We start from the raw sequence: 57,239 nt of genomic DNA, 5'->3' as shown, positions 1-57,239 counted from the left end.
TTCATCTCGGAGCAATGCTGCTCCACACCAATACGACGCCGGACATGAACAGCAGCGCCAGCACGACATCGTAGAAGTTGCGGTCGTTCAGCGCGTGGTAGGTTCGCATGCCGAGTTGGGCGCCGATCAGCGTGCCGGGCAACGCCAGCATCGCCAGCCAGAGCACATCCAGCTTCACGAAACCGCTGGCGATCTGCAGGATCAGCGCCGCGCCGAGCACGCTGCCATTGAAGATCTGGAAAACGCCACGGCGCTGGTCCTTGGTCCAGCCGCGGATACTGGCCCACAGGGTTGGCAGCGGGCCCGACAGGCCGGCAAGGCCACCGAGAATGCCGCCGGCAAATCCGACGCAGACATCGGCGATGCGACCGCCAAAGCGGAACGCCATCGGCTTGCGGATGAAATAGAGTGCCGCGGGAAACACCAGCAGCATCACGCCGACGCTCAGCTTGAAGACTTGCGGATCGGCGCGCGCGACCAGCAGCGCCCCGATCGGCATGCCGATGAGACCGCCGGCGACAAAGGGCAGGGCCAGCTTGAAGTCGATCACCTTCCACATCGACGGCAGTGTCGAGATCTGCGAACTGACCGAACAGATCAGGACCAGCGGCACGGCAATGGCCGGCGGCACGATATAGAGCCAGATCCCCAGTGCCATCAGTGCGGTGCCGAAGCCCGACAGACCGGAGACGAAACCGCCGGCGAGCGCGCCGGCCAACAGGATCGCGTAGGTGGTTACGTCCACTCTTCTCTTCCCCCGTTCTTCTCCCCCCGTCATTCCGGGGCGCGAAGCGAACCCCCGGAATCTCGAGATTCCGGGTCTGGTCCTTCGGACCATCCCGGAATGACGACGTTGAAATTTTCGCCCACGTTTACACGAGGCGACCGACAGGTACTATGCAATTGAAGCCTTCAACAATAGCCTGATGGAAACAGCCCGATGAACGCAACTTCTCCCAAAACCTTCCTTGTCTGTCACGGCGCATGGTCCGCGGGCTGGGCGTGGAAGAAGATGCACCCGCTGATGCAGGCCGCCGGGCATCGCCTGATCACGCCGAGCTATACCGGCCTCGGCGAGCGGGCGCATCTGGCGCACCCGGCGATCGATCTCGATTCTCATATCGAGGACATGCTTGCTGTCATCAGGTATGAAGACCTGCGCGACATCGTGCTGATCGGCCACAGCTATGGCGGTATGGTCGCGACCGGCGTCGCCGACCGCGCCCGCGACAAGGTCAAGCAGCTCATCTACATCGACGCCTTCGTGCCCGAGGGCGGGCAGTCGCTGCTCGACCTGAACGAGGCGGCGCGGGCGCGGATGCAGGAACTCGCAAAGAGCGGCGACGGCTGGCGCGTGCCGCCGAACCCGACGCCGCCGGACACCGCGCCCGCCGACGTCGAATGGCTCTCCGCGCGCCGCGTCGATATGCCGATCAAATGCTTTGAAACAAAGCTCACGCTTCAGGGCGGGCCGCTGACGCTGCCGCGCAGCTATATCTACGCCACCCGCATCACGCCGGCCGATACCTTCGGGCCGTTCGCAAAGATGACGAAGGCGGATGCGGCCTGGAGCTATTACGAGATCGACGCCAGCCATTCACCGAATGTCACCGCGCCGGAAGCGCTGACGATGTTGCTGCAGAAGATTGCGGGGTAGTTGAAAGTCTGACTCAAGGTGAAGCCCAAGAGATCCGGGCTCTCATGGAAGCTCGTCATGCCCGGCCTTGCGCCGGGCATCCACGTCTTTGCTTCGACAAGCCGAAAAGACGTGGATGGCCCGGGACAAGCCCGGCCATGACGACGGACGGATTGACTCTCCGCCATCCCCTCAACAAGGTAGGCAACTGCGGAGGGCAGGGCCATGGCGGCCAGAACGACGGCAGTCATCGAGAGGTGGTCGACCGGCCTGGTCGAGCCGGAGCGGCGCCTCGACTACTGGATCGGCGCCGTCTGTGAAGCCTTCCTCGAAATGGACATCACGACACAGGTTCGATCCAGCTTCGATTGCTCCCTCGCGCGCGGGCAACTCGATACGATCGGCATCAATCGCGTCGAGGGCTCGGCGCAGCACGTCTACCGCCGGAAAGCCAGCCTCGCGCGCAGCACGTCGAATTTCTATTACCTTTTGTGCAAGACCGACAATGACTGGACCGTCATGCAGAACGGCCACGCCTCGCGCCTGCGGCCGGGCGACCTTGTGCTGCTGGATTCCCGGCGCTGCTACGAGTTCAATTTTCCGGTGACCTCGAACACGCTGTCGCTGGAGCTGCCGATCGCGTGGGTCGAATCCTGGATCACTGATCCGGAGCGACGGATCGGTCAGCGCATCGCCGGGCGCGCCGGCTGGGGCGCGGCGCTTAGCGCATTTGCCTGCCAGTTGACGCCGCAACTGGCGATCGAGCGGCCGCTGCCGGCGCAGGTCTTGACCGATCAACTCGGCGCGCTGCTGGCGCTCGGGTTCGGCAGCGAGATTCCGGCGACGCAATCCGAGCGGCGCGAATCCAAAGACCTTCTCGAGCAGATCGGCCGCGCCATCCGGCTGCGCTATGCCGAGCCGGGACTGACGGCCGCAACCGTTGCCGAGCATCTGCATGTCTCGGAGCGGACCCTGCACCGCTGCCTCAACAATGCAGGCCTGACGTTCAGCGGGCTGCTCAACGATTGCCGTATGGCGGCCGCCCGCCGAATGCTGAGCGAGCCGCGGTTCGACCGCATCAGCGTCGGTGGCATCGGGTTGCGGGTCGGACTATCAGATCCGTCCCACTTCATCCGGCAATGCCGCCGGTCTTTCGGCATGACCCCGGGGGCATTCCGCCGGCAGCGCTGAGTGGCGTAATCCGGCGATGGCGGTGGCCGAATCCGGCCATCCGGGAAAAGTCGTCCCTATCAATGTCTGTTTTCGAAAATCAGGAGGAGACGGGAATGGCAGACACCTACGTACTGGTTCATGGCGCGTGGCACACCGGCGCTGAAATGGAAGCGGTGGCCGGGCACTTGCGAAAGAGCGGCCACGTCGTGCATTGCCCGACGGTTGCCGGCAACAACAGGGATGACGATCGCAGCGCGACCGGGCTGGAGCAGGCAATCGCGTCGATCGTCGCCTACATCGAGACGAACAATCTGCGCGACATCAGGCTGGTCGGTCATTCCTATGGCGGGATGGTGATCTCGGGCGTCGCCGACCGCCTGACGGATCGGATCAAGCGCCTCGTCTATGTCAACGCGTTCGTGCCCCTGGACGGCGAATGCCTCAACGACATGGTGCCGCCGCATTATGTCGGCCTGTTCGATGCGGTGGCCGCCGCCAACAACGGCGCGGTGATGCTACCGTTCGAAATCTGGCGCGATGCCTTCATCAACGACGCCGATCTCGAACTGGCGAAGTCCGCCTACGCCAAGCTCAACCTGCATCCGTACAAGACGTTCACCGACAAGATCGCGCTGAAGCGTCCGCTGGCGGAACTGCCGGTCGGCAAGTCCTACGTCAATTGCCGGCAGGACATCGCCTTGCCGCACGGCATGCCCTGGCATCCGCGATTGTCGGAGCAGCTCGGGCTGTTCCGCCTGGTCGAATGCGACGGCAGCCACGAGATGTTCTTCAGCAACCCGGCGCGGTTGGCGCAGGCGATCGGCGAGGCGGGGCGCGATTGAGGGGCGGGCTACGGGTCCTGAACCAAAAATGGCGAGGGGCCCGGCGTGTTTCGCCGAGCCCCTCATTCATCAGATATCAGCCAGCCTGTAAGCCGGGTTCTGTAGGGCACCATTCTCTCGAACGGTACGTGACGGCCATTCCTCTGGGACCATGCTTGCACATGGCCTCGAGCAACCTACCCGGACGGCGGGCCTGACATCGCCCTGCGGTGTTATCGCCTTGCGGCGAACTTACCGCGTTGCCGTCCCTATTCGGTTTTGCTCCCGGTGTGGTTTGCCATGCCGTTTCCGTTGCCGGATACGCGGTGCGCTCTTACCGCACCTTTTCACCCTTGCTGCCCCTCCCTTTCGGGTGGGGTAGCGGTTCGTTCTCTGTGGCACTTTCCCTGGGGTTGCCCCCGCCGGACGTTATCCGGCACCGCATGTCGATGGAGCCCGGACTTTCCTCCCCCGCAGCCTTTCGACCATAGCGGGAGCGGCCGTCCGGCCGACTGACGCCGTACGAATGGGGACTTCGATAGCCTTCGTCAAGGGAAAGCGATGGTTAATCGGGTTCCAAGGGCGATTTTGACATCAGCGGCCGCGCGGCGTTTGATCCTGTTTGCTGATGGTGAGTTGATACGCGATGAACATTCCGGCCAGCCTTGCTGACGCGCTGCTGCACAGCGCCTCCGACGCGATCGTCGCCACCGATCGCGAGGGGCGTATCACGTTCTGGAATCCGGGTGCGGCGCGGATATTCGGTTTCTCGGCCGAAGAGGCGACCGGCCAGTTGCTCGATCTGATCATTCCCGAAAATCTGCGCGCGCGTCATTGGGAAGGTTTTCGCCACACGATGGCGACGGGAACGAGCCGCTACGGCCACGGCGACCTGCTGTCGGTGCCCGCGCTGACCAAGGACGGCGGACGGATCTCGGTCGAGTTCACGATTGTGATACTGCGAGACGACGCGCAGGAGGTGGCGGGCGCCGTGGCGGTCATGCGCGACGTGACGAAACGGTTTGAAGAAATCAGGGAATTGAAGCGCAGGCTTGCGGATGCCGGCAAGAAGTCCTGAATACCTGCTGCCATTGTTCATGTTTCCGATATGAAGTTCTCCCCGGAGGGCGCCCCGCCGGCCGTCCAAAAATAAATTTCGGTGACGATGTCGTTTTGCGGGAAGCCCATTCGACTGGGTGTCGGCGATCCAGCCGGTCAGAAGGAGTTTCAAAAATGCAGTATCTGTTGTTGATCTATCGAAACGAAGCCGAGCAGGCAAAGATGGATGCTTCCCAACTCCAGAAGATGACGGCGGAATACCGCGCATTCACCCAATCCATCATCCAGAGCGGCAACTTCAAGGCTGGCGACGCCCTGCAAATGACGGCGACGGCAACCACCGTGCGGGTTCGCGACGGCAAGATGTTGACCACGGACGGTCCGTTTGCGGAGACGCGCGAGCAACTCGGTGGCTATTATCTTGTCGAGGCCAAGGATCTCGATGAGGCGCTGGGCATTGCCGCCAGAATTCCCACCGCCAAGGTTGGTTCGATCGAGGTCAGGCCGATCATGGTGTACGATTGACGGCGAAGCCGTCATTCCGGGGCGCGAAGCGAACCCGGAATCTCGAGATTCCGGGTTCGATGCTGCGCATCGCCCCGGAATGACGAACAAAGCATAGCCATCGCATGACACCACGCGAGATCGAAAAAATATTCCGCGACGAGGCGGGGCGGGCGCTGTCTACGCTCATCCGCCTCGTCGGCGATTTCGATCTGGCCGAGGATGCCTTGCAGGATGCGTTTGCTGCGGCGCTGGAACGCTGGCCCGCCGCCGGCCTGCCATCCAATCCGCGTGCGTGGCTGGTCAACGTCGGCCGCAACAAGGCGGTCGATCGTGTCAGGCGCAACATCGCGTTTCGCGACAAGCAGCAGGAATTGATGCATGAGTTGTTGCTGAATGCGCCCCTGCCATGCGCGCCTTCCGATGGCGGGTTCGACGACGACGTGCTGCGGCTGATCTTTACCTGCTGCCATCCGTCCTTTGCCGCCGAAGTGCAGGTCGCGTTGACGCTCAAGACGGTGTGCGGCCTCACCACGGCCGAGATCGCGCGCGCGTTTCTCGCAAGCGAAGAGGCGATGGCGCAGCGCCTGCTGCGCGCCAAGCAGAAGATCCGTCTCGCCGGCATTCCCTATGAGGTCCCGGAACGCGAAGCGCTGGAGCCGCGCCTGCGCGGCGTGCTCGCGGTGATCTATCTCGTTTTCACCGAAGGCTACGCCGCAACTTCCGGCGAGGAACTGATGCGGCCGAATCTGGCGCGCGAGGCGATCCGGCTCGCGCGGTTGCTCGATGCGCTGATGCCCGCGCGTGGCGAGATCAAGGGACTATTGGCCCTGATGCTGTTGCACGATGCCCGCCGCGCCGGCCGCCAGACCGCGGGTGGCGACATCGTGTTGCTGGAAGAGCAGGACCGCAGCCTGTGGGACCAGCGACAGATCGCCGAGGGCTTGGTGCTGGTGGAGGACGCGTTGCGGATCCCGGGGCGGCCGCAGCCTTACGCGGTGCAGGCGGCGATTGCCGCGCTGCATGCGCGTGCGACCAGTTATGAAGATACCGACTGGCCACAGATCGCCGGTCTCTATGAAGTGCTGCTGCGGATCAGCCCATCGCCAGTGATCGAACTCAACCACGCCGCTGTCGTGTCGATGGTCGACGGACCGGCGCGCGCGCTCGACCTGGTCGATACGTTGGAAGCGCGCGGCGGGCTTAAGGGGTATGAGCTGCTGCCGGCGGTGCGCGCCGATCTGCTGCGAAGGCTCGGCTGTCGCGATGCCGCGCGCGCGGCGTATCTGGAAGCGACGGCGGCGACGCAGCTTGAGCCGTTGCGGCGGCTATATGCGCGAAGGATCGCGGAGATGGATCGCAACTAGTTCAGCCGTCATTGCGAGCGCAGCGAAGCAATCCATGTTACAGCATAACGGATAGATTGCTTCGCTTCGCTCGCAATGACGGCTGAGAGGACCCGCGAACTACTACTACTTCGCGGCCACCGTCGTCGCATCCGCCGGCAGGCTTGCCAGCAGCGCGTGCAGCGTGCTCATGGTCGAATGGTCGGCGATGCCGTCGACGCGTGCGGGGCGGAAGTGGCGCTGGAAGGCGGTGACCACTTCCATGGTCGGGCCGTCGAACTTGCCGTGGATCGGGACAGCGTAGCCGTATTTGGCAAGCGCCGCCTGCATGTTGGCGACGTCGTCGCTGATCAAGCCGAGCTTGAGCGTTTCGCCGCGCACGATCGGCGCCGGCTGCACCCAATGGCCGACGCCGGAATTCGCCAGCAAGTGCCACGGGAATTTTTCGCCAGGGTCCTTCTTGCGCGCCGGTGCTACGTCGGAATGCGCGAGGACGCGATGCGCGGCGATCTTGCGGCGGAGCATGATGCCACGGCATAGCGCGATCACGGCGGCGATCTGGCGTGACGGGAAATCCGGATAGCCCCAGTCATGCCCGCGGTTGATGATCTCGACCCCGATCGAGCAGGAATTGATGTCGTCCTCACCGGCCCAGGAGGAGACGCCGGCGTGCCAGGCGCGCTTGGCTTCCGGCACGGACTGCACGATGCGGCCGTCCTCGAGCACGATGTAATGGGCCGACACGTCGGTGCCGGGGGTGCAGAGCTGGGCGATCGCGCCTTCTACATCCGGCATGCCGGTGTAGTGCAGCAGGATCATGTCGGCGACGCGGCCGTTGTTGCGGTCGCCATGGTTCGGCGAGGGGATGACGTCGGAAGCGATCGAGGAATCGGGGGTAAAGGTCTTCATGTCGGCGTTGGCCCTGGGCACGGGAAGGGCGCGTTGACGCCTCGAATCAATACCAGCAGATGCGAACGAACCAGTAGTCATTTTTTAAACCCAAACGGGGCGACAGAGCGGCAATATCGTGTTCAAACGGCAATATCATTTACTGTTCATTTACGTTAGACGCGGCGCAATTGCCGGCCGGGTTCCACACCGCATTTTGACCAGCTGTGTGCGAGGCGCACCACCATTTTTCACTGTCTCAAAGGCCTGCAAAACCCGTCGGGGATCATCAACGCTTTCTTAACGCTAAGTGCCGTTACTAAGTGGTGAAGAGCCGAACCGGGTTGGGGACGGCCGAGGCCCCGTTTTCACGCTCGAATGCCCATGGCAAGCCAGCAAATTCCGTCTGGAAATGAGCGGGCACGAGGCCGGGCGAGAAGCGGCAGTCGCGCGGGGGCGCGGCCTTTTGGTCTGAAAAGCCCGGCGAAGCGCAGAGATTCGAGGCGCAATGGGCCGGTTCGCGTCCAGTTTTCATATCGCAGGCTGGAAAACGCCAGGGGACGGCGCATGATTTCGGCTGCGCCACGCCATATCTCGGTGCTCGGCCGCGAGGCGGTCGAGATGCTCAATCCCAGGGATGGTTGCGTCTATCTCGACGCCACCTTCGGCGCCGGCGGCTACAGCCGCGCCATCCTCGCTGTGGCGGGAACACAGGTCATCGGCATCGACCGCGACCGGTCAGCGATTACCGGCGGCTTCGATCTGGTGGAAGAGGCCGAAGGGCGGCTGACCCTGGTCGAGGACCGCTTCTCCAACCTTGCGGAAGTCTGTGCGGCGCAGGGCGCCGCCGCGGTGGACGGCGTCGTGATGGACGTCGGCGTTTCCTCGATGCAGCTCGATCAGGCCGAGCGCGGTTTTTCGTTTCGGCTCGGCGGCCCGCTCGACATGCGGATGGGACACGACGGCCCGACCGCGGCGGATGTCGTGGCAAAAGCTTCCGAGGCCGATCTCGCCAGCATCATCTATATCTTCGGCGAAGAGCGTCACTCGCGCGCAGTTGCGCGCGCCATCGTAGCCGCGCGAAAAGAGGCGCCGATCACCACGACGCAGGCGCTGGCCGATATCGTGGGCCGAGTGGTGCGCTCCAAGCCGAACGAGATTCATCCGGCGACGCGCACGTTCCAGGGCTTGCGGATCTTCGTCAACACCGAGCTCGACGAACTGCATCTGGCGCTTTCCGCGGCCGAACGCGTGCTGAAGCCCGGCGGTCGGCTGGTGGTGGTGTCGTTCCATTCGCTGGAAGACCGCATCGTCAAGGATTTCTTCAACGCGCGCGGCAAGACCGGCGGCGGGTCGCGCCACTTGCCGGAAGTGGCGCAGGCCGCGCCAAGTTTCCAGATCCTGACCAAGCGCCCGGTCACGCCAACGGACGCCGAAGTGGCTGCCAATCCGCGCGCGCGTTCCGCAAAGCTGCGCGCGGCCGAACGCACCACGGCGCCCGCACATGCGGCGGATCGCTTGCCCGCATGGCCTGTTCTAGCCGACGTGATGAGGGGAGGCTGACCGATGCGGATCATTCACTTCCTCGTTATCGGCGTACTGGTGTTCGCGGCCGCCTATGTCTACCGGATCAAGATGGAATCGACCTCGCGCGTCGAGCGCGTGCTGCGGCTGAACGCGGAAATTCGCGAGCAGCGCGACGCCATCGCGGCGCTGCGCGCGGAATGGGCCAAGCTCGATGCGCCGCTGCGGCTGCAGGGACTGGCCGAGCGCCACCTCGGGCTGAAGCCGCTGGTCGCTACGCAATATGACCAGTTGAAGAATCTGCCGGAACGGCCGCCGGCCTTTGCGCGGCCGGGCGCGCCCGATCCGATCGGCGCGATGATCAACACCATCGAGGCTGCCGCCGAGGCGCCGCCCACCACCGGGTCCGTCCCGGCAGCGGGAGATCAGCAATGACCGGCCGGGCGCTGACCCATACGACGAGAAAGCCTGCGGAACCGTGGCGTCAGCGGCTGATCCGCAGCCTGCTTTACGGGCGCAATGTCGACCGCGCTGCCAAGGCGCGGGCGCGCGTCGGCCTTGCAATCCTGCTGTTCGCGGCTGTCTACGCAGTGCTGGCCGGACGTCTTGTCATGTTCGCCGTCGGCGCCGACAGCCACGGCGCGCGCCGGGCCGGCTCGCAGGACGCGATTGCGACCGCGCGGCCCGATATCGTCGACCGCAACGGCGAGGTGCTGGCAACCGACGTCAAGGCGCCGAGCCTGTTCGGCGAACCCAGGCGCATCATCGACAAGGACGAGGCGATCGAACTGTTGACCGCCGCGCTGCCGGATCTCGACACCGCGGAGGCGCGCACGCGCCTGTCGTCGCGCAAGGGGTTTGTCTGGCTGAAGCGCGAGATCTCGCCGAAGCAGCAGCGCGACATCCACAAGCTCGGCATTCCCGGCATCGGCTTCCTGCGCGAGAACAAGCGCGTTTATCCCACCGGCGCGGCGGTCGCGCACCTGATCGGCCTCGTCAACATCGACAATCAGGGCATCGCCGGTATGGAGAAGTGGCTGGACAATAATGGTCTGGCCGACCTGCACCGCGCCGGCTTCGCCACCGATCGTCTGCAGAAGCCGGTGGAACTATCGATCGACCTGCGTGTCGAGCACGCGCTGCGCGACGAATTGTTGAAGGCGAAGGAAAAGTACAAGGCCAAGGCGGCCTCCGGCCTCGTCTCCAACGTCAGGACCGGCGAGATCGTCGCCCTGGTGTCGCTGCCGGATTTCGATCCGAATAATCCGAAGGAGGCGCACGATCCCGAGCGCATCAACCGCCTGACCACGGGCGTGTTTGAAATGGGCTCGACCTTCAAGGCGCTGACGCTGGCGATGGCACTGGATTCCGGCAAGGCCAACCTCAACACGCTCTATGACGGGCGTGGAGCACTGAAGTTCGGCAAGTTCACCATTCACGACACCCATCCGGTCGGCCGCAACATTACGCTGACGGAAGTGTTCACCTTCTCCTCCAACGTCGGCGCGGCCAAGATCGCGCTGGCGCAGGGCGTGGAAGCGCACAAGGCGTTCCTGAAGAAGCTCGGCCAGATGGATCGTCTGCGCACCGAATTGCCGGAAAGCGCTTCGCCGATCGTGCCGAAGCGCTGGAGCGAGCTCAACACCATAACGGCTTCCTTCGGCCACGGCATCGCGGTGGCGCCGCTGCAGGCGGTGATGGGCATCAATGCCTGCATCAATGGCGGTCTGTTGATTCCCCCGACCTTCCTCAAGCGGTCGGAAGAGGAGGCGAGGGCGATCGCCAAGAAGGTGTTGCGAACCGAAACCTCCGACAAGATGCGCTATCTGATGCGGCTGAACGCCGAGATCGGAACCGCCAAGAAGGCCGACGTGAAGGGCTATTATATCGGCGGCAAGACCGGCACCTCGGAAAAAGTGGTCAACGGCCGCTATTCCAAGAAGCAGGTGCTCAACTCCTTCACGGCGATCATCCCGGCCGACAATCCGCAGTATCAGCTCCTGGTCATGCTGGACGAGCCGAAGGCGCTGCCGGAAACCCATGGCTTCATCACCTCGGGCTGGAACGCGGTGCCGACCGGCGGCAAGGTGATTGCCCGCATCGGGCCGCTCTTGGGCGTCGAGCCGCGGTTCGACCTGCCGCCGTCCGACCGCCTTATTCTTGCGGCATCGAGGACAACCCAGTAAGGCGTATCAGGAGCATGATCCGGAAAAGTGGAAACCGGTTTTCCGACAAGATCATGCTCCCAAAATAGAGAGGGATAATGATCCGATTCGGATCATTATCCTGGCGCAGTGCTGCGCCGGGCCGGACTGGAACAAGATGAAACTTCGCGACCTCTTCAGCGACGACGCGGCGATCGAGCCGCAGGCGGAAGCTGTCGATGTAAAAGGCCTGGCGGTCGACAGCCGCGCGGTGAAGCCGGGCGATCTGTTCTTTGCGCTTGCTGGCAGCAAGACCGACGGCGCGCGCTTCGTCGATGCGGCAATTGGGGCTGGCGCAGTTGCGGTAGCCGGTGATCACGCGCCGCGGGGCCTCCGTGTGCCGTTCGTCGTCACGCCAAATCCGCGCCGTGCGCTGGCGCTGGCGGCGGCAAAGTTCTATCCGCGGCAGCCCGCGATAACAGCGGCGGTGACCGGCACCAGCGGCAAGACTTCGGTGGCCGCCTTCACGCGCCAGATCTGGGAACGGCTCGGGCACGCTTCCGCCAGTATCGGCACCATCGGTCTGGTTTCGCCAAAGCGCACGGTCTATGGCTCGCTGACGACGCCGGACCCGATCGCGCTGCACAGGCAGCTCGACGAGATCACCGGCGACGGCGTCACGCATCTGGCCTTCGAGGCATCCTCGCACGGGCTCGACCAGTTCCGGCTCGACGGCGTGCGCGTCGCCGCCGGCGGCTTCACCAACCTGTCGCGCGACCATATGGATTACCATCCGGATGAGGCGCATTACCTTGCCGCCAAGCTGCGGCTGTTCCGCGACCTGATCGCGCCCGATGGCGCAGCCGTGATTTCGGCCGATCATGATTGCTCGCCGCAAGTGATCGGGGCGGCGCAGGCGCGGGGCTTGCGCATCATCGCCGTCGGCGGCAACGCCGGTAGTGACGGCGAAGGTATCCGCCTTGTCGGTGTCAGCGTCGAAGGCTTTGCGCAGAACCTCGCGCTGGAGCATCGCGGGCGCAACTACACGATCAAGCTGCCGCTGGTCGGCGAATTCCAGATCGAGAACGCGCTGGTGGCTGCGGGGCTTGCGATCGGCACCGGCAGCGATCCGGCCGCGGTGTTCGCAACGCTCGAACATCTCGAAGGCGCCAAGGGGCGGCTCGAGTGGGTCGGCGAACACAACGGCGCGCCGATTTTCGTCGATTACGCGCACAAGCCGGACGCGCTGGCGAAGTCGCTGCAGGCGCTGCGGCCTTATGCGAAACGCAAGCTGATTGTCATCTTCGGCGCGGGCGGCGACCGCGACGCGGGGAAACGCCCGATCATGGGCGCGATCGCGGCCGAGAATGCCGATCAGGTCATCGTCACCGACGACAATCCGCGCAGCGAAAATCCGGCCGCGATCCGCGCCGCCATCCTGGCGGCGGCGAAGGGCGCAACCGATATCGGCGATCGCACCGAGGCGATCAGGGCTGGGATCGCGGCGCTGCAGCCCGGCGATGCGCTGTTGATCGCCGGCAAGGGCCATGAGACCGGCCAGATCGTCGGCGACAAGGTCTTGCCGTTCAGTGATCATGAGGCGGTGGCGGCCGCGCTCGCAGCGAGGGTGGTATGAGCGCTACGCCATTGTGGACGGTTACCGAAGTAGCGCGCGCGCTGGGGCTGTCAGGCGAATTCCCGGGCACACCGATCGATTTCGTCACGCAGGACAGCCGGCTGGTGAAACCGGGATGCCTGTTCGTGGCGTTGAGCGGCACGCCAAGTGGCGGCTTCATCTCCAGCTTCGCCAGCGCGCGCGACGGCTGGGAGTTCGCCGACAAGGCGGAGGCGGCCGGCGCGGTGGCAATGATCGTTCCGCATCGAATCACCGGCGTGAGCGTTCCTCAACTGGTCGTGAAGGATACGTTGATTGATGGGCTTTGGGCGCTCGCGCGTGCCGCGCGGGCGCGCTTCGACGGCCCGGTGATAGGTCTGACCGGCAGCGCCGGCAAGACCAGCACCAAGGAGTTCCTTGCTGCGTACCCTGCCGCCTATGCCAGCCCGAGCAGCTTCAACAATTTCTGGGGCGTGCCGCTGACGCTGTGCAATGCCAGCCCGGGTGCGAGCGTCTGGGTCGTCGAGATGGGCATGAACCAGACCGGCGAGATCGCGCGGCTGAGCGAATTGACGAAACCGACGGTCGCGCTGGTCGTGAACGTGCAGCCGGTACATCTGGAAAAGCTCGGCAGCCTGGAAGCGATCCGGCGCGAGAAGGTGAGCATCGCGCAAGGCCTGTCCAGGGACGGCGTGCTGGTGTTGCCTGACGACGTAGCGGCGCCGGAATGGAACGGCAAGGTCGTCCGCTTCGGTGAAGCCTCCGAGGTACGGGAACTGAAGCACACGCCCGAGGGCGAGAGCTGGAACGTCGCCGTTCAGGTGAATGGCAAGAAGATCGAGTTCAGCCTGACGCCGGGCGCGCCGCATCGCTTGCAGAACGCGCTGGCCGCGCTGGCGTCGATCCATGCCGCCGGGCTCGATCCGGCGGCGCTGGCGAAAGAGCTCGGCCATGTTGGCATCATGACCGGCCGCGGCGTGGAGCAGGCGGCCTCCGGCGTCACCGTGATCGACGACAGTTTCAACGGCAATCCGGCCAGCATGGTGGCCGCGCTCGGCAGCCTGAAGGCGCGGCCGGTGAAATCGGGCCGGCGCATCGCCATTCTCGGCGACATGCTGGAATTGGGCGCTGACGCGCCCGCCTATCACGTAAAACTCGCGGCGGACCTGCCTGATATCGACGGCGTCTACTGCGTCGGCCCCTTGATGCGCCATCTATACGATCTCGTTCCGGCGGAGCGGGCGCTGGGCTGGCATGAAGACCCGGCGACGCTCGATCCTCAACAAATCGCCGCATTGCTGCGGGAGGGGGACGTGGTGGTGGTCAAGGGCAGCAAAAAGATGTTCTGGGTGAACAAGTTTGTGCCCCGCCTGCTGGCCGCCTTGCAGGCAAAGGCGTAGACTGGCCGTATCAGGCGGCCCGCCTTTCTGCTGCGAGACGTGATTCGTCAATACCCCAGGCATGACCAAGATTTGCTTGGTTTGAGGATGAAAACGATTATCAAGGCGTTGCCAAAGCGCTTCCCGCCAAAGACGGCGCAACCAAGCCGCGTGATAGGGCCTTTTGAATGTTTTACTGGCTGATCGAACTTTCCAACACCGTTCCCGGTTTTGGCATCTTCCGCGGCGCGCTGAACGTATTTCGCTACATCACCTTCCGCACCGGCGGGGCGATGGTGACGGGGGCACTGTTCGTGTTCCTGTTCGGCCCCTGGATCATCGATCATTTGCGGCTCCGGCAAGGCAAGGGCCAGCCGATCCGCACCGACGGCCCGGCATCCCACCTGATTTCCAAGAAGGGCACGCCGACGATGGGCGGGCTGATGATCCTCTCGGGCCTCGTGGTCTCGACGCTGCTGTGGGCCAACCCGCTCAACCCCTATGTCTGGATCGTGCTGGCGGTGACGCTCGGCTTCGGCTTTGTCGGTTTCTATGACGACTATCTGAAGGTGACGAAACAGAGCCATAGCGGATTCGCCGGCAAGCTGCGGCTCTTGATCGAAGCGGTGATTGCGCTTGTCGCGTGTTACGCGCTGGTGCGGCTCGGCCGCGATGTGACATCGACGTCGCTCGCGATTCCGTTCCTGAAGGACGTGGTGATCAATTTCGGCTGGTTCTTCGTGATCTTCGGCGCCTTCGTCATCGTCGGCGCCGGCAATGCGGTGAACCTGACCGATGGCCTCGACGGCCTTGCCATCGTGCCGGTCATGATCGCGGCCGCCAGTTTCGGCATGATCTCGTACCTGACCGGCAACGCGGTTTTCTCGGATTATCTGCAGATCCGATACGTCGCCGGCACCGGTGAACTCGCGGTGTTGTGCGGCGCGGTGCTTGGCGCCGGCCTCGGCTTTCTCTGGTTCAACGCGCCGCCGGCCTCGATCTTCATGGGCGACACCGGCTCGCTCGCGCTCGGCGGCATGCTGGGTGCGACCGCGGTGGCGGTGAAGCACGAGATCGTGCTGGCCGTAATCGGCGGCCTGTTCGTATTGGAAGCCGTCTCGGTGATCGTGCAGGTGGCCTCGTTCAAGCTGACTGGAAAACGCGTGTTCCGGATGGCGCCGCTGCACCATCATTTCGAGCAGAAGGGCTGGACCGAGCCGCAGATCGTGATCCGGTTCTGGATCATTTCGGTGATGCTGGCGCTCGCCGGCCTCTCCACGCTGAAGCTGCGGTGACAATCATGCATCTCTACGGCCGTCATTCCGGGGCGATGCGCCAGCATCGAACTCTGGGGCGCCGTTGCGCCCCTGAGAATCTCGAGATTCCAGATAATCGCTGCGCGATTTCCGGAATGACCGTGGAGGCATCATGATTCCCATCACCTCCTTTGCAGGCAAGACAGTCGCCGTGTTCGGTCTCGGTGGTTCCGGCCTCGCGAGCTGCCATGCGCTGAAGGCCGGCGGCGCCGAAGTGATCGCCGGCGATGATAGCGCCGACAACGTCGCCAAGGCGGCACAGGCCGGTTTCACCACGGCCGATCTTCGCACGGTGTCGTGGGCAAATTTCTCGGCACTGATCCTCACCCCCGGCGCGCCGCTGACGCATCCGGCGCCGCATTGGTCGGTGCTGATGGCTCGGCAGGCCGGCTGTGAGGTGATCGGCGACATCGAACTGTTCTGCCGCGAGCGCCGTCGCCACGCGCCGGATGCGCCCTTCGTCGCCATCACCGGCACCAACGGCAAGTCGACCACGACCGCGCTGATCGCGCACCTGATGAAGGTCGCCGGCTACGATGCCCAGATGGGCGGCAATATCGGCACCGCTATCCTGTCGCTGGAGCCGCCGCGGATGGGGCGGGTGCATGTGGTAGAGATGTCGTCCTACCAGATCGACCTCGCGCCCTCACTCGATCCGTCCGTCGGCATTCTCCTGAACGTCAGCGAAGACCACATCGATCGCCACGGCACGCTTGAACACTACGCCGCCGTGAAGGCGCGGCTCGTCGCCGGCGTGCAGCCGCATGGCACGTCCATTGTCGGCGTCGATGACGGCTGGTGCCGCAACATTGCCGATCGCCTCGACCAGGCCGGCAAGCGCGTGGTGCGAATCTCCGTGAAGAACCCGCTGCCCGACGGCGTCTATGTCGAGCGTGAAACCATCGTGCAGGCCTCCGGTGGCGCCCGCCGCGAGGTGGCGCGGCTGGGCGGAATCGGCTCGCTCCGCGGCCTGCACAACGCGCAGAACGCGGCCTGCGCTGCGGCCTGTGCGCTCGCGATGGGCATTTCGACCGATACGCTACAGAACGGCCTGCGCAGCTTTCCCGGCCTCGCCCACCGCATGGAGCAAGTCGGCCGCCGCGGCAACGTGCTGTTCGTCAACGACTCCAAGGGCACCAATGCCGATGCCGCCGCGCATGCGCTGTCGTCCTTTGCCGACATCTTCTGGATCGCCGGCGGCATGCCGAAGCAAGGCGGCATCACGGGGCTGACCGAATATTTTCCGCGTATCCGGAAGGCCTATCTGATCGGCGAGGCCGCGCAGGAATTTGCCGGCACGCTGGGCGAGCGCGTGCCGCACGAGATTTCGGAAACGCTCGATGTCGCGGTGGCGAGCGCCGCGCGCGACGCAGAGGCATCGGGGATTGTCGATCCGGTGGTGCTGCTGTCTCCGGCCTGCGCCTCGTTCGACCAGTACCGTAACTTTGAGATTCGCGGCGCGAAGTTCAGGGATCTCGTGACGGCGATGCCCGGCGTAAAGCCGGTGGTGTGAGTACAATCGATTTGTGACTGTCATCGATGGACGGAAAGGATGCCAGCGATGCAGATCGCTCCGATCAGTTTTACGGATCGCGACAGTGGAGATGAAGCCGTAATGATCGTCCGCACGGTAGGAGATTTCGCTGGATTGGCGCTGTCTCTCCGTAGAAGTGGCGATATTGAAGTGTTCTTTGGAAAACAAGAACTCGACCAACTGATCGAAGCGTTGCAGAAAGCGCGGACGGCGCTGCCTGTGGTGTGATCGTAGGATGGGTAGAGCGTCGCGAAACCCATCAATTTTGCATACACAATTGATTGGGTATCGCTTCGCTCCACCCATCCGACGCGCTAGAATTGCTGCTCCGGCCCGCTCGAAGGTGCCATAAATGGCAATTCACGTTACCTCGCATCGCCCTATCGGCTTCGTGGTTGCAGTCCTTTTGGCGGTCTGTGCATTTCATGCCGACGTGCATGCGGATTCGCCGGACAGTGTGTCTCTCAGCGAGTCGACGATTACGTGGAGCACCGTCCAGTACGCGGTCGATGCAGAGAACGGATTCGTCGACGGGTCGCTCGACAAGAACACCATCGTTGATCGCACGTTCAAGACCCGCGTGCTGGAGAATCGCTATCTGAAGGCAACGCTCGTCCCCGAGTTTGGCGGGCGCATTATTTCCATCATCTACAAACCGACCGGCCACGAACAGCTCTATCGAACGGAAGTGGGTGTGCCTTACGGGATGAAGGCCGGAATCTTCTATTACGACTGGCTGATGGTCTATGGCGGCATCTTTCCCACATTCCCGGATCCCGAGCACGGCAGGACGTGGCTGAAGCCGTGGAATTTCAGGGTCGTGAAGGAGAGCGCCAGCGAAGTGACGGTGTCGATGTCGCTTAGGGACTTCGCGTATTCCGCGGCACCGGCGCAGTTTCTCAAGGGGACGACAGGTATCGAAGCGACTTACTACGTCACGCTGAAAGCCGATCGTGCCGCGCTGGACACGCGCGTGGTTCTGAAAAACCCGCAAGCCAGCACGGTCGATTACGAGTACTGGACGTGCACGACGCTCGCGCCGGGATCGGACCCGAGCAACCCCAAGACGACCGGCGGCGCCGAGATCATTGCACCGATAAAGGCCTACAGCACACCCGCCTGGTCGAAGAATCTGTCCGACGGCGACGAGAGTCTGGGGCCGGGCATGAGCCGTTTCCAAAAGTTGCGCTACTTCAGGAACTGGCCGACGATGGGCATCGCCTACGCGGCGCCCGATATGCAGGGCGGCAATTTCTGGGGCGTGATCAACCACGACAACGAAGAGGGGATCATCCGCATTGCCGACAACACGGTCACGCGCGGCCTGAAGATGTGGACGTGGGGATATCCCTCGTTCACGAACGAGACGGACGCGCGCAAGGAGCCGAGCGAAGCGCGGCCTTACGTTGAATTGTGGGCGGGCGTATCGGACCAGTTCTTCCACCGCGCCATGCTTCCGGCGCGGGGCGAAGTGTCTATCCCCGAAACCTACAGCCCGACCGTCGGCATGAGCAACGTGACACACGCGAACGAGAAAATCCTGATCAATCTCTCGGCCGCAGGCTCCGATGTGAATCTCCAGTTCTTCAGCATCGAGCCGGCCACCCCGTTGCACGTGACGTTGACTCGCGGCGACACGATATTGTTCGACGCCGCCGTAAAAGCTGATCCGAAGAACGGAAACCGCATTTCCGCGACGATTCCTGCCGGCGGTAGCGGCGAGGTGCGGCTGACGATCGCGACCACGGATGGGCGAGAGCTGATGGCGGCCGAGACGAAGATAAAATAGTTCGACCGTAGGGATCGGTAGAGCGCAGTGAACCCCATCATCTTTCAGCAAACGCAATTGAAGGATATCGTTATCCTACGAATTGTCGTCAACCGCGAAAGCGGGTGATCCAGTATTCCAGAGACGCCGACGATTGACCGAGAAGTCGCGGCGTACTGGATCCGTCTTCGCGGGGATGACGACCTGTAGCGGGGTGCGCCCCTATCTAAAAAGTTACCCACTTCATTAACCCCCCATAAACCATCCTGCGCCACCAATGGGCGTTACCTCTGCCATTTGGGGACCCCCATGCTCCACCGTGACCAACGCACCCCGTTTTCGGACTGGTGGTGGACCGTGGATAAGCTGCTGCTCGGCGCGATCATGGCGCTGATGCTGGGCGGCGTGATCCTGTCGCTGGCGGCGAGCCCGCCGGTGGCAACGCGGATCGGGCTCGATCCCTTCCATTTCTTCAGCCGGCACATGCTGTTTCTGCTGCCGTCCCTGATGGTGCTGATCGGGGTGTCGTTCCTGTCGCCGAAGCAGATCCGCCGTCTCGCGCTGCTGGTCTTCGTGGCGAGCATCATCCTGATCGTGGCGACGCTTGCCTTCGGCGCGGAGGTGAAGGGATCGCGGCGCTGGATCACGCTGCTCGGCGTCAACATCCAGGCATCCGAATCCGCCAAGCCCGCCTTTGTCGTGATGGCGGCGTGGCTGTTTGCGGAATCGACCAGGCGGCCGGAAATGCCGGCGACCTCGATGGCGATGGCGCTGCTCCTGATGCTGGTGGCGCTTCTGGTCATGGAGCCGGATTTCGGCCAGACCATGCTGGTCCTGATGGTGTGGGGCGCGCTGTTCTTCATCGCAGGGATGCGGATGATCTGGGTGGCCGGCCTTGCCGGCGCCGCCGCCGCCGGCTTGTTCAGCGCCTATCTGTTGGTTCCGCACGTCGCCGGCCGCATCAAGCGCTTCATGAATCCGGCCTCCGGCGACACCTTCCAGGTCGACATGGCGATGGAAGCGTTCTGGAACGGGGGCTGGTTCGGGCTCGGGCCGGGCGAGGGTATTGCAAAACGCAGCCTGCCGGACAGCCACACCGATTTCGTGTTCGCGGTGGCCGCCGAAGAATTCGGCATCATACTCTGCCTGGCGCTGGTCGGGCTGTTCGCCTTCGTCGTGCTTCGCACGCTGACGCGCGCCTATGCCAGCGAGGACATGTTCGCGCGTTTTGCGGCGTCGGGCCTTGCGATCCTGTTCGGCGTGCAGGCGGCGATCAACATGGCGGTGAACCTGCAGTTGATCCCGGCCAAGGGCATGACGCTGCCCTTCATCTCCTATGGCGGCTCCTCGATCATCTCGCTGGCCTATGGCGTCGGCATGATGCTGGCGCTGACGCGGCAGCGCCCGCGCACCGAGGTGGAATCGATGAACGCCGCCGGCGTGGCGCGCGGATACGCTTGAGGGCGTGACTAGCGCCGCCGCGTCGGCTATTTGAAGCCATGGACAACGCGCCTCTCATTCTGCTGGCCGCCGGCGGCACCGGCGGCCATCTGTTTCCGGCCGAAGCACTCGGCGTCGAACTCATCAAGCGGGGCTTGCGCGTGCGGCTTGCCACCGATGCCCGCGCGCTGCGCTACAGCGGCCTGTTCACGCGCGACAATATCGACGTGGTGCCGAGCGAGACCGTGCGTGGCCGCAATCCATTGTCGCTGGCGCGAACCGTGATGACGCTCGGCTATGGAACGGGCGTCGCAATCAACCTCGTGCGGCGGCTGAAGCCCGCGGCCGTGGTCGGCTTCGGCGGCTATCCGACGCTGCCGCCCCTGATCGCGGCGCGGCTGCTCGGCGTGCCCGCCATCATTCACGACGCTAATGCCGTGCTCGGCCGCGCCAACCGCTTTCTCGCCGGCCGCGTCAACGCGATCGCGACCTCGCTACCGGGCGTGCTCGACCGCGATCCCTCGCTCGCGGGCAAAGCCACGACCGTCGGCACGCCGATGCGCCCTGCGATTCTTGCCGCGGCCGCGGAGCCGTTCGCATCGCCCGAGCCGAACGGGCCGCTGCGCTTGCTGGTGGTCGGTGGCAGCCAAGGCGCGCGGGTCATGAGTGACATCGTGCCACCAGCGATCGAACGGCTCGAGCCGGTGCTGTGGAGCCGCATCGTCCTGACCCAGCAGGTGCGCGAGGAAGACATGGCGCGGGTGCGCGCGATCTATGACCGGCTCAAGATCAAGGCCGAACTCGCGCCGTTCTTTTCTGATTTGCCGGCGCGGCTGGCGTCCAGCCATCTCGTGGTCTCGCGTTCCGGCGCCGGCACCGTGGCGGAACTCGCCGCGATCGGCCGGCCCTCGATCCTGGTGCCGCTGCCCGGCGCGATCGACCAGGATCAGTTCGCCAATGCCGGCGTGCTGGCCAATGTGGAGGGTGCCGTGCGGATCCCGCAGGCCGAGTTCACGCCCGACCGGCTCGCGGCCGAAATCTCCGCCTTTGCCGCCGAGCCCGCCCGGCTGACCGCGATGGCCAACGCTGCCCGCCAGGTCGGCCGGCTCGACGCCGCCGAACGGCTGGCCGATCTGGTAATGAAAACCGCCGGAATCTAGGCCGGAACGATTTTTAGACGTTCCGTCGTCATGGCCGGGCTTGTCCCGGCCATCCACGTCTTTCATAAGTCGGTGAGGCGAAGACGTGGATGCCCGGGACAAGCCCGGGCATGACGGGAACAATACGAGACATATTCATGAGACTGCCGCGCGAGATCGGACCCATTCACTTCGTCGGGATCGGAGGCATCGGCATGAGCGGCATCGCCGAGGTGCTGGTCAATCTCGGCTACACCGTGCAGGGCTCGGACGCCTCCGAAAGCGGCAATGTCGCGCGGCTGCGGGAGAAGGGCGTCAAGGTCTCGGTTGGCCACAAGGCCGAGAATGTCGACGGCGCCGACGTCGTCGTGGTCTCGACCGCGATCAAGCGCAACAATCCGGAATTGATGGCAGCGCGCGCCCAGCGCATTCCGGTGGTGCGCCGCGCCGAAATGCTGGCCGAACTGATGCGGCTGAAAAGCTGCGTCGCCATCGCCGGTACCCATGGCAAGACCACGACGACCACGATGGTTGCGACCCTGCTCGATGCCGGCGGTCTCGATCCGACCGTCATCAACGGCGGCATCATCAACGCCTACGGCTCCAACGCGCGGTTGGGCGCCGGCGACTGGATGGTGGTCGAGGCCGATGAGAGCGACGGCACGTTCCTGAAACTGCCGTCCGATGTCGTGATCGTCACCAATATCGACCCTGAGCATCTCGATCACTTCAAGACGTTCGAGGCGATCCAGGACGCGTTCCGCAATTTCGTCGAGAACGTGCCATTCTACGGCTTTGCCGTGATGTGCACCGATCACCCCGTGGTGCAGAGCCTCGTCGGCAAGATCGAGGACCGCCGCATCATCACCTATGGCGAAAACCCGCAGGCCGACGTGCGGCTGGTCGATCTGACGCCGAACGGCGGCGGCTCGACATTCAAGGTGGTGTTCCGCAACCGCAAGACCGACGCCACGCATGAGATCGCGGATCTCATGCTGCCGATGCCGGGACGCCACAACGCCTCGAACGCGACGGCGGCGATTGCGGTGGCGCATGAACTCGGCATGTCCGACGACGCGATCCGCAAGGCCATCGCGGGCTTCGGTGGCGTCAAGCGGCGCTTCACCCGGACCGGCGAGTGGAACGGCGTCACCGTGATCGACGATTACGGCCATCACCCCGTCGAGATCGCGGCGGTTCTTAAAGCGGCACGTGAATCCACCAAAGGCAAGGTCGTCGCCGTGGTGCAGCCGCATCGCTACACCCGGCTGCAATCGCTGTTCGAGGAATTCTGCACCTGCTTCAACGATGCCGATGCGGTCATTGTCGCCGAGGTCTATCCGGCCGGCGAGGCGCCGATCGAAGGCATCGACCGCGACCATTTTGTCACCGGCTTGCGCGCCCACGGCCATCGCGAGGTGATCCCGCTGCCGGGTTCGGCGGAACTGGCAAAAATCGTTCACGGCCTCGCAGGCTCCGGCGACCTCGTCGTGTGTCTCGGCGCCGGCAACATCACGCAATGGGCCTACGCGCTGCCCGGCGAATTGAAGGCGTTGGGGTGACAGTGACATTTCCCGACATCACCTCCGATCTGAAAGCCGCGATGCCGCAATTGCGCGGGCGGCTCCTGGCGAACCAGTCGCTCGCCGAGTTGACCTGGTTTCGCGTCGGCGGGCCGGCGCAGGTGCTGTTTACGCCGGCGGATGAAGACGATCTTGCCTACTTCTTAAGGCTGCTTCCGAAGGAGTTGCCGGTCTATGTCGTCGGCGTCGGGTCCAACCTGATCGTGCGCGACGGCGGCATGGAAGGCGTGGTGATCCGCCTGTCGCCGCGGGCCTTCGGCGAGACCCGAGCGGAGGGCGGCATCGTCAGCGCCGGCACGGCCGCGCTCGACAAGCGCGTGGCGGAAACCGCGGCAAGCGCCAACATCGGCGGCATGGAATTTTTCTTCGGCATTCCCGGCACCATCGGCGGCGCGCTGCGGATGAATGCCGGCGCCAATGGCGGCGAGACCAAGGATGTCCTGCTCGACGCCATCGGCATCGGCCGCGACGGCACCAGGCATGTCTTCTCCAATGCCGACATGAAGTTCGTCTATCGCAACAGCGGCGTCGACCCGTCGATCATTTTTACCTCCGCGCGTTTCCGCGGGAAGATCACCGACACTGAGACCATTCGCGCGCGGATGAACGAGGTGCAGAATCACCGCGAAACCGCTCAGCCGATTCGCGAAAAGACCGGTGGCTCCACCTTCAAGAATCCGCCCGGCAACAGCGCCTGGAAACTGATCGACGCCGCCGGCTGCCGGGGCCTGCGCGTCGGCGGCGCGCAGGTCTCGGAAATGCACTGCAATTTCCTCATCAACACCGGCAACGCCACCGGCCATGATATTGAAACCTTGGGCGAAACCGTGCGCGAGCGGGTTAAAGCGAATTCTGGCATAGAGCTACACTGGGAAATCAAGCGGATCGGGATTCCGGTCTGATCGTCATTCCGGGATGCTCCGAAGGAGCAGACCCGGAATCTCGAAGTAGTATGGGGAAGAGATTCCGGGTTCGATGCTTCGCATCGCCCCGGAATGACGGATAGGTAGAGGCTGATGCGGACGACCATTCTCTTCGGCGGCACCAATAAAGAGCGACTGGTTTCGGTGGCGAGCGCGCAGGCGCTGCACCGCGCCTTGCCGGAAGCCGATCTCTGGTTCTGGCACGTGGCGGACACCGTCCACGACGTCGGCTCGAAGGCGCTGCTCGGGCATTCGCGTCCCTTCGAGGATGAGTTCAATCCGGGCAATCGCGGTATGGCGCTCGAGGCGGCGCTGGACAAGGCGAAGGCCGAAGATCGCGTGCTGGTGCTCGGGCTGCACGGCGGCCGGGCCGAGAACGGCGAACTGCAGGCGATGTGCGAACTGCGCGGCATTCCCTTCACCGGCTCCGGTTCGGCGTCTTCAAACCTCGCCTTCGACAAGACCGCGGCGAAACGATTTGCGGCGATTGCCGGTGTCGCAACGCCGGCTGGCATAGAACTGGAAAACCTTGACGCGGCGTTTGCCGAGTACGGCAGGCTGATCGCAAAGCCGGCGCGCGACGGTTCGAGCTATGGCCTGATCTTCGTCAACGCGAAGCAGGACCTCGTCGCGGTCCGCAACGCTGCCAAGACTGAAGAATATCTGATCGAGGCGTACATCGCGGGCGTGGAAGCAACCTGCGGCGTGCTGGAGCAATCGGACGGGACAATCATGTCGCTGCCGCCGATCGAGATCGTTCCAGGGGAGGGCGCGTTCGATTACACGGCGAAATATCTGCTGAAATCGACTCAGGAGATCTGCCCGGGGCGCTTCTCGCCTGAAATCACCGCCCAGCTGCAGGATCAGGCACTTCGCGCGCACAAGGCGCTGTCGTGCACCGGCTATTCCCGGACCGACTTCATCGTCTCGGAAAAGGGGCTGGTTTATCTGGAAACCAACACCTTGCCGGGCCTGACCGCGGCCTCGCTCTACCCGAAGGCGCTGAAGGTCCAGGGGATAGAATTTCCGGATTTCCTGCGCGATCAGATCGCCTTGGCCGAACGGCGCAGCCGCGGCCGGGCTTGACCGGCCCGGCCGGGAGTTAACGGGGAACCGGGGGCCCGACCCCTAAAATTGTTTCAAAATCCTAACAGTTGGCCGGCAAACTACTCAAAAGACGCATCAAAACGCACCCGCACCCCCGCGTTTTTACACTTTGTTTACCAGTAAGTCCGAAGGTTAACGCTGGCGGCGCATGTGGCGCTTGGCTGCCGGGGTGTGCGCTGTTCCGACGTCAGGTCAGCACTTAAGTCCGGCACGGCCGAGACGTCATCTGGGCCAATACTCGCGAAGGCCCGCAAAAAGCGCTTGCGGGAACAACACTTGGACAGGCTCGTGCAATGGATGGTGCAGGACGCCTCACGCGGTCGGTGAGATCGGTGAGGCCCCAGGCTGACCTGAAAGCAGCCGCTATTGGAGCGGCCGTGCTGCTGCGCGAGTGGCTGGGCCGTCGCGCCCGTGCCCGTACCCCGGCCAAACCCGTGATCGATCGCGAGCCGTCGAATCGCCTGGTCCGTCTGGTCGAGCGCTATCTGCCGAATCGCCTCGGCGTCGCCTTGACCGTCCTGATGCTGCTCGGCAGCGCCGGCCTTGGCATCGTCAAGGGCGGTCACCTCGACGCATTCACGGCCGCGCTCAGCGACACCCGCAACGCGCTGGCCAACTCGGCCGGATTCCGCATTACCGAAGTCGTCATCAATGGCCGCAGGCAATTGAGCCAGGACGAGGTGCTCGCGATCGGGGGCGTCAATGGCCGCTCGTCGCTGCTGTTCCTCGACGCCGCCACCCTGCGCGACAAGCTCAAGGCCAATCCGTGGATCGCGGATGCGACCATCCTGAAGCTCTATCCCGGCCAGTTGCAGATCGACCTCGTCGAGCGCACGGCGTTCGCGCTGTGGCAGCAGGGCGGCCGGCTGGCCGTGATCTCCGAGGACGGGGCGGTGCTGGAGCCCTATGTGTCGCGCCGCTTCGTGACGCTGCCGCTGGTGGTAGGCAAGGGCGCCGACCTCAAGGCCCGCGATTTCCTCGCGCTGCTCGACCGCTATCCGCAGGTCCGCAGCGTCACCAAGGCTGCGATCCTCGTCGGCGAGCGGCGCTGGAATTTGCGGCTGAAGGATGGCCTCGACATCCGCCTGCCGGAAAACGACGTCGGCAATGCGCTGGCCATGCTCAGCAAGCTCGACAAGGAAGACCGGCTGTTCTCGCGCGACATCGTCGCCGTCGACATGCGCCTGCCGGACAGGCTCACGGTGCAATTGTCGGAAGACGCGGCGAAGGCCCGCGAAGAGCTGTTCAAGGACAAGAAGACCAAGAAGAAGCCGGGTGATTCAGCATGACCGGCCTCGATCGCAACCAGACCCCGAAGACGCGGCCCGTCGACCACAAGCGCACGGCGCTGGTGGCTTCGCTCGATATCGGCACCAGCAAGATCGCCTGCATGATCGCGCGGCTGAAACCGTCGCCGCCGAGCGAGGCGCTGCGCGGCCGCAGCCATGCGGTGGAATTGATCGGCTACAGCCAGATCCAGTCGCGCGGCGTCAAGGCCGGCGCGGTGGTCGATCTCGCCGAATGCGAGCAGGCGGTGCGGCAGACGGTGGCGCTGGCCGAGCGGATGGCCAAGGTCCGCGTCGAGTCAGTCTTGCTGTCGGTTTCCGGCGGCCGGCTGCAGGGCCAGCTCGTGGAAGCTGCCGCCGATATCAGGGGCGGCGCGGTCACGGCCGACGACGTAACCCGCGTGACGTCCACCGGCATGCGCCATGCCACCGGCGAGGGGCGCACGGTGCTGCACGCGCTCCCGGTTGGCTACGCGCTCGACGGCGTCAAGGGCATCCGCGACCCCCGCGGCATGGTGGCCCGGCAGTTCGGCGTCGACATGCAGGTGGTGACGGTGGATGCCACGGTTGCCCGCAATCTGATGCTGGTGGTCGAGCGCTGCCATCTCAACGTCGAGGCCATGGCGGCGAGTCCTTATGTCGCAGGGCTTTCCGTATTGACCGACGACGAAGCCGATCTCGGCGCCGCCGTGGTCGAAATGGGCGCGGGTTCGACCACGATCGCGACGTATTCCGGCGGCCGTTTCGTGCATGCCAGCGGTTTTGCACTCGGCGGCCAGCACGTCACGATGGATCTTGCACGCGGCGTCGGCGCATGCATTGCGGATGCCGAGCGAATCAAGACGTTATATGGCACCGTGCTGACCGGCGGGTCCGACGCGCGCGAGCTGATGTCTGTACCGACTGCGGGCGAGGAACACGATACGCCGCAGATCGTTTCGCGCGCCACGATTGCCAACATCGTCCGGCATCGCGCCGAGGAGATTTTTGAAATGGTCCGGGACCGGCTCGCGGATTCCCCCTTTGCGGCAGAGCCGAGGGCGCGGGTCGTGTTGAGCGGCGGCGCCTCCCAGCTCACCGGCACCGTGGAACTCGCCACCCGCATTCTCAACCGGCCGGTCCGGATCGGCCGTCCGCTCGGTTTCGGCCGGCTGCCCAACGAGGCCAAGAGCGCCTCGTTCGCGGTGCCCGCAGGTCTCCTGGTCTATCCGCAATACGCTCATCTGGAACACGTCGAACCGCGGCATACGCGGCAGCTCAAAACAGGGACTGACGGCTATTTCGGAAAGGTCGGACGATGGCTTCGCGAGGGCTTCTGATGACCGGACCTGTAACCAAACGATTTTCACCAAATCCCGCGGCCGCCGGCCCGGGCGAACCAAAGCGCGCGTCGTAAGAGAGGCAACCATGGCACTCAATCTGACACCCCCTGACATCAGCGAGCTGAAACCGCGGATTACCGTCTTCGGCGTCGGTGGAGCAGGCGGCAATGCCGTCAATAACATGATCACCGCCGGGTTGCAGGGGGTCGATTTCGTCGTCGCCAACACCGACGCGCAGGCGCTGACCATGTCGAAGGCGCAGCGTATCGTGCAGATGGGCACCCAGGTGACGCAGGGCCTCGGCGCGGGGTCCCAGCCTGATGTCGGCGCGGCGGCGGCGCAGGAGGTCATCGACGAGCTGCGCGACCATCTCACGGGCGCCAACATGGTGTTCGTCACCGCCGGCATGGGCGGCGGCACCGGCACTGGCGCAGCTCCGGTGATCGCCAAGACCGCACGCGACATGGGCATCCTCACCGTCGGCGTCGTCACCAAGCCGTTCCACTTCGAAGGCCAGCGCCGCATGCGCACCGCCGAAGCAGGCATTGCCGAGCTGCACAAGGTGGTCGACACGCTGCTGATCATCCCGAACCAGAACCTGTTCCGGGTCGCCAACGAAAAGACCACCTTCGCCGATGCCTTCGCGATGGCCGACCAGGTGCTCTATTCGGGCGTCGCCTGCATCACCGATTTGATGGTCAAGGAAGGCCTGATCAACCTCGACTTCGCCGACGTCCGCGCCGTGATGCGTGAGATGGGCAAGGCGATGATGGGCACCGGCGAGGCAACCGGCGAGAAGCGTGCGCTGACCGCAGCCGAGGCTGCGATCGCCAACCCGCTGATCGACGATTCCTCGATGAAGGGTGCGCGCGGCCTCTTGATCTCGATCACCGGCGGCAAGGACCTGACCCTGTTCGAGGTCGACGAAGCCGCTACCCGGATTCGTGAGGAAGTCGACCAGGACGCCAACATCATCGTCGGCGCTACCTTCGACGAATCGCTCGACGGCATTATCCGCGTGTCCGTGGTCGCGACCGGCATCGACCAGTCGCAGATCGCGCGCAACGCTGGCACCCCGGCCGCCGCTGCGGCTGCTGCCCCGGCCGCGACCAGCCCGGCTTCGCCGGACAACCGGCTGGCCGAACTGACCGCTCGCCTGCGCGCCGACAATGCGCGTCTGGCCGAGCGCGCCCAGAAGCTCGAGCCGACGGCTGCGCCGCAGATGATTGCTCCCGCACCGGCCGCTGCGCCGGCACCCCGCGGTAACGTCGAGCGCGCGGCGCTCGCCGCGATCGCCGCGGCGGTCGGCACGGAGCCGGCGCAGGCCGCACCGATCCAGCCGGCCTCCTATGGCGACGTCACGGTCCGCCCGATCGCGCAGAAGCCGACGCTGTTCCCGGATCACAAGGAAGCCGCCCAGCCCGAGCCGCCGGCTGCGCCCGAAACCTTCATCCCGCAGGCGGCCGAACGTCCGCCGCTCCGCACGCCGCGGATGCCGAAGTTCGAGGATCTGCCGATGCCGGCACAGGCCGAGATTCGACAGGCCCGCGGCGAAGCCGAGGAAGAGCATCCGCAGAAATCCAAGCTGTCGCTGCTGCAGCGGCTGGCCAATGTCGGCCTCGGCCGCCGCGACGAGGAGAACGAGCCGCCGATCGCGGCGCGTGCCTCAGGACCTGCGATGGCGCCGCTGCCGCCGCTCCCCGAGCGCAAGCCGCAGCGGACCGTTGCCCAGCAGATGGCGAATCACGACCCGGTGTCGGAGTACGCAAAGCGCCCGGCGCCGCAGGGTTTGGACGCCCATGGCCGCCCCGCACCTGTTGCCCCGGCGCCACAGGGAGACGACCATCTTGATATCCCCGCCTTCCTGCGACGGCAGGCCAACTGAGCTTTGTAACAATTGAGGCGACCCGAAAGGCCCCGGCTGACCCCGCCGGGGCCTTTCTCCTTGGGGTGACAGGTGTTTCGCCAACCAACTGATTTTAAATCATTAATTGTACTTTAAGTGCTCAAATGCCACAGTTGGAACCGGTGGTGGCGGCGCCGGAATTTGGTTAACCCTTGGCGTGAATGCGGCAGAGATAGGGTAACAATCCGTAAAGAAGCGTGAGTTGCGGGGTTTAGGGCAGTGACTATGGTCTGCCGTGACTTGGGGATGCCTAAAACGCGAATCGCCGCGCAAGTGCGGTTCCGAGCTTTGGGTTAAGTCGGGTAGTGGGCAGTTATCGATGAAATTCAGCCGCCAAACCACGCTTCGGTCGCAGGCCACCGTAACGGGCGTTGGCGTCCATTCCGGTTTACCTGTCAGCTTGACGCTTGGACCTGCTCCTGTGGATGCGGGTTTTATTTTTGTCCGTACCGGCCTCGATGAGGCCGACCGCGAAGTTCCCGCGATCGCGGAATCCGTTACCGCCACTGATTTGGCCACCGTCCTCGGCGACCGCGAAGGGCCGCTGGTTTCCACCGCCGAGCATGTTCTCGCTGCCCTGCGCGGCATGGGCGTCGACAATGCCATCATCGAAGTCGACGGCCCCGAAGTTCCGATCATGGACGGCAGCGCGGCTGCCTTCGTTGCCGCCATCGATCAGGCCGGCATCGTCACCCAGTCGGCCTCCCGCCGCTTCATTCAGGTGCTGAAGCCGGTGCAGGTCGCGATCGGCGACAGCTTCGGCGAACTGCGTCCGCATGCGAACGGGTTCCGCGTCGAGGTCGAGATCGACTTCGCCAATCCGGTGATCGGCCGCCAGAACTATTCCATCGATCTCAGCCCCGAAAGCTTCCGCCGCGAGATTTCCCGCGCCCGGACCTTTGGCTGCATGAACGACCAGGCGCGGCTCTGGAGCGCCGGCTTTGCGCTCGGTGCTTCCTTTGAGAATACGGTGGTGTTCGACGACACCCGTCTGCTCAACCCCGAGGGCTTCCGCTTCAGCGACGAATGCGCCCGTCACAAGGTGCTGGATGCGATCGGCGATCTGACCCTGGCCGGTCTACCGCTGCTCGGCGCCTACCGTTCGGTGCGCGGCGGCCACAAGCTGAACCACGCCGTGCTGACGGCCATGCTGGCCGATCGCAGTGCCTGGCGGGTGGTAGAAGCCGAGCCGGCACGCCGTCCCCGCAGCCATGTCGAGGCAGGCGGGGGCATGGTAGGCGGCATGATCGCCCCGGCCTACGGCCCGGACGTTTCCTGACTTTCGCTTGCGAAATGTCCTGAACGTCCGTTTTCGCAAAATCCTTTGAGTTTCTGAGCCGTTTTGCGCCGCAGAGGCGCATTTTCCGTAATAACCACAGTGGTAACGAGGCCGGCCAGCCGCCTTAATCCGGGCGAATTGGCTGCGTATTCGGTTGGTCGAGGACCATTTTTCGGCTACAGAGACCCGCGGTTTGTACGACAGTGCGCCACGGGGCCTTGAGAATTGGGCACCAAACGTAGTTGGGGACCAAACGCATTGGGCACGGGTATATGACGTCCATGACGGCGGTTCAGGGACGGGCGGGCTCAATCATCAGTCGCATCACAGGGCGTCAGGTCACAGATTCCATGTCGGCACAGCGTATGACGCTTGAACCCAACAAATCATCCAGGCTTTCGAGCCTCGCTCGCGCCGGACGGTCGCTGCGGCTGGCAGCGGGCCTGATCGTGCTCGCGATTCCCCTGAGCGGCTGCGGCACCGGCGCGCTGTGGGACAAGTTCACCCAGAAGGACGACACCTTCAACGAGGAGCCCGCGGACAAGCTCTACAATGAGGGCTTGTACCTGATGAACCAGCGCAAGGATAACAAGGCGGCGTCGAAGAAATTCGAGGAAGTCGACCGCCAGCATCCTTATTCGGACTGGGCGCGCAAATCGCTGCTGATGTCGGCCTACTCCTTCTACAATCAGGGCGACTACGATAGCTGCATCGGCGCCGCGACCCGTTACGTCACGCTGCATCCCGGCAGCGCGGATGCGGCCTACGCGCAATACCTGATCGCAGCCTCGCATTACGACCAGATCCCGGACATCTCCCGCGACCAGGGCCGCACCGAAAAGGCGATCGCAGCGCTGGAAGAGGTGATTCGCAAATATCCGACCTCGGAGTATGCCAACTCCGCCAAGGCCAAGCTCGAAGGCGCGCGCGACCAGCTCGCCGGCAAGGAAATGGACGTCGGTCGCTACTATTTGGAAAAGAAGGACTACACCGCCGCCATCAACCGCTTCAAGACCGTGGTCACCCGCTACCAGACCACGCGGCATGTCGAGGAAGCGCTGGCGCGCCTGACCGAGTCCTATATGTCGATCGGCATCGTCGGCGAAGCGCAGACGGCAGCCGCCGTACTTGGGCACAATTTTCCTGACAGCCGCTGGTACAAGGACGCCTATAATCTTGTAAAGTCGGGCGGTCTCGAGCCGAGCGAGAACAAGGGTTCCTATATTTCCAGGGCCTTCAAGAAGATGGGTCTCGGCTAGGAAATAATTTCGCATGCTCGCGCGTCTGTCGATCCGTGACATCGTCCTGATCGAACGGCTCGATATCGAATTCTCCCGTGGCCTTGCGGTGCTGACCGGCGAGACCGGTGCGGGTAAATCCATCCTGCTCGATGCCTTCGCGCTGGCGCTCGGCGGCCGCGGTGATTCGGGCCTGGTCCGTCACGGCGCGGAACAGGGCCAGGTGACCGCTACCTTCGACGTTCCCAAGGGCCATCCGGCGACAAAAATCCTTTCCGAGAACGGCCTCGACGATACCGGCGAGATGATTCTCCGCCGCGTGCAGCTTGCCGACGGTCGCACCCGCGCCTTCATCAACGACCAGTCGATCAGCGTGCAGACCTTGAAAGCCGTCGGCGCTGTCCTGGTCGAGATTCACGGCCAGCATGACGAGCGCGCGCTGGTCGATGCCTCGACGCACCGGCAGTTGCTCGACGCCTTTGCCGGGCTGGAGAAGGAGGTCGCGGCGCTGGAAACGTTGTGGGAGGCGCGGCGTACCGCGAATCAGGCGCTGGGTGAGCATCGCGCCAGCATGGAGCGCGCCGCGCGCGAGGCGGATTATCTGCGCCACGCTGCCGACGAGCTCAAAACGCTGAAACCGAAGGACGGCGAAGAGACGACGCTCGCCGAGCGCCGCACCATCATGATGCAGGGCGAGAAGATCGCCAGCGACCTGCGCGAGGCACAGGAGGCCGTCGGCGGCAACAACTCGCCGGTGCCGGCACTGGCCGCCGCGGTGCGCCGCCTCGAACGCCGCGCCGCCAATTCGCCGGCGCTGGTCGAGCCGGCGGTGAGGGCGATCGACATCGCGATCAACGCGCTGGAAGAGGCCGACCAGCATCTGAGCGCCGCGCTCGTCGCAGCCGATTTCGATCCTGCCGAACTCGAGCGCATCGAGGAGCGCCTGTTTGCGCTGCGCGCCGCCTCGCGCAAATACTCCACGCCGGTCGACGGGCTGGCGGCACTGGCCGCGAAATTCGTCTCCGATGTTGCGCTGATCGATGCCGGCGCGGATCGGCTGAAGAAGCTGGAAGCGGCTGCTGCCGAGGCCGACCAGCGCTACGGCGCGGCAGCCGAAAAATTGTCCGCGGCGCGGATAAAATCCGCCGAGAAACTCAACAAGGCCGTCAATGCCGAACTGGCGCCGCTGAAACTTGAGCGCGCGAAGTTCACGACGCAGGTCGAAGCGGACGCGAAGGCACCGGGGCCGCAGGGTATCGACCGTGTCGAGTTCTGGGTGCAGACCAATCCGGGGACGAAGCCGGGGCCGCTGATGAAGGTCGCCTCCGGCGGCGAACTGTCGCGCTTCCTGTTGGCGTTGAAAGTGGTGCTGGCCGACCGCGGTTCGGCGCCGACGCTGGTGTTCGACGAAATCGATACGGGCGTCGGCGGCGCGGTCGCTGACGCGATCGGCTCGCGGCTGGCGCGGCTCGCCGGCCAGGTCCAGGTGATGGCGGTGACGCACGCGCCGCAGGTCGCCGCAAGGGCCAGCCAGCATCTGCTCATTTCCAAGGACGCACTCGACAAGGGCAAGCGCGTCGCCACCCGCGTCAACGCACTCGCCGCCGACCACCGCCGCGAGGAAATCGCCCGCATGCTGGCCGGCGCGGAGATCACCGCGGAGGCGAGGGCAGCCGCGGAGCGGCTGTTGCGCGCGGCGACGGCGTAGTTGCAGCGTCATGGCCAAAGCAGCAAAAGCAAAGGCGCTCCCCGACGTCGAAAAGCTCACCAAGGCGCAGGCCAAGGTCGAGCACACGCGGCTGACGCTGGAGCTCGAGGGGCACGACAAGCGCTACTACCAGGACGATGCGCCGAGCGTGACCGACGCCGAATACGATGCGTTGCGCCAGCGCTTCAATGCGATCGAGAAGCGTTTCCCCGAATTCGTCAGTTCGGATTCGCCATCGCAAAAAGTCGGCGCCGCACCATCAGGGCGTTTCAAAAAAGTCCGTCACTCTTTGCCGATGTTGTCGCTCGACAACGCCTTTGCCGAGCAGGACGTGATCGACTTCGTCGGCCGTATTGAGCGCTTTCTCAAGCTCAGCGACGACAAGATCGATTTTTCCGCCGAGCCGAAGATCGACGGGCTGTCGATGTCGCTGCGCTACGAGAACGGCGAACTCGTCACCGCTGCGACGCGCGGCGACGGCGCGGAGGGCGAGGATGTCACGGCGAACATCCGCACGCTGGAAGATGTCCCGCAGAAGCTGAAGGGCCGTAACGTCCCTGACATCTGTGAGGTGCGCGGCGAAGTCTACATGACCAAGAAGGCGTTCCTCGCGCTCAACGAACGCCAGAAGGCCGCAGGCGATACCATTTTTGCAAACCCGCGCAATTCCGCGGCCGGTTCGCTGCGTCAGAAGGACCCGGGCATCACAGCCTCGCGGCCGCTCGGCTTCTTTGCCTATGCCTGGGGCGAGATGAGCGCGATGCCGGAGAATACGCAGACCGGCATGATCCACTGGTTCGAGCGCTGCGGCTTCAAGACCAATCCGCTGACCAAGCTGTGTCACTCGGTCGATCAGCTCATCGCCTTCCATCGCAAGATCGAGGAGCAGCGCGCCGAGCTCGACTACGATATTGACGGCGTCGTTTACAAGGTCGACCGCATCGACTGGCAGGAGCGGCTCGGCTTCGTCTCACGCACACCGCGCTGGGGCGTCGCGCACAAATTCCCGGCCGAGCGCGCCATGACGGTGCTGCGCGACATCGAGATCCAGGTCGGCCGCACCGGCTCGTTCACGCCGGTCGGCAAGCTGGAGCCGGTCGGAGTCGGCGGCGTCATCGTGCAGAATGTCACGCTGCACAATGAGGACTACATCAAGGGCATCGGTAACAAGGGCGAAGTGTTGCGCGAGGGCCGCGATATCAGGATCGGCGACACCGTCGTGATCCAGCGCGCCGGTGACGTGATCCCGCAGGTGGTCGACGTCGTGATCGACAAGCGGCCGAAGGGCGCAAAGGAATTTCACTTCCCGAAGAAATGCCCGTGCCCGTTGCATACCGACGTCGTGCGCGAGGAGACGGCGGCCGGCGAGGAAGGCTCGCGCGCCCGCTGCACCGGCGAGTTTGCCTGTCCGTTCCAGAAGATCGAGCATCTCAAGCTGTTCGTGTCGCGCCGCGCCTTCGATATCGACGGGCTCGGCGAGAAGCAGCTTCAGTACTTCTTCGACCATGGATGGGTGACGGAGCCGGCCGATATCTTCACGCTGCCCAAGCGCAACGCCAAGCTCAAGCTCGAAGAGATCGAGGGTTACGGCGAGACCTCGGTGCGCAATCTGTTTGCCGCGGTCGAGAACCGCCGCCGCATTGCGCTGGAGCGCTTCATCTATGCGCTCGGCATGCGTCATGTCGGCGAGACCACGGCGCTGGCGCTGGCGCGAGGCTACGGCTCCTGGAAGGCGTTCCACGACGCCTGCCTCATGGTCGCGAAGGGCGACGAGGAGACCATCGCGGAGATGGACGCGCTGGACCAGATCGGCGACACCGTGATCAAGAGCGTCGCCGCCTATTTCGGCGAGAGCCACAACCGCGGCATCGTCGAGCGCCTGACCAAGGAGCTCGAAGAGATCATCGACGCCGAAAAGCCGAAGAGCAATTCGGCCGTCGCCGGCAAGACCGTGGTGTTCACGGGATCGCTGGAAAAGATGACGCGCGATGAAGCCAAGGCCACCGCCGAGCGGCTGGGCGCCAAGGCTGCGGGCTCGGTGTCGAAGAGGACGGACTATGTGGTCGCGGGACCCGGCGCGGGGTCTAAGCTCGCTGAGGCGAAGAAGCACGGCGTGCAGGTGCTGACCGAGGATGAGTGGCTGAAGCTCATCGGGGAGTGAGAAGGTTCTCTCGCCGTCATTGCGAGGAGCGAAGCGACGAAGCAATCCATCGTGCCGCAAGCGGATAAATAGATTGCTTCGCTCCGCTCGCAATGACGCGGGAGATCTGCGAGTTCGGTCGTCACTTGAAATCGAGCAGATATTCCTCGTACGACCGGAAGGGCGAGACCGCACGTCCCCTGCGGTCGATGCGTCCCCATTGCCCGCCCGCGTACCCGCCACGCTCACGCGCACCCTCAGTGGCAGTGGTGTCAGGGACATAAGTGCAAGCCGTGCAGACAACAGCAACGCCATCCCTGAATGGATAGGCTCCGTCATACGTCGCCGGGATCACGAGATTGAGCTTGCGGTCGATGTATCCAATCTTGCTGCCGACCCGCGCCCGCGCGAGACCATCCTCGAAATTGTCCGGGCCGCTGTCCATTGCTTCAACCGGCACCGGGATGGCGCCACGTCGAACGTAGTACCATTGGTATTTTCGTGTGTCGGTCCCATTGAACAACATGACGGAAGCCAGCCCATCACGGTCATATCGAAGTCGAGCCAAATAGGCCCGCTTCAAGCGCGGCCGCCCGTCGGGGCCCGTTGCCGCGCATTGCTTGAAAATGCGCTCGGGCTGCCAGCAATCGAAGACCACTGGCGTAACCGTGTTCTGGTCAATTGCCATGGCCGGCCTGGATGAGAGTGCAAGCAGGGCGCCCAGCGCAATAATCTTGAGAAAATCAGGCATGATGCAGGCTCGTCGTGGGCAGACTGCCCCCAGCCATCACTGCGAGCATGCCAGTCCATTGCGGCGTAAGAAAGTAATGGATTGATTTATCCGGCTGGCAATTACGTCATTCGGGCTACAAGTTCGTCATTGCGAGGAGCCAAGCGACGACTTGTCCGCCGTAGCTCGAAGAGCGAAGGCGGAAGCAATCCATCTATCTCCATGCGGCGCTATGGATTGCTTCGCTGCGCTCGCAATGACGATGCCGGCAATTTCGTGCCCCTACAACATCCCCTTGTCTTCTTCCTCCGCCTTCTCGATCAATTCCTCGCTGACCACAACCGTTCGCCGCGGCACCAGGAAGAACATCGCCGACGCGCACGCGATCGAGAGCGCGAAGACCGCCGCCGTCAGCGGCAGCGTGGTGGTGGAGTGGCCGCCGAGATAGGCGCCGAATTGCGAGACCAGCGCGCCGATGCCCTGCTGCAGAAAGCCCATCGCGCCGGAGGCGGTGCCGGCGGCTTCGGGGCGGACGCTGATGGCGCCGGCGGCGTTGTTCATCACGAAGGCGTTGGCGACCATCACGATCATCTGGGTGCCGAACAGCCAGACCGGCGCCTGATTGGTGCCGGTGATGCTGAAGACGAGGTTCAAGAGGGCGCCGGCGAACTGCAGCGCCAGCCCGAACCAGATCAGCCGCTCCAGCGACTGACGCGGCGCGAAGCGGACGCAGAACACATTGCCGATCAGATAGGCGAATCCTGTCGCCGCAAACCAGGCGCCGTATTCGGCGGTGGTGCGGCCCATCTGCGTCACCACGATGTAGGGTCCGCCGCCGGCGAACACGAAAATAATCTGCGATGCCAGCACCTGGCACAGCACATAGCCGATGAAGGCGCGGTTGCGAATGAGGCTGCCGATGTCGCCGCGAAAACTGCTGCTCTGGCTGCGGACGCGGCGCGTCTCGGGTAGTGCGAGGGCGATCAGCACCGCGACGCTGAGCGACGCCACCGTGATGAAATAGAAGATGGCGCGCCAGCCGAACGCGGTCTCGAGCAGGCCGCCGACCAGTGCGCTCAGCATCTGCGCCATCATCATGACGGCGATGACGAGGCTGATCATGGAGCTGATGCGGTCGCGGCTGTAAAGGTCGCGGATGATGGCGCGGCTCACCACCATGCCAGTGGCGCCGCCCAGCGCCTGCAGGAAGCGCGCGGCGATCAGTTGCGGCAGCGTCTGCGCCAGCGAGCAGCCGATGCTGGCTACCACCATCAGGGCGAGGCCCGCGAGCAGCACCGGACGGCGGCCGAACTTGTCCGACAGCGGCCCCATGATGAGCTGCGAGCAGGCGATGCCGACCATGTAGAGCGACACCGTCATCTGCGCGACGGAGATGTCGCCGCCGAACGTGGTCGCCAGCACGGGCAGCGCCGGCACCAGCATGTACAGCGAGATCGGCGCGACGCCGGTCATCGCGACCAGCATCAGCAGCATGATTTTCGAGGTCGCAACGGCATTCGCCGCCGCGCCGGGCGGCTTGCCCACGACGCCGTGCATTCAGCTCAGATCCTGTTTTGGTTGAGCTGACTTTTACCCAGATGGCTCAGCGGGAATAGGGACGTTTCGGCATGCGGCCATGCCGATTTCGGGAGGCGGGCGGGGGATGCATCGCGCGAACAAATTCCGCTGTCGTCACCCGCGAAGGCGGGTGATCCAGTATTCCGAGACGTTAGCGATTTAATCGATAGGCCGCGGCGTACTGGGTCCCCCGCCTTCGCGGGGGACGACGGTTGTGAGCCAGGCAACCGCTGCTCAAAGTGGCAGCAACGCCGCCGTCGCTTCATCCAGCCACAGCTTGGTGGCGTTGTCGTCGAGATGGGGGCGCACCGCGCGGTTGACGCGCTCGTGGTAGTCGTTGAGCCACTTCAGTTCCGTCGCGCTCAGCATGTTGACGTCGATCAGGCGGCGGTCGATTGGCGCCAGCGTCAGCGTCTCGAAGGCGTTCACCGGCTTCTCGGCGCCGGGGACGTCGGTGCCGACGACGAGTTCGAGGTTCTCGATCCGGATGCCATAGGCGTCGGTCTTGTAATAGCCGGGCTCGTTGGAGAGGATCATGCCGCGCTTCAGCGGCGTGGTGCCGAGTTTCGAGATGCGCGCCGGGCCTTCATGCACCGAGAGATAGCTGCCGACGCCGTGGCCGGTGCCGTGCTCGAAATCGAGGCCGGCCTGCCACAGAAATTGCCGCGCAAAGCTGTCGAGCTGCGCGCCAGTGGTGCCGTCGGGAAACACCGCGCGCGCAATTGCGATGTGGCCGCGCAGTACGCGGGTGAAGCGATCACGCATTTCGTCGGCGGGCTTGCCGATCGCAATGGTGCGGGTGACGTCCGTGGTGCCGTCTTCATACTGCGCGCCGGAATCGATCAGCAGGAGGTCGCCGGGCACGATGCGCCGGTTGCTCTTGCGGGTGACGCGGTAATGCACGATGGCGCCGTTCGGCCCGGTACCGGCGATGGTCGGAAACGACACATCCTTCAGCGCACAGGTTTGGCGGCGGAACGTTTCCAGCGCCTCGACGGTGTCGATCTCGGTCAGCGCGCCCGAGGGCGCCTCGCGGTCGATCCAGGCGAGGAAGCGTGTCAGTGCCACCGCGTCGCGCTGGTGCGCGGTCCGCGTGCCCTCGATCTCGGTGATGTTCTTCACCGCCTTCAACAGGCTCACCGGATCGCTGCCGCGCACCGGTTTGCCCCCGGCGGCCGCGATCAGGCGGCTCAACGCGTCGGCTGCGGTGGCGCTGTCGAGCGCGATTGCGGTGCCGCCGCGCGCGAGTTCGGTCAGCATAGGCACCATCGCGTCGGGTTCGCTGACATCAGCGGACTGTTCGAGATGGTCGCGCGTCAGGTTGGAAAGCTTGCGGTGATCGATGAACACGGTGGGGCGGCCGTCCTTTGGCACCAGCGCGTAGGACAGGGGCAGCGGCGTGTGCGAGACGTCGGCGCCGCGGATGTTGAAGGTCCAGGCCACCGCGTGGCTATCGGACAGCACCAGCGCATCGACGCCGAGCTTGTTGATCTCAAGTCGGATGCGCTTGAGTTTTTCGGCCTCGATCTCGCCGGAAAACTGCACGCCATGAATGGCGACGGGGCCGCGCGGCGGGGCCGGGCGCTCGGTCCAGATCTGGTCCAGCGGGTTGCTCTCGACCGCGATCAGTTCCGCGCCCGCCTTGGCGCAGGCGGCGGCCAGCCGCTCGGCTGCCGCCGAAGTGTGCAGCCACGGGTCAAAACCGAGGCGATCGCCGGCCGCAAGGTGCCGGGACAGCCAGTGTTCCGGCGGCGGATCGGCCAGCGGCTCGATATGCCAGGCCTTGCGGTCGACCTGCTTGGCGGCCTGCAGCGTGTAGCGGCCATCGACGAAAACGGCGGCCTCGCGCGTCAGGACGATCGCCAGGCCGGCCGAACCGGTGAAGCCGGTGAGCCAGGCCAGTCGCTCTTCGGAAGCCGCGACATACTCGTTTTGCTGCTGATCGGCCCGCGGAATCACGAATCCGGTCAGCTTCCGCCGTGCCAGTTCCTCGCGAAAGCTGCCGAGCCGCGCGGCAAGCGCTACACCGCCTTCGGGTTCTTCGAATGTCTGGAAATGGGCTTCGAACATCGCCGGGTCACTTTAGGGTTGGGCCGAGGGGTGCGCAATCGGGCGGAGTTGGCCACAATTTGGCATATTCCGTGCTTCATTATATCCGTCCGCGTTAGTCGGACGAATGGTTTTGCGCCCCAAGCCGTTCGGCTCAAGATACCGGGAGGCTCAAGGAGTGTTTCAACTCAACGAAGAGGGGATACACCATGCCTGCTTTCATGTTTGAGAAGATTACGCCACCGCCGGTCGATCGCAGTCCGGTCCCGCCGGTCGCCAACAAGAAACAGCGCGGCGTCATCGTTCAGATCCTCGACCGGTTCGCGGAGAAGCGCGTCAAGCGGTCGTTGCAGGAAGAGAAGGGCGTCATCGCCCGCAATCGGAACAGACCGTCCGAATAGAATTTCAGTTCACCTTCCGCAGCAGCAGGCTGCTCCAGCCTTCGATGCGCAGGTGGCGGACCGGCACCAGTCCGCGGGCGCGATAGGCGGCGACGACGGCAGGCGCTTGAGGCGTCAGCAGCCCCGAGAGGATGACCAAAGCCGACGGTGCCAGATGCCGCGCCATCGGCCCCGCCAGTTGCCGCAACGGATTGGCGAGAATGTTCGCCAGCACCAGATCGAACGGCGCGGCCTGTGCAAACTGCGGCGCTGAGAAGCCGGTGGCGCGGACCGCCCGCACCAAATGTCCCGCTACGTTCAGCCGCGCATTGTCGCGCGCGACCTGCACCGAGGGCGGGTCGATATCGCTGGCCAGGATCTTTTCATGCAGCGCCTTGGCTGCCGCGATCGCCAGCACGCCAGTGCCGGTGCCGAGATCGAGCACGCGGCGCGGGCGCCAGGCTTTCAGGACATGATCGAGCAGCAGCAGGCAGCCGCGCGTGGTGCCGTGGTGGCCGGTGCCGAACGCCAGCGCCGCCTCGATCTCGATGCCGAGCTTGTTGGGTGCGACCCGCTCGCGGTCATGCTGGCCGTGGACGACGAATCGCCCGGCGGGGACGGGAACGAGATCTTCGAGGCTGGCCTTGACCCAGTCCTTGGCCTCGACCGTATCGAAGACGATGCCCGCGGCGATGTCAGCGCCGGCGGCAGTGGCCACGAGTTCGCGCGTCAGCGCCTGGTCGGGTGCTTCCGCAAAATGCACCGTGACGTCCCATCGCCCATCCGGCCGTTCGAACGCGGCAATCGCAGCCTGGCCTTCAAAAAAAACTTCGGTCAGGACATCGACGACATCCTTGGCTGCGTGCTCCTCACCGACGGCAAAATTGACGCGGTGTGTAGCGGATAAGTAAGTCATTGAAGAACCTAGGAAAATGAAGAGGGGCGTGATTGGGGCGGAGTGTTTCGTTCAAATTTGAGCAAATATCACGCTGCAATACTCGGAAAAGTTGCGGGTCCGACGTTAGAGCAGCCTTAGATTCATCTCCGTAGGTTCCCGGGCAGGAACTGCAGGGGGAACCCCGGTTCCACAAACATCAACCCAGGGTCGGAACCAACCAATGTCGATCATTAAGTCATTCCTCAAGGACGAGTCGGGCGCCACGGCCATCGAGTATGGCCTGATCGCAGCTGGTATCGCGATTGCGATCATCACCGCCGTGAACGGTCTCGGCACCAAGCTGAGCACGAACTTCGATACCATCAGCTCCTCGCTGAAGTAATTGCCAGTTTCGGGGGCGTTTCGGGACCGGGCGCGGTCGAGCGCCTGGTCCCGTTATTTTTGGGGCCGGCGCTGCCGGTCATTTCCACCGCTTGTCCACAGTCGAGCAGGGCCTTGCTGATCCAGTTATCCCTGTAGCCATACCGAGGCCTTCCACCGCCGCCAGGGCGGGTTTTCGACAACCGATCCACAGGTTTTCCCGTCAGTTTCCCACCGGTCGTCCACAGCTTGTTCCACATCCGCGCGCTTCAGTTTGCGGGCGGAAGACAAGCCGCCGTCGTGGGTTAAGATTTCGTTCACCACGCCGCGCGTTTGTCAGCTATCCGAACAGCCCGCGGTGATCGCCCAGGATCACCTTCGCGGCGTTGTGGCCGGGAGCGCCGGTGACGCCGCCGCCGGGATGCGCGCCCGAGCCGCAATGGTAGAGCCCCTTCAGCGGCCCGCGATAATCGGCATGGCCCAGCATCGGCCGCGCCGAGAACAATTGGTTGAGCGTGAGCGCCCCGTGAAAGATGTCGCCGCCGAGCAGGCCAAACTGCCGTTCCAGATCCAGCGGTGACAGCACCTGGCGGCCGATGACGCTGGCTGCGAAACCCGGTGCGAATTTATCCACGGTAGCGATCATGAGGTCGGCGACTTCCTCGCGATGATCGTCCCATGATTTCCCGTCCGGCAGTTCCGGCGCGACATGTTGGCAGAACAGGCTCGCGACATGCTGTCCATCAGGCGCGAGCGACGAGTCGAGCGTCGAGGGGATCAGCACTTCCACGACAGGCTCGCGGCTCCAGCCATGGCTGCGCGCGTCGAGCCAGGCGCGATCCATGTAGCCGAGGCTCGGCGCGAGGATGATGCCGGCGGTGAGATGATCGCCGGCGCCGGGCAGGGCGCTGAACGAGGGCAGGGCATTGAGCGCGACATTCATCCGGAACGTGCCTGATGCGTTGCGCCAGTGCCCGATGCGCTCGAGGAATTCCGGCGCCAGCGCGCCTGCTGGCACCAGTCGGGTATACAGCAATTTCGGATTGACGCCGGAGACGACATATTTCGCGCGAATGGTCTCGCCATTGTCGAGGATGACGCCCGCGGCGCGGCCACTCTCGACGATCACTTCGCGCACGCCGGCCTCGGTTTCGATCTCCGCGCCGGCCCCGCGCGCCGCGCGCGCCATCGCCTGCGTGATCGCGCCCATGCCGCCGATCGCGTGGCCCCACACGCCCTTCTTGCCGTTCACCTCGCCGAACGCGTGGTGCAGCATCACGTAAGCCGAGCCGGCGGCGTAGGGGCTGGCGTAGTTGCCGACGATGGCGTCGAATCCGAATAGCGCCTTCACCAGGTCGTTCTCGAAACGCTCGTCCAGCATTTCGCCGGCCGAGCGCGTAAACAGATCGAGCAGGCTGCGCTGCTGTTCGAGCGTGAGTTTGCGCAGGATGCCGGCGGTGCCCATCGCATTGAAGGCTTCGCGGACCGCGCTGATGCCGAACCCCTCGACGAGGTTCGGCGGCGCGCGCAGCACGAATTGCCGCAACACGTCGGCGATGGCCTCCAGTTCGCGCGAGAAGGCATCGATACGCGCCGCATCGTGCTTGCTGAGTCTCTCGACCGAGGCCTGCGTGCGGCCTTCGCCGGTGAGCAGATAGCTGCCGTCGGGCGCGGGCAGGAAGTTCTGCACGCGGCGCTCGACGATGCGCAGGCCGTGTTCGGCAAGTTTCAGGTCGGCGATGATCTGCGGGTTAAGCAGGCTGACCGTATAGGCGGCCACCGAATTACGGAAACCGGGATGGAATTCTTCCGTCACCGCGGCGCCGCCGACAACCTTGCGGCGCTCGACAACTTTCACGCGCAGGCCAGCCATCGCCAGATAGGCCGCGCAGGTGAGGCCGTTATGCCCTGCACCGATAATGACGATTTCGGTTTCGTTCATGTCCGCTTCAAGAAGGTTTGATTAGAGCGATTCGTCATTCTGGGGTCGATGCTTCGCATCGTCCCGGAACGACCCTCCTTATCCCGCATTGCCCGTCATGTCGCCATATGTTCCAATCCGCCTCTCTGGCATAAATCCGCCGGAATCCCGCCGGCTCCTGCCGGGTTCAAGCCGGAGCTTTCATGACTTTTGAGCCGTCTGCCTCGCGAAACCGGCTGGTGCTGGTCGTCTATACCGCCGCGATCTTCGTCAGCGCGCTGCTGCTGTTTTCGGTGCAGCCCCTGTTCACCAAGATGGTGCTGCCGCGGCTCGGCGGCTCGCCGGCGGTGTGGTCGGTGGCGATGGTGTTCTTCCAGTCGCTGCTGCTCGGCGGCTATGCCTATGCGCATTTCCTGATGCAACTCCGCAACCGCACGATGCCGGTGGTGGTTCATCTGGTGCTGCTCGCCGTTGCGATGCTGACGCTGCCGCTGTCGATCGCGAGCGGGTGGGGCGATCCGCCGACATCAGGCTATGCGGTCTGGCTGCTCGGCCTGTTCGCCGTCTCGATCGGGTTGCCGTTCTTTGCGCTCGCCGCCAACAATCCGCTGCTGCAGGCCTGGTTCGTCCGCACCGGGCACCCCAACGGTCCGGATCCTTACTTTCTCTATGCTTCGTCGAATATCGGCAGTTTTCTGGCGCTGTTGTCCTATCCGGTGCTGCTGGAGCCGATGTTCACGCTGCGCACGCAGAACCTGATCTGGTCCGGCGGCTATGGCCTCTTGATCCTGCTGATCGCAACCTGCGGCGTGTTGCTGCTGCGCTCGCCGGCTAAGGCGGCGGAACTGAATATGCCGGCCGACGACAGCGACGCACCGGCGCCGTCATGGATTCTGCGCGCCCGCTGGATCTTCCTCGCTGCCGTACCGTCGGGCCTGTTGATCGCGGTGACCGCGCATATTTCCACCGACGTCGCCGCTGCGCCGCTACTGTGGGTGCTGCCGCTATCGCTCTATCTCTTGACCTGGGTGCTGGTGTTCCAGTCGCGGCCGCTGTTGCCGCACAAGTGGATGCTGCTGGCGCAGCCGCTGGCGATCGCCGGCACCGTGGTGCTGCTCGCGGTCGGCGGCGAGCAGAATCTGCTGCTGACGCTCGGCGGGCATCAGCTCTGCTTCTTCGTCATTGCGATGGCTTGCCATGGCGAACTGGCGCGCACGCGCCCGGCTGCGAAATATCTCACCGGCTTCTATGTCGCGCTGTCGTTCGGCGGCATGGTCGGCGGGCTCTTTGCCGGCCTGATCGCGCCGTTTACCTTCTCTTGGGTCGCCGAGTATCCGATCCTGCTCGCGCTTGCGGCGCTGTGTCGCCCAGCCGGCAACGAGCGCCTGCCGCGCTGGAGCCGATGGTACTGGCCGTTCCTCGCGGTGCTGGCGGTGGCATTGATCGCACCGACCTATTCCACCGGGAACGTGTTCAATTGGCTCGACACCAACAGGGTCTGGGTGATCGGCGCGGTTGGCGTGCTCTCGGCGCTGTTGGCGCTTGGACTGAATGCCGACCGCTGGAAGATCTTCGCAACCGTCGTGGTGGCGCTGGTGCTGCTGCGCGCCTACCCCTCCGACGAGGGGCGGGTGGAAACTGTGCGCAGCTTCTTCGGCGTCCACAAGATCGTGGTGACGCCGAACGGCCAGTATCACGTGCTGATGCACGGCACCACGATTCACGGCGCCGAGAAATTCAAGAACGACGACGGCACGCCGGTCACCGGCCAGCCGGAGCCGATCACCTATTACCACAAGGACGGCGGCATCGGTCAGGCGATCACCGCGATCCGCGAGCGCAAGGGCGCGCCGCTGCGGGTGGCGGTGATCGGGCTCGGCTCCGGCACGCTGGTCTGCGCGTCCGAGCCCGGCGAGGAATGGAAGTTCTTCGAGATCGACCAGACCATGGTCGATACCGCGCGCGACCCGAAATATTTCACCTACATCCAGGTCTGCGAGCCGAATCTCGAGCCCGTGATCGGCGATGCGCGGCTGACCTTCGCGCGCGAGCCGAACGGTGTCTACGATCTGATCATCGTCGACGCCTATTCGTCGGATGCGATCCCGATCCATCTGGCGACCGAAGAGGCGATGGAGATCTACAAGTCCAAGCTGGCGCCGCAGGGCGCGGTGGTGATGCACGTCTCCAACCGGCATCTGGAATTGTCGAGCGTCGTCGTCGGCATCGCCGATGCCAACGATCTGAAAAGCTGGGTCTATAGCGAGGATACCAACCGCGACAGCGAATACATCTTCTCGACCTCGGTCGTGGTTTCGGCGCGGGAAGAAGTCGATGTCGGCAAGCTGGCGTCGTCGGACCAATGGGCGCTGACCGAAGCCGAGGACGACCAGCGGGTCTGGACCGACGATTATTCCAACGTGCTGGGTGCGGTGTGGCGGCGGCTCCGAAAGGGCGAGGAATAGCCGCCTTGCAGCCGGGCGGGGCGCGCCTATGATCAGGGCGTGCCCTGAACCGATGGAGCGACGATGGCCAATTTCACTCCGGTATCGGCCGCAATCGGCGGCGCGCTGATCGGACTTTCCGCGGTGTTGCTGATGTTATCGACCGGGCGGATCGCCGGCATCAGCGGCATCTTCAGCGGTCTGTTGAACTTGCGCGGCGAAGACAAGGGCTGGCGCATCGCTTTTCTCGCCGGACTTATGCTCGCGCCTGTCATCGCCGGATGGATCGGCCACGGCATGGCAACGCCCGCGCTGCCGGCCAACTGGGCTGTCATTGTCGCGGCGGGGCTTTTGGTCGGCTTCGGTACGCGGCTCGGCGGCGGCTGCACGTCCGGTCACGGCATCTGCGGCGTAGCGCGGCTGTCGCCGCGCTCGGTTGCCGCCACGGCCATCTTCATGGTGGTGGCGATCGTCACCGTCGCCGTCACACGTCATGTGTTGGGAGGCTGAACCATGTGGATCATTGCTCCCCTGTTGTGCGGCCTCGTATTCGGTGCGGGTCTCCTGATATCGGGCATGGTGCAGCCAACCAAGGTGCTCGGTTTCCTTGATATCTTTGGCGCGTGGGATCCGAGCCTGCTCGTGGTGATGGTTGCGGCGCTTGCCGTGTCCGTGCCGGGATTCATGCTCGCTGATCGCAGTGCGCGGCCGTGGTTTGGCGGGCAATATTTTCGGCCGGGCAAATCGGGGATCGATCTGCCGCTGGTGACGGGCGCCGCGATGTTCGGGGTAGGTTGGGGCCTTGTCGGACTATGCCCGGGCCCGGCTTTGGAAAGCCTCGCGACACTGTCGCCCGGGATTATCGTCTTCGTCGTCGCGATGGCCGCCGGCATGATGGCGCACGACGCCTGGCAGCAGTCGCGGTTGACGGCGCAACGCAGCCGCGAACTGGCGAGCGCGGCGGACGGTTAGGATCGCGGCCGCGAATCGTCTGACGATTGCGAGTTGATCCGGCTAGTTCTGATAACTGAACAGCCCGCGCGGCTGATAGTACTGTTGCCGCGGTTGATAGTAGTAGCCCTGCGGCGCCGGCGCATAGCCGCGGTTGTCGTAATACTGCGGCTGCTGCTGCTGATAAGCTTGGGTGTCGTAGACACGGCGGCTCGGCGGCGCGGGATAGCGCGCTTCGGTCGAAGAACCATCGGCGGGATAGATATAGCCATCGTCGGCCCGCGCCTGCGGGGCCACCCGCTGCTGCTGCGGCGTGATCACGACGGGATCGCCGGCGGCGGAGTCGTATTGCTGTTCATATTGCGGCAGCGGCGCGCGGCGGGCGACCGCCGTATTGCCGCGCGGCCGCGGATTGCGCGCCAGCGCCACCTGGGACGACCCCGACAGCGTCACCGTGGTGTTGAGCACGCCTTGCTCCTTGACCAGCGCAAAGAGTCTTGCGGCGTTCTCGCGCGAAAGTCGCACGCAGCCATGCGAGGCGGGCGAGCCGAGGCGGTTGACGGAATCGGTGCCGTGGATGGCGTGGCCGATCTTGGTGAAGAAGATCGAGTGCGGCATCGGCGCTTCGTCGAATTCCTTGGAGTAGTGATCCTCCTCCATGCGGAAGGCGCGAAAGCTGCCGTTCGGCGTCTCATACGAAGGAAGACCTGACGACACCGGCCAGCGGTACCGCTCGACGCCGTCGACGGCGACGGTCATCTGCTGGTTGTCCTTATCGACGGTGATAGCGACCTTGGCCTGGACGGCGCCCGAGGCAAACAGCGTCAGGGCGGTGACGGCAATGAGGAAGGAACGCATTTTACCTTTGGCCTCCGGGCCCCTGTACTAAAAACGCCGGCTCTCCGTCCCTCCAAGCATTGAATATGCCCGGAAACCGGCACTGGTTCCAGTGGCCCGCGGTACAATCGTTAACGCCTCCGGCGGCGCAAGCAAGGCGGCAGGACGGCGCAATGGGGCACGAAGTGCTGACATTTTCGCGAGCGGGTGGGCTACGTCCTCAATTCCTCAGCCGGTATCCAGTCCGGAAGATCCACCACACCAGCGTCATGCAGATGGCGAGGAAGCCGATCGTCATGCCCAGACTGAGGGTCACGCTGACGTCGGCGATTTCGTAAAAGCTCCAGCGGAAGCCGGAGATCAGATAGACCACCGGATTGAGCAGCGTGATCGTGCGCCAGCCCGAGGGCAGCATGTTCACCGAGTAGAAACTGCCGCCGAGGAAGGTCAGCGGCGTCACGATCAGCATCGGGATCATCTGCAGCTTTTCAAAACCGTCGGCCCAGATGCCGATGATGAAGCCGAACAGGCTGAAGGTCACCGCCGTCAGCACCAGGAAGGTCAGCATCCACCAGGGATGCAGGATGTGCAGTGGTACAAACAGCGCCGCGGTCGCCAGAATGATCAGGCCGAGAATGATGGATTTGGTCGCGGCCGCGCCGACATAACCGATCACGATCTCGACATAGGACACCGGCGCCGACAATATTTCATAGATTGTGCCGACAAATTTCGGAAAGTAGATTCCGAACGAGGCGTTGGCGATGCTCTGCGTCAAGACCGACAGCATCACCAGCCCGGGCACGATGAAGGTGCCGTAGCTGACGCCATCGACCTCGGTAATGCGCGAGCCGATCGCGGCGCCGAACACCACGAAATAGAGCGAGGTGGAAACCACCGGCGAGACGATGCTCTGCAGCAGCGTGCGCCAGGTGCGCGCCATTTCGAACAGATAGATTGCTTGGATCGCCCGGAAATTCATGGCGCCCTCACCAGGCTGACGAAGATGTCTTCGAGCGAAGACTGGGTGGTGTCGAGATCGGAGATGCGGATGCCGGCGTCGCGGAGGTCGCTCAAAAGGCTGGTAATCCCGGTGCGTTCGCCCTTGGTGTCGTAGTTGTAGATCACGGCGCGGCCGTCATCCGACAGTTCGAGGTTGTAGGCGGCGAGCGAGGCAGGGATCGCATCGACCTTGCCCTGCAGATAGAGCTTCAAATGTTTCTTGCCGAGCTTCTGCATCAGCCCGGCCTTGTCCTCGACCAGGATGATCTCGCCCTTGTTGATGACGCCGATGCGGTCAGCCATCTCCTCGGCTTCCTGGATGTAGTGCGTCGTCAGGATGATGGTGACGCCGGAGGCCTGCAAGCCGCGCACCACGTCCCACATGCCCTTGCGCAATTCGACGTCGACGCCTGCGGTCGGCTCGTCCAGGAACAGGACCTGCGGCTCGTGCGACAGCGCCTTTGCGATCATCACGCGGCGCTTCATGCCGCCGGACAGCGTGATGATCTTGGAATCCTTCTTGTCCCACAGCGACAGGTCTTTCAGCACCTTTTCGATGTGCGCCGGGTTCTTCGGCTTGCCGAACAGGCCGCGGCTGAAGCTCACAGTCGCCCACACGGTTTCAAAGGAGTCGGTGTGCAGTTCCTGCGGCACGAGGCCAATCAGCGATCGCGCGGCGCGATAATCCTTGTTGATGTCATGCCCGCCGACACTGACGCGGCCTTCGCTCAGATTGGCGATGCCGCAGATGATGCTGATCAGCGTGGTCTTGCCGGCGCCGTTCGGCCCAAGCAGCGCGAAGATCTCGCCGCGCCTGATATCGAGATTGATGCCGTTCAGCGCCTTGAAGCCGGAGCCGTAGGTTTTTGACAGATTGGAGACGGATATGATGGGGGGCGAAGCGAGCATGGCGGTCAGTTTCGGAAAATGCGGGGGCAGCCAGAGCGGCACTTCGGCCGGTTCCTGGCAGGAGAGGGGAGTATTGAGAGATAGGAACGCGGAACCAACTCTGCAATCGCTGCGGAGCTAATTTGCAGTCAACTGATCAGGCCTGCGTAACGCCGTGGGATGATCCGATCATTGGCGTTCGTCAAGCCACCTCATTCGTCTTCGCAAGGGCGCGCCGAACAGCTTTGGGCTCTTTCTTGATGACGCTGATAAGCGTGCGGGCTGCGCCGGAAGGGCGGCGTGTACCAAGCTCCCACTTGCGTACAGTTCCGACACCGGTTCCAATTAGGGCTGCGAATTCGTCCTGTGACAGACCAAGCATCAGCCGCGCCTCGCGCGCCTCGGTTTCCTTTGGACTGACACGATGCACAATGGCCTTTGTCGTCTTTCCCGAAGCATGATCGCGGGCCTCGCGCAGACTCGCGCGAATGTCGTCGGCAAGCCGGCTGCTCTTGCGCGTCATCTTTTTTCCATTGTCTCACGATCTCCCTCATAGAGGTCGCAAATTCTCGCTTTTCAGCAACCGTCAGATCGTCTTTTTCATTCTTCGCATAAGGCGCCAGCAGCAGAATTGGAAAATCCTCATTGTAAAAATAATAGACGACGCGCGTGCCGCCCCGTTTACCGATGCCGTCACGGCCAATACGGACTTTTCTCAATCCACCTAAACCCGGAATGATGTCGCCGCATGTCGGCTCGTAAGCAACCAAATCAATGACGGCGTCGCGCTGTCCGGCAGTCAAGAGTTCGCTGGCACGGCGGCGATATCCTGCAAATTCGATCACCGAAACGGGACGCTTCGCCATTCGGCCAGTGTACCCCAATGGGGCTTAGGTCGCAAGGGTCTTTACGAGCAGCCCTTACGCCCGCTTCACGAAATTATCGAGCACCTTCTTCTCGCCGGCCTTATCGAACGCGATCGTCAGCTTGTTGCCGTCGATCTTCACCACGTGGCCGTAGCCGAATTTCTCGTGAAAGACGCGGTCGTCGAGCGAAAATTCGGAGACGGTGCCGGTGGATTTCGCGACCAGTTCGCCCTCGATCACCATCGGGCCGCGCTTGTTGCGTGAGAAGCCGCCTGAGAAGGTATCGCTGCGCGAACCTGAGGCATCGCCGCGCGAACCTGAAAATGATGACTGGCTTTCCTCGAAACCGCCTCGGGCCTGACCGCCGCGGCCGCCCTGGCTGCGGTTGCGGTTGGCCTGCGCGCGCTGCCAGCCCGGCGTGGTGTAGCTGGAGCCGAAGGATTCGACATTGTCGAAGCGCGAGGGGCCATAGCCGCCGCTGCCGCCCCAGCCGGAGCCGCCTTTGGACTCCGTGATCTCGACGTTGGCCGACGGCAGTTCGTCGAGGAAGCGCGAGGGGATCGTGGTCGACCAGGTGCCGTGGATGCGGCGGTTGGTGGCGAAATAGAGCTTGGCGCGGCGGCGCGCGCGGGTCAGGCCGACATGGGCGAGGCGGCGTTCCTCTTCGAGACCGGCGCGGCCCTGTTCGTCGAGCGTGCGCTGGCTCGGAAACAGACCTTCTTCCCAGCCGGGCAGGAACACATTGTCGAATTCAAGCCCCTTGGCCGAATGCAGCGTCATCAGCGACACCGCTTCTTCCTCGGCGCCGCCGTCGCGGTCCATCACCAGCGAGATGTGTTCGAGGAATCCCTGCAGGTTCTCGAACTCCTCCATCGAGCGCACGAGTTCTTTCAGATTGTCCAGACGGCCGGCGGCGTCGGCCGAGCGGTCCTTCTGCCACATCTCGGTATAGCCGCTCTCGTCGAGCACGATTTCCGCGAGCTCCGTATGCGCGGTCACCTCGCGCTGGGCGCGCCAGCGGTCGAACTGCAGAATGAGCTCGCGCAAGCTCCCGCGCGCCTTCGGCTTCAATTCATCGGTCTCGACCACGGCGCGCGCGGCTTCGAACAGCGGCATGCGCCGCTTGCGCGCATGATCGTGCAGCAACTGCACGGTGGCGTCGCCAAGCCCGCGCTTCGGGACATTGACGATGCGCTCGAAGGCGAGGTCGTCGGCGGGCGAATTGATCACGCGCAGGTAAGCCAGCGCGTCGCGGATTTCGGCGCGCTCATAGAACCGGGGACCGCCGATCACGCGATAGGGCAGGCCGAGGGTGACAAAGCGGTCTTCGAACTCGCGCATCTGGAACGAGGCGCGCACCAGGATCGCGACCTCGTTGAGATTGTCGCCGGCGCGCTGCAGCTCCTCGATCTCCTCGCCGATGGCGCGGGCTTCCTCTTCCGAATCCCAGGAGCCGGTGACGGTGACCTTCTCGCCGTCGACATCCTCGGTGCGCAGCGTCTTGCCGAGCCGGCCTTCATTATGCGCGATCAGATGGGAGGCGGCGGCGAGGATATGGCCGGTGGAGCGGTAATTGCGTTCGAGGCGGATGACCTTTGCGCCCGGAAAATCGTGCTCGAAGCGCAGGATGTTGTCGACCTCCGCGCCGCGCCAGCCATAGATCGACTGGTCGTCGTCGCCGACGCAGCAGATGTTTTTGGGTGGGGAGGCGGAAGCGGCAGCCGGAGCCCCCGTCATTCCGGGATGCGCTGAAAGCGCAGACCCGGAATCTGGAGGTGAGTCCTCTTTATCTCCAGATTCTTCGATGTGCGATTGCACATCGGAGTTCACGCCTTCGGCGTGCCCCGGAATGACGGGAGGATCGATACGTCCCGGAATGATCGCCGACAGCGGCACGCCCGGCCGCGCCGGCGCCTGCGACAGCAGCCGCAGCCACAGATATTGCGCAACGTTCGTATCCTGATATTCGTCGACCAGAATGAATTTGAAGCGGCTCTGATACTGCCTGAGCACATCAGGGTTTTCGCGGAACAGCCGGATGTTCTCCAGCAGGAGATCGCCGAAATCGGCGGCGTTGAGAATCTTCAGCCGCTCCTGATAGGTGGCGTAGAGCTTGCCGCCCTTGCCGTTGGCGAACATCGCGGCTTCGCCTGCCGGCACCTGCGAAGGCGTCAGGCCGCGGTTCTTCCAGCCGTCGATCAGCCCGGCCAGCATGCGCGCGGGCCAGCGCTTGTCGTCGATGTTCTCGGCCTGCAGCAACTGCTTGAGTAGGCGGACTTGATCATCAACATCAAGCACGGTGAAGTTGGATTTGAGCTGCACCAGTTCGGCGTGGAAGCGCTGGATGCGTCCGCCGATCGAGTGGAAGGTGCCGAGCCACGGCATGCCCTCGACGGCCTGGCCGAGCATCTGGCCAAGCCGCAGCTTCATCTCGCGCGCGGCCTTGTTGGTGAAGGTCACGGAGAGGATTTCATGCGGCCGCGCGCGGCCCTGACTCAGGATGTGGGCGATGCGCGTGGTCAGCACGCGGGTCTTGCCGGTGCCGGCGCCGGCCAGCACCAGGACCGGCCCATCGAGCGTTTCGACAGCTTCGCGCTGTTCCGGATTGAGCCCGTTGAGATATTGCGGACCGGCCGCGGCCCGCGCACGCGCGGCGATGCCGCCAGCCGCGGGCTGGTGCTCGGGGACGCCGCGATGCGGCAGTTTGCTCGGCTCGGTCATGGTCGAATCGTCTCGGCCCCACGATGGCACCGTGAGGCGGTAAAGGGGAGCCTTCATAGCAAGGATTGAGGGTCATATAGGGCCTGTCCGGCCGCTTTGACAGGTTTTATCCCGGCGCTTTTGCGCGCCCGATTTTGTGCTTCGTTGGCGATTTTGTTCCGCAAAAATCGTCAAATTTCGGGGTTTTTTGCGGCCGGAACCATCGTTTCCGGGGCGGATTGTTTCAACAGTCGATGCGCGACGCGTCACTCGCCGCCGTCGAGGGAGCAACAGCCAATCGAGGTCGTATCATGCTGAGCTGGGTCGTAACGTTTCTGGTCATCGCGTTGATCGCGGGTGTTCTGGGCTTCGGCGGCATCGCCGGCGTCTCCGTCGAAATCGCCAAGGCCATCTTCTTCATCGCCGTGATCCTGTTCCTGATCTCGGCCGTGGTCGGATTGGTCCGCGGACGTAGTAACGTCTAGCAGGCGCAACTCGAAAACCACGCTGCCGCGCGCGAACTAGCGCGCGGCAGCGGCCAGTTCGAGACTGGACTCCCCGACGTGGCGGGAGACTAGGTCAGCAAATGGCTTCGGATGCGTCGCGATCATGAAGTGAGCCGCGCCGGCAATCGTGGCGCGGATGGCGCCCGGGATGCCGCGGCCAAGCAGATCATTCGCCCGGCCGACGGCCGGACGGCTGGCTTCTCCCCAAACGACCAGCGTAGGCACGTCGATGCTTGCCAATAAGGCGGCCGTCAGGTGGAAGCCATAGGCCGATTCCCAATCCAGCAAATTCGCTCGTGTCGTCTCAATCGCATAGTCGCGGACGCGCTGCGGCCATGCGGCGAACGTCCCATTGCCACCATAGAAGTCGATCATCCGCGCGATCGCATTGGTTTCGCCGCGCTTGAACGCAGCGGAATAAGCGTCGGACATGTTTCGGAAAGCTTCATAGTTCTGCATCTCGCCGGCCGCCCGCAGGATTTCCATGGCGGGCGCTTCGGCAATGGTCAGGCTGAGCAGGGGTACGCGCTGCCGCAGTGCCACCGCAAGCGCAGCCAATCCGCCAAACGAATGTCCAACGAGATGCACCGGACCGCCGGCGCGGCGGATCACACTCTCGATGATTTCGCTCTCCTGCGCGATATCCGCATGGCCTTCGGTGCGGCGTTCGGCGGTGCCGCCATACCCCAGCAGGCTGGTCGTCACGCAGCGGAATTCGTTCTGCCACTGCGCCATCACCGGCCGCCACGCGGCGCCGGTGCTGCACGATCCCGGTACCAGCACCATCGTCGAGCCAGTTCCGCTTTCGTGGTAATCGATCGGGCCAAGGGTCTCGAAAATCATCTTAAACTCCTTGCGAACGCAGGAATCGCGGCGGCCTTCTTTCGGGCCGCCGCGATCGAATCCGTCAGCGCTTGACGATGACGATCTCCAGATACTCACTCGGCAGCACCATGGTGCCGTCCTCTGCGCGGTTCATCGAGCCGATCAGCGTCAGGATATCATCGGCGAGGCGGCGCTGGTTGGTTTCATCAAGCGCGGCAAAGGCTTTCAGCGTCGGACCGTAGTAATTCCTGAACACGTCGAGAAAATGCAGCGGCGAGCGGTAGCGGAACGTGAAGTGCCGCTTCTCGGCCTTGATGGAGGCTGCCGACGTGCCGAACATCTCGGTGATACGCGCCTGCGTGCCCCACAGCGCCGGCGATTTCGCACCGGCCGGCGGCGGCAGGTACTTGCCGAGCGTCTTGAACAACTGCCCGATAAATCCATCCGGCGTCCAGTTGGCGAGCCCGATCTTGCCGCCGCTTTTGCACACTCGCAGTAGCTCGGATGCGGCGCGCTCCTGGTCCGGCGTGAACATGACGCCGAAGGTCGAGACGACGACGTCGAACGTCGCATCGCCAAAACTTAAAGCTTCCGCATCCGCCTCCTTGAACTGGACCGACAGGCCTTCCGCGGCGGCGCGGGCGCGGCCGCGCTCGAGCAGGCTCGGCACGTAGTCCGTGGACATCACGTCGCACCAGCGGCGGGCCGCGGCGAGCGTGACATTGCCGTTGCCGGCGGCGACGTCGAGCACCTTCTGGCCGGCGCGGAGATCAAGCGTCTCGCACAGTTCCTCGCCCACGATCTGCAGCGTGGTACCGACGACGGCGTAATCGCCGGACGACCAGGCGCCGTGCTGCTTGGTTTTCAGGGCGGAAAGGTCGATCTGGCCGGGTTGCTGAGCTTGGACGGCGGCGATGCTTGCCATGTCATTTCTCCTCTTGGGACGGTGAATTTTCCGATTTCTGCGTGCTGTCGGCTTAGTCCCCCTGCCAGCCCGACGGCTATCCAGTTCGCGACACGGCTATCCCGAACGTGAACCTTTCCGCTGTTCCCAGGACTCACCACCAGGGCGCTTCGGAGCTGCGGATGATTACCAGCCAGGACGTTTCGACGGTGACGTCGCCGCTGCCGCGCGGCGTCAGGCGTGCGCTGGACGCGATGCGCGCCAATATCGGCCACGCTTGGCGGCTGACGGAGCTTGCCGCCATCGCCGGCACATCCGGCAGGACCTTGCAGCGGCAATTCCTCGCCTTTGTCGGCAAGACCCCGCGCGCTGTGCTGCGCGAGATCGGGCTCGAATGCGCCCGGCGCGAGCTGTTGCAGGGGAGGCCTGATGTCAAGATCATGGACGTGTCGCTACGCTGCGGCTTTCCGCATTTCGGACGGTTCTCGATCGCCTATCGCCGCCGCTACGGCGAGACGCCGTCGCAGACACTGAAGCGGCAGGAAATTCTCACCGACGCGCTCGGCGCGACGCCCTCGCTGTATGTGCCGGCGCGGGACCGGCCGGTGGTCACCTTTGGACCGATCGAAGCGGCGGCGGAAAATCTGGCTGTCGCGGCTGACATCGCCGACGATCTCGTCACCGCATTGACCCGCGCCGGCATTTCGGTCGCAACGCGGTCGATGGCGGCGCGCTATCATCTCGGCGGTGCGATCAGGGGATCGGGCGCACAGACGCACCTGACCATCCGGCTGATCGACACCGAAACCGGCGGCCAGCTCTGGGCGCATCGCGCCGACGGTGTCCTGCATGACGATACGTCAACGACAGAACATCTCGCTATCAGGATTGCTGCGGCGCTGCAGCCATGTCTGCGCCTGGCGGAGATCGATCGCGCGCTGCGAAAGCCGATCACGGGTCTTGGCGCGCAGGATCTGGCGCTGCGGGCGATGCCGGGTGTTCTCTCGCTCGATGCCATTGGCAATGCCCGGGCGCTGGAATTGCTGGAGCGCGCGATGGATCAGGAGCCGAACCATCCGCTGGCCACCGCGCTGGCGGCGTGGGCGCATGTCCAGCGCGTGGTCTATCACTTCACCCATGCGCCGCAGCAGGAGCGCGCCCGCAGCCTCGAACTGGCCCAGCGGGCGAGGGGGCTTGGCGGAGATGCCACCGCGCTGGCGATCCTCGGCAACGCGCTGTCGCTGCTCAAGGAATTCGATACCGCCGATCTCGTCACGCGCAAGGCGCTGGCGATGGACGGCGGCTCAGCCTGGGCGTGGAGCCGCGGCGGATGGATCGACGTCTACAAGGGCGATCCGCAGGCCGCGATCGAACGCTTCAAGATCGCGCTCGATCTCGCGCCCCACGATCCGCTGGCCTTCAACAGCATGGTGGGTATCGGCTGCGCGCTGTTCATCGCCGGCCAATACGCCGAAGGCGCTCAGTGGCAGGAGCGCGCGCTGGCCGAACATCCCACCGCAAGCTGGGTGCATCGCACGCTGTGTCCGGCCTATGTGCTCGCCGGGCAGGCACCGCAGGCCAGCCGCAGCCTCGGCGCGCTACGGCAGCATTATCCCGATCTC

General features: G+C 64.1%; 48 protein-coding genes and 1 other RNA gene (1 of these 49 only partly in view). 34 read left to right on the top strand and 15 right to left on the bottom strand.

Annotated elements, in window-relative coordinates; genetic code table 11:
- Position 1 precedes the first annotated feature (1 nt).
- Complete coding sequence (locus LMTR21_RS31115) at positions 2-745, bottom strand: sulfite exporter TauE/SafE family protein (protein WP_065752725.1); 744 nt, start codon at positions 743-745, stop codon at positions 2-4.
- A gap of 195 nt (positions 746-940) precedes the next feature.
- Here LMTR21_RS31115 and LMTR21_RS31105 point away from each other — a divergent pair, with 195 nt between their 5' ends.
- From LMTR21_RS31105 to LMTR21_RS31095, 3 genes are all read left to right on the top strand, one after another.
- Positions 941-1,657, top strand: coding sequence for an alpha/beta fold hydrolase (locus LMTR21_RS31105; protein WP_065752724.1), 717 nt, complete (start codon positions 941-943; stop codon positions 1,655-1,657).
- Positions 1,658-1,861: 204 nt separating this feature from the next.
- Entirely contained in the window at positions 1,862-2,827 is a 966-nt protein-coding gene (locus LMTR21_RS31100; RefSeq protein WP_065752723.1) for a helix-turn-helix transcriptional regulator, read from the top strand.
- Positions 2,828-2,922: 95 nt separating this feature from the next.
- Complete coding sequence (locus LMTR21_RS31095; protein WP_065752722.1) at positions 2,923-3,651, top strand: alpha/beta hydrolase; 729 nt, start codon at positions 2,923-2,925, stop codon at positions 3,649-3,651.
- Between the two features lie 72 nt (positions 3,652-3,723).
- Here the strand turns inward: LMTR21_RS31095 and rnpB are convergent.
- An RNA gene (rnpB, locus tag LMTR21_RS31090) (RNase P RNA component class A) lies at positions 3,724-4,146 on the bottom strand.
- Positions 4,147-4,276: 130 nt separating this feature from the next.
- Here rnpB and LMTR21_RS31085 point away from each other — a divergent pair.
- The 3 genes from LMTR21_RS31085 to LMTR21_RS31075 all read left to right on the top strand — a co-directional run bounded on the left by LMTR21_RS31085 (position 4,277) and on the right by LMTR21_RS31075 (position 6,560).
- On the top strand, positions 4,277-4,708 hold the full coding sequence (locus tag LMTR21_RS31085) for a PAS domain S-box protein (RefSeq protein ID WP_065752721.1): 432 nt from the start codon (positions 4,277-4,279) through the stop codon (positions 4,706-4,708).
- 155 nt (positions 4,709-4,863) lie between these two features.
- Positions 4,864-5,214: a YciI family protein gene (locus LMTR21_RS31080; protein ID WP_065752720.1), complete on the top strand. Its 351-nt coding sequence runs from the start codon at positions 4,864-4,866 to the stop codon at positions 5,212-5,214.
- 104 nt (positions 5,215-5,318) lie between these two features.
- The gene (locus tag LMTR21_RS31075; RefSeq protein WP_065752719.1) at positions 5,319-6,560 is read left to right on the top strand and encodes an RNA polymerase sigma factor; all 1,242 of its coding nucleotides are present in this window, start codon (positions 5,319-5,321) and stop codon (positions 6,558-6,560) included.
- A gap of 105 nt (positions 6,561-6,665) precedes the next feature.
- On the opposite strand, the gene LMTR21_RS31070 is transcribed toward LMTR21_RS31075, so the two are convergent.
- Positions 6,666-7,448, bottom strand: coding sequence for an N-acetylmuramoyl-L-alanine amidase (locus LMTR21_RS31070; protein ID WP_065752718.1), 783 nt, complete (start codon positions 7,446-7,448; stop codon positions 6,666-6,668).
- A 546-nt stretch (positions 7,449-7,994) separates the two neighbouring features.
- Here LMTR21_RS31070 and rsmH point away from each other — a divergent pair.
- From rsmH to ligA, 21 genes are all read left to right on the top strand, one after another.
- Complete coding sequence (gene rsmH, locus LMTR21_RS31065; RefSeq protein ID WP_065752717.1) at positions 7,995-8,990, top strand: 16S rRNA (cytosine(1402)-N(4))-methyltransferase RsmH; 996 nt, start codon at positions 7,995-7,997, stop codon at positions 8,988-8,990.
- Positions 8,991-8,993: 3 nt separating this feature from the next.
- Positions 8,994-9,386 carry a cell division protein FtsL gene (ftsL, locus tag LMTR21_RS31060; RefSeq protein WP_065752716.1) on the top strand — a complete coding sequence of 131 codons (393 nt, stop codon included), beginning with the start codon at positions 8,994-8,996 and terminating at the stop codon, positions 9,384-9,386.
- On the top strand, positions 9,383-11,137 hold the full coding sequence (locus LMTR21_RS31055) for a peptidoglycan D,D-transpeptidase FtsI family protein (RefSeq protein ID WP_065752715.1): 1,755 nt from the start codon (positions 9,383-9,385) through the stop codon (positions 11,135-11,137). The genes ftsL and LMTR21_RS31055 overlap by 4 nt, the downstream gene beginning before the upstream one ends.
- Positions 11,138-11,273: 136 nt before the next feature.
- A complete protein-coding gene (locus LMTR21_RS31050) occupies positions 11,274-12,731 on the top strand; it encodes a UDP-N-acetylmuramoyl-L-alanyl-D-glutamate--2,6-diaminopimelate ligase (RefSeq protein ID WP_065752714.1) in 1,458 nt (485 codons plus the stop codon).
- A complete protein-coding gene (locus tag LMTR21_RS31045) occupies positions 12,728-14,110 on the top strand; it encodes a UDP-N-acetylmuramoyl-tripeptide--D-alanyl-D-alanine ligase (protein ID WP_065752713.1) in 1,383 nt (460 codons plus the stop codon). Before LMTR21_RS31050 ends, LMTR21_RS31045 begins: the two co-directional genes overlap by 4 nt.
- A gap of 167 nt (positions 14,111-14,277) precedes the next feature.
- Positions 14,278-15,384 carry a phospho-N-acetylmuramoyl-pentapeptide-transferase gene (gene mraY / locus LMTR21_RS31040; protein ID WP_065752712.1) on the top strand — a complete coding sequence of 369 codons (1,107 nt, stop codon included), beginning with the start codon at positions 14,278-14,280 and terminating at the stop codon, positions 15,382-15,384.
- Positions 15,385-15,517: 133 nt separating this feature from the next.
- Complete coding sequence (gene murD, locus LMTR21_RS31035) at positions 15,518-16,918, top strand: UDP-N-acetylmuramoyl-L-alanine--D-glutamate ligase (RefSeq protein WP_065752711.1); 1,401 nt, start codon at positions 15,518-15,520, stop codon at positions 16,916-16,918.
- Between the two features lie 48 nt (positions 16,919-16,966).
- Positions 16,967-17,167, top strand: coding sequence for a hypothetical protein (locus tag LMTR21_RS31030; RefSeq protein WP_141688271.1), 201 nt, complete (start codon positions 16,967-16,969; stop codon positions 17,165-17,167).
- A 124-nt stretch (positions 17,168-17,291) separates the two neighbouring features.
- Positions 17,292-18,728 (top strand): DUF5107 domain-containing protein, encoded by a 1,437-nt coding sequence (locus LMTR21_RS31025; RefSeq protein ID WP_065752709.1) that lies wholly within the window; start codon positions 17,292-17,294, stop codon positions 18,726-18,728.
- A gap of 288 nt (positions 18,729-19,016) precedes the next feature.
- A complete protein-coding gene (gene ftsW / locus LMTR21_RS31020) occupies positions 19,017-20,168 on the top strand; it encodes a putative lipid II flippase FtsW (protein ID WP_065752708.1) in 1,152 nt (383 codons plus the stop codon).
- Between the two features lie 38 nt (positions 20,169-20,206).
- Complete coding sequence (murG, locus tag LMTR21_RS31015; protein WP_065752707.1) at positions 20,207-21,307, top strand: undecaprenyldiphospho-muramoylpentapeptide beta-N-acetylglucosaminyltransferase; 1,101 nt, start codon at positions 20,207-20,209, stop codon at positions 21,305-21,307.
- A gap of 137 nt (positions 21,308-21,444) precedes the next feature.
- Positions 21,445-22,848, top strand: a complete 1,404-nt coding sequence (gene murC, locus LMTR21_RS31010) for a UDP-N-acetylmuramate--L-alanine ligase (RefSeq protein WP_065752706.1) — start codon at positions 21,445-21,447, stop codon at positions 22,846-22,848.
- A 2-nt stretch (positions 22,849-22,850) separates the two neighbouring features.
- Entirely contained in the window at positions 22,851-23,771 is a 921-nt protein-coding gene (gene murB, locus LMTR21_RS31005; RefSeq protein WP_065752705.1) for a UDP-N-acetylmuramate dehydrogenase, read from the top strand.
- 114 nt (positions 23,772-23,885) lie between these two features.
- Entirely contained in the window at positions 23,886-24,878 is a 993-nt protein-coding gene (locus LMTR21_RS31000; protein ID WP_065752704.1) for a D-alanine--D-alanine ligase family protein, read from the top strand.
- A 314-nt stretch (positions 24,879-25,192) separates the two neighbouring features.
- Complete coding sequence (locus LMTR21_RS30995) at positions 25,193-26,188, top strand: cell division protein FtsQ/DivIB (RefSeq protein ID WP_065752703.1); 996 nt, start codon at positions 25,193-25,195, stop codon at positions 26,186-26,188.
- Positions 26,185-27,504, top strand: a complete 1,320-nt coding sequence (gene ftsA / locus LMTR21_RS30990; protein WP_065752702.1) for a cell division protein FtsA — start codon at positions 26,185-26,187, stop codon at positions 27,502-27,504. The genes LMTR21_RS30995 and ftsA overlap by 4 nt, the downstream gene beginning before the upstream one ends.
- An 88-nt stretch (positions 27,505-27,592) precedes the next feature.
- Complete coding sequence (gene ftsZ / locus LMTR21_RS30985) at positions 27,593-29,392, top strand: cell division protein FtsZ (RefSeq protein ID WP_065752701.1); 1,800 nt, start codon at positions 27,593-27,595, stop codon at positions 29,390-29,392.
- 340 nt (positions 29,393-29,732) lie between these two features.
- Positions 29,733-30,692, top strand: a complete 960-nt coding sequence (gene lpxC, locus LMTR21_RS30980) for a UDP-3-O-acyl-N-acetylglucosamine deacetylase (protein ID WP_065752700.1) — start codon at positions 29,733-29,735, stop codon at positions 30,690-30,692.
- A 350-nt stretch (positions 30,693-31,042) separates the two neighbouring features.
- Positions 31,043-31,951 (top strand): outer membrane protein assembly factor BamD, encoded by a 909-nt coding sequence (locus LMTR21_RS30975; protein WP_065752699.1) that lies wholly within the window; start codon positions 31,043-31,045, stop codon positions 31,949-31,951.
- 13 nt (positions 31,952-31,964) lie between these two features.
- Positions 31,965-33,638, top strand: a complete 1,674-nt coding sequence (gene recN, locus LMTR21_RS30970) for a DNA repair protein RecN (RefSeq protein WP_065752698.1) — start codon at positions 31,965-31,967, stop codon at positions 33,636-33,638.
- A gap of 10 nt (positions 33,639-33,648) precedes the next feature.
- Complete coding sequence (ligA, locus tag LMTR21_RS30965; protein ID WP_065752697.1) at positions 33,649-35,799, top strand: NAD-dependent DNA ligase LigA; 2,151 nt, start codon at positions 33,649-33,651, stop codon at positions 35,797-35,799.
- A gap of 121 nt (positions 35,800-35,920) precedes the next feature.
- Here the strand turns inward: ligA and LMTR21_RS30960 are convergent, their stop codons facing one another.
- The 3 genes from LMTR21_RS30960 to LMTR21_RS30945 all read right to left on the bottom strand — a co-directional run bounded on the left by LMTR21_RS30960 (position 35,921) and on the right by LMTR21_RS30945 (position 40,156).
- Complete coding sequence (locus tag LMTR21_RS30960; RefSeq protein ID WP_246174489.1) at positions 35,921-36,529, bottom strand: WG repeat-containing protein; 609 nt, start codon at positions 36,527-36,529, stop codon at positions 35,921-35,923.
- A gap of 261 nt (positions 36,530-36,790) precedes the next feature.
- Positions 36,791-38,065 (bottom strand): multidrug effflux MFS transporter, encoded by a 1,275-nt coding sequence (locus tag LMTR21_RS30955; RefSeq protein ID WP_065752696.1) that lies wholly within the window; start codon positions 38,063-38,065, stop codon positions 36,791-36,793.
- Positions 38,066-38,320: 255 nt separating this feature from the next.
- A complete protein-coding gene (locus LMTR21_RS30945; RefSeq protein ID WP_065752695.1) occupies positions 38,321-40,156 on the bottom strand; it encodes an aminopeptidase P family protein in 1,836 nt (611 codons plus the stop codon).
- Positions 40,157-40,344: 188 nt separating this feature from the next.
- Between LMTR21_RS30945 and LMTR21_RS30940 the strand changes: the two genes are divergently transcribed.
- The gene (locus LMTR21_RS30940) at positions 40,345-40,536 is read left to right on the top strand and encodes a hypothetical protein (protein WP_065752694.1); all 192 of its coding nucleotides are present in this window, start codon (positions 40,345-40,347) and stop codon (positions 40,534-40,536) included.
- A 4-nt stretch (positions 40,537-40,540) separates the two neighbouring features.
- Here LMTR21_RS30940 and LMTR21_RS30935 read toward each other — a convergent pair whose 3' ends face one another.
- Positions 40,541-41,431 carry a 50S ribosomal protein L11 methyltransferase gene (locus tag LMTR21_RS30935; protein ID WP_065752693.1) on the bottom strand — a complete coding sequence of 297 codons (891 nt, stop codon included), beginning with the start codon at positions 41,429-41,431 and terminating at the stop codon, positions 40,541-40,543.
- A gap of 202 nt (positions 41,432-41,633) precedes the next feature.
- On the opposite strand from LMTR21_RS30935, the gene LMTR21_RS30930 reads away from it, so the two are divergent.
- Positions 41,634-41,795 (top strand): Flp family type IVb pilin, encoded by a 162-nt coding sequence (locus LMTR21_RS30930; RefSeq protein WP_065752692.1) that lies wholly within the window; start codon positions 41,634-41,636, stop codon positions 41,793-41,795.
- Positions 41,796-42,113: 318 nt separating this feature from the next.
- Here LMTR21_RS30930 and LMTR21_RS30925 read toward each other — a convergent pair whose 3' ends face one another.
- The gene (locus LMTR21_RS30925) at positions 42,114-43,715 is read right to left on the bottom strand and encodes a phytoene desaturase family protein (protein ID WP_065752691.1); all 1,602 of its coding nucleotides are present in this window, start codon (positions 43,713-43,715) and stop codon (positions 42,114-42,116) included.
- A gap of 182 nt (positions 43,716-43,897) precedes the next feature.
- On the opposite strand from LMTR21_RS30925, the gene LMTR21_RS30920 reads away from it, so the two are divergent.
- The 3 genes from LMTR21_RS30920 (at position 43,898) to LMTR21_RS30910 (ending at position 47,110) form a co-directional block, all read left to right on the top strand.
- On the top strand, positions 43,898-46,159 hold the full coding sequence (locus LMTR21_RS30920) for a fused MFS/spermidine synthase (protein WP_065752690.1): 2,262 nt from the start codon (positions 43,898-43,900) through the stop codon (positions 46,157-46,159).
- Between the two features lie 63 nt (positions 46,160-46,222).
- The gene (locus LMTR21_RS30915) at positions 46,223-46,648 is read left to right on the top strand and encodes a YeeE/YedE family protein (RefSeq protein WP_065752689.1); all 426 of its coding nucleotides are present in this window, start codon (positions 46,223-46,225) and stop codon (positions 46,646-46,648) included.
- A gap of 3 nt (positions 46,649-46,651) precedes the next feature.
- Positions 46,652-47,110 (top strand): DUF6691 family protein, encoded by a 459-nt coding sequence (locus tag LMTR21_RS30910; protein WP_065752688.1) that lies wholly within the window; start codon positions 46,652-46,654, stop codon positions 47,108-47,110.
- A gap of 42 nt (positions 47,111-47,152) precedes the next feature.
- On the opposite strand, the gene LMTR21_RS30905 is transcribed toward LMTR21_RS30910, so the two are convergent.
- From LMTR21_RS30905 to LMTR21_RS30880, 5 genes are all read right to left on the bottom strand, one after another.
- Positions 47,153-47,947, bottom strand: a complete 795-nt coding sequence (locus tag LMTR21_RS30905; RefSeq protein ID WP_065752687.1) for a L,D-transpeptidase family protein — start codon at positions 47,945-47,947, stop codon at positions 47,153-47,155.
- 199 nt (positions 47,948-48,146) lie between these two features.
- Complete coding sequence (locus LMTR21_RS30900) at positions 48,147-48,908, bottom strand: ABC transporter permease (protein ID WP_065752686.1); 762 nt, start codon at positions 48,906-48,908, stop codon at positions 48,147-48,149.
- Positions 48,905-49,837, bottom strand: a complete 933-nt coding sequence (locus LMTR21_RS30895; protein ID WP_065752743.1) for an ABC transporter ATP-binding protein — start codon at positions 49,835-49,837, stop codon at positions 48,905-48,907. Before LMTR21_RS30895 ends, LMTR21_RS30900 begins: the two co-directional genes overlap by 4 nt.
- A gap of 181 nt (positions 49,838-50,018) precedes the next feature.
- On the bottom strand, positions 50,019-50,339 hold the full coding sequence (locus LMTR21_RS30890; RefSeq protein ID WP_065752685.1) for a helix-turn-helix domain-containing protein: 321 nt from the start codon (positions 50,337-50,339) through the stop codon (positions 50,019-50,021).
- Between the two features lie 397 nt (positions 50,340-50,736).
- Positions 50,737-53,403 (bottom strand): ATP-dependent helicase, encoded by a 2,667-nt coding sequence (locus LMTR21_RS30880; RefSeq protein ID WP_065752683.1) that lies wholly within the window; start codon positions 53,401-53,403, stop codon positions 50,737-50,739.
- 290 nt (positions 53,404-53,693) lie between these two features.
- Between LMTR21_RS30880 and LMTR21_RS30875 the strand changes: the two genes are divergently transcribed.
- On the top strand, positions 53,694-53,867 hold the full coding sequence (locus LMTR21_RS30875) for a DUF1328 domain-containing protein (RefSeq protein ID WP_065752682.1): 174 nt from the start codon (positions 53,694-53,696) through the stop codon (positions 53,865-53,867).
- Between the two features lie 36 nt (positions 53,868-53,903).
- On the opposite strand, the gene LMTR21_RS30870 is transcribed toward LMTR21_RS30875, so the two are convergent.
- Together LMTR21_RS30870 and LMTR21_RS30865 are read right to left on the bottom strand one after the other, a co-directional pair.
- A complete protein-coding gene (locus tag LMTR21_RS30870) occupies positions 53,904-54,731 on the bottom strand; it encodes an alpha/beta fold hydrolase (RefSeq protein WP_065752681.1) in 828 nt (275 codons plus the stop codon).
- A gap of 64 nt (positions 54,732-54,795) precedes the next feature.
- Positions 54,796-55,638, bottom strand: coding sequence for a class I SAM-dependent methyltransferase (locus LMTR21_RS30865; protein WP_065752680.1), 843 nt, complete (start codon positions 55,636-55,638; stop codon positions 54,796-54,798).
- 161 nt (positions 55,639-55,799) lie between these two features.
- Here LMTR21_RS30865 and LMTR21_RS30860 point away from each other — a divergent pair, with 161 nt between their 5' ends.
- Positions 55,800-57,239: the 5' portion of a helix-turn-helix domain-containing protein gene (locus tag LMTR21_RS30860; protein ID WP_065752679.1), read on the top strand. 96 nt of this gene lie beyond the right edge of the window; 1,440 of the gene's 1,536 nt are visible here — the first part of the coding sequence; its start codon is at positions 55,800-55,802; its stop codon lies off the right edge, out of view.

This window comes from Bradyrhizobium paxllaeri, assembly GCF_001693515.2.
GTDB lineage: Bacteria > Pseudomonadota > Alphaproteobacteria > Rhizobiales > Xanthobacteraceae > Bradyrhizobium > Bradyrhizobium paxllaeri.
This window is presented reverse-complemented; position numbering and strand designations above follow the sequence as displayed.

What these genes read in the sequence shown, in the direction of transcription:
- LMTR21_RS31105 (WP_065752724.1), top strand. Translation starts at nt 941, where the DNA reads ATGAACGCAACTTCTCCCAAAACCTTCCTTGTCTGTCACGGCGCATGG.
- LMTR21_RS31100 (WP_065752723.1), top strand. Translation starts at nt 1,862, where the DNA reads ATGGCGGCCAGAACGACGGCAGTCATCGAGAGGTGGTCGACCGGCCTG.
- LMTR21_RS31095 (WP_065752722.1), top strand. Translation starts at nt 2,923, where the DNA reads ATGGCAGACACCTACGTACTGGTTCATGGCGCGTGGCACACCGGCGCT.
- LMTR21_RS31085 (WP_065752721.1), top strand. Translation starts at nt 4,277, where the DNA reads ATGAACATTCCGGCCAGCCTTGCTGACGCGCTGCTGCACAGCGCCTCC.
- LMTR21_RS31080 (WP_065752720.1), top strand. Translation starts at nt 4,864, where the DNA reads ATGCAGTATCTGTTGTTGATCTATCGAAACGAAGCCGAGCAGGCAAAG.
- LMTR21_RS31075 (WP_065752719.1), top strand. Translation starts at nt 5,319, where the DNA reads ATGACACCACGCGAGATCGAAAAAATATTCCGCGACGAGGCGGGGCGG.
- LMTR21_RS31070 (WP_065752718.1), bottom strand. Translation starts at nt 7,448, where the DNA reads ATGAAGACCTTTACCCCCGATTCCTCGATCGCTTCCGACGTCATCCCC.
- rsmH (WP_065752717.1), top strand. Translation starts at nt 7,995, where the DNA reads ATGATTTCGGCTGCGCCACGCCATATCTCGGTGCTCGGCCGCGAGGCG.
- ftsL (WP_065752716.1), top strand. Translation starts at nt 8,994, where the DNA reads ATGCGGATCATTCACTTCCTCGTTATCGGCGTACTGGTGTTCGCGGCC.
- LMTR21_RS31055 (WP_065752715.1), top strand. Translation starts at nt 9,383, where the DNA reads ATGACCGGCCGGGCGCTGACCCATACGACGAGAAAGCCTGCGGAACCG.
- LMTR21_RS31050 (WP_065752714.1), top strand. Translation starts at nt 11,274, where the DNA reads ATGAAACTTCGCGACCTCTTCAGCGACGACGCGGCGATCGAGCCGCAG.
- LMTR21_RS31045 (WP_065752713.1), top strand. Translation starts at nt 12,728, where the DNA reads ATGAGCGCTACGCCATTGTGGACGGTTACCGAAGTAGCGCGCGCGCTG.
- mraY (WP_065752712.1), top strand. Translation starts at nt 14,278, where the DNA reads ATGTTTTACTGGCTGATCGAACTTTCCAACACCGTTCCCGGTTTTGGC.
- murD (WP_065752711.1), top strand. Translation starts at nt 15,518, where the DNA reads ATGATTCCCATCACCTCCTTTGCAGGCAAGACAGTCGCCGTGTTCGGT.
- LMTR21_RS31030 (WP_141688271.1), top strand. Translation starts at nt 16,967, where the DNA reads ATGCAGATCGCTCCGATCAGTTTTACGGATCGCGACAGTGGAGATGAA.
- LMTR21_RS31025 (WP_065752709.1), top strand. Translation starts at nt 17,292, where the DNA reads ATGGCAATTCACGTTACCTCGCATCGCCCTATCGGCTTCGTGGTTGCA.
- ftsW (WP_065752708.1), top strand. Translation starts at nt 19,017, where the DNA reads ATGCTCCACCGTGACCAACGCACCCCGTTTTCGGACTGGTGGTGGACC.
- murG (WP_065752707.1), top strand. Translation starts at nt 20,207, where the DNA reads ATGGACAACGCGCCTCTCATTCTGCTGGCCGCCGGCGGCACCGGCGGC.
- murC (WP_065752706.1), top strand. Translation starts at nt 21,445, where the DNA reads ATGAGACTGCCGCGCGAGATCGGACCCATTCACTTCGTCGGGATCGGA.
- LMTR21_RS31000 (WP_065752704.1), top strand. Translation starts at nt 23,886, where the DNA reads ATGCGGACGACCATTCTCTTCGGCGGCACCAATAAAGAGCGACTGGTT.
- LMTR21_RS30995 (WP_065752703.1), top strand. Translation starts at nt 25,193, where the DNA reads ATGGATGGTGCAGGACGCCTCACGCGGTCGGTGAGATCGGTGAGGCCC.
- ftsA (WP_065752702.1), top strand. Translation starts at nt 26,185, where the DNA reads ATGACCGGCCTCGATCGCAACCAGACCCCGAAGACGCGGCCCGTCGAC.
- ftsZ (WP_065752701.1), top strand. Translation starts at nt 27,593, where the DNA reads ATGGCACTCAATCTGACACCCCCTGACATCAGCGAGCTGAAACCGCGG.
- lpxC (WP_065752700.1), top strand. Translation starts at nt 29,733, where the DNA reads ATGAAATTCAGCCGCCAAACCACGCTTCGGTCGCAGGCCACCGTAACG.
- LMTR21_RS30975 (WP_065752699.1), top strand. Translation starts at nt 31,043, where the DNA reads ATGTCGGCACAGCGTATGACGCTTGAACCCAACAAATCATCCAGGCTT.
- recN (WP_065752698.1), top strand. Translation starts at nt 31,965, where the DNA reads ATGCTCGCGCGTCTGTCGATCCGTGACATCGTCCTGATCGAACGGCTC.
- ligA (WP_065752697.1), top strand. Translation starts at nt 33,649, where the DNA reads ATGGCCAAAGCAGCAAAAGCAAAGGCGCTCCCCGACGTCGAAAAGCTC.
- LMTR21_RS30960 (WP_246174489.1), bottom strand. Translation starts at nt 36,529, where the DNA reads ATGCCTGATTTTCTCAAGATTATTGCGCTGGGCGCCCTGCTTGCACTC.
- LMTR21_RS30955 (WP_065752696.1), bottom strand. Translation starts at nt 38,065, where the DNA reads ATGCACGGCGTCGTGGGCAAGCCGCCCGGCGCGGCGGCGAATGCCGTT.
- LMTR21_RS30945 (WP_065752695.1), bottom strand. Translation starts at nt 40,156, where the DNA reads ATGTTCGAAGCCCATTTCCAGACATTCGAAGAACCCGAAGGCGGTGTA.
- LMTR21_RS30940 (WP_065752694.1), top strand. Translation starts at nt 40,345, where the DNA reads ATGCCTGCTTTCATGTTTGAGAAGATTACGCCACCGCCGGTCGATCGC.
- LMTR21_RS30935 (WP_065752693.1), bottom strand. Translation starts at nt 41,431, where the DNA reads ATGACTTACTTATCCGCTACACACCGCGTCAATTTTGCCGTCGGTGAG.
- LMTR21_RS30930 (WP_065752692.1), top strand. Translation starts at nt 41,634, where the DNA reads ATGTCGATCATTAAGTCATTCCTCAAGGACGAGTCGGGCGCCACGGCC.
- LMTR21_RS30925 (WP_065752691.1), bottom strand. Translation starts at nt 43,715, where the DNA reads ATGAACGAAACCGAAATCGTCATTATCGGTGCAGGGCATAACGGCCTC.
- LMTR21_RS30920 (WP_065752690.1), top strand. Translation starts at nt 43,898, where the DNA reads ATGACTTTTGAGCCGTCTGCCTCGCGAAACCGGCTGGTGCTGGTCGTC.
- LMTR21_RS30915 (WP_065752689.1), top strand. Translation starts at nt 46,223, where the DNA reads ATGGCCAATTTCACTCCGGTATCGGCCGCAATCGGCGGCGCGCTGATC.
- LMTR21_RS30910 (WP_065752688.1), top strand. Translation starts at nt 46,652, where the DNA reads ATGTGGATCATTGCTCCCCTGTTGTGCGGCCTCGTATTCGGTGCGGGT.
- LMTR21_RS30905 (WP_065752687.1), bottom strand. Translation starts at nt 47,947, where the DNA reads ATGCGTTCCTTCCTCATTGCCGTCACCGCCCTGACGCTGTTTGCCTCG.
- LMTR21_RS30900 (WP_065752686.1), bottom strand. Translation starts at nt 48,908, where the DNA reads ATGAATTTCCGGGCGATCCAAGCAATCTATCTGTTCGAAATGGCGCGC.
- LMTR21_RS30895 (WP_065752743.1), bottom strand. Translation starts at nt 49,837, where the DNA reads ATGCTCGCTTCGCCCCCCATCATATCCGTCTCCAATCTGTCAAAAACC.
- LMTR21_RS30890 (WP_065752685.1), bottom strand. Translation starts at nt 50,339, where the DNA reads ATGACGCGCAAGAGCAGCCGGCTTGCCGACGACATTCGCGCGAGTCTG.
- LMTR21_RS30880 (WP_065752683.1), bottom strand. Translation starts at nt 53,403, where the DNA reads ATGACCGAGCCGAGCAAACTGCCGCATCGCGGCGTCCCCGAGCACCAG.
- LMTR21_RS30875 (WP_065752682.1), top strand. Translation starts at nt 53,694, where the DNA reads ATGCTGAGCTGGGTCGTAACGTTTCTGGTCATCGCGTTGATCGCGGGT.
- LMTR21_RS30870 (WP_065752681.1), bottom strand. Translation starts at nt 54,731, where the DNA reads ATGATTTTCGAGACCCTTGGCCCGATCGATTACCACGAAAGCGGAACT.
- LMTR21_RS30865 (WP_065752680.1), bottom strand. Translation starts at nt 55,638, where the DNA reads ATGGCAAGCATCGCCGCCGTCCAAGCTCAGCAACCCGGCCAGATCGAC.